The sequence below is a fragment of the Pseudomonas sp. L5B5 genome (genome assembly GCF_020520285.1).
Lineage (GTDB): Bacteria > Pseudomonadota > Gammaproteobacteria > Pseudomonadales > Pseudomonadaceae > Aquipseudomonas.
Genome location: NZ_CP084742.1, coordinates 1 through 57,671, shown reverse-complemented (window position 1 = coordinate 57,671; position 57,671 = coordinate 1). Strand labels below are relative to the sequence as shown.

Annotated in this window: 45 protein-coding genes and 2 riboswitches (1 of these 47 running past the window's edge); of the genes, 17 read left to right on the top strand and 28 right to left on the bottom strand. The window is 64.9% G+C overall.

The genetic code is table 11. The annotated features are described in order from the left end of the window. Positions 1-58 carry the final stretch of a cytochrome-c peroxidase gene (locus LGQ10_RS00230; protein WP_226524271.1) on the top strand. The gene continues 1,043 nt to the left of window position 1, outside the view, so only the last 58 of its 1,101 coding nucleotides appear in the window; the start codon falls outside the window, past its left edge; its stop codon occupies positions 56-58. A 277-nt stretch (positions 59-335) separates the two neighbouring features. After that, a complete protein-coding gene (locus LGQ10_RS00225) occupies positions 336-785 on the top strand; it encodes a PTS sugar transporter subunit IIA (RefSeq protein ID WP_058436952.1) in 450 nt (149 codons plus the stop codon). Positions 786-797: 12 nt separating this feature from the next. Here LGQ10_RS00225 and LGQ10_RS00220 read toward each other — a convergent pair whose 3' ends face one another. The 3 genes from LGQ10_RS00220 to LGQ10_RS00210 all read right to left on the bottom strand — a co-directional run bounded on the left by LGQ10_RS00220 (position 798) and on the right by LGQ10_RS00210 (position 4,808). Then, positions 798-1,226 (bottom strand): TOBE domain-containing protein, encoded by a 429-nt coding sequence (locus LGQ10_RS00220; protein WP_058436951.1) that lies wholly within the window; start codon positions 1,224-1,226, stop codon positions 798-800. A gap of 121 nt (positions 1,227-1,347) precedes the next feature. Continuing rightward, positions 1,348-2,658, bottom strand: a complete 1,311-nt coding sequence (locus tag LGQ10_RS00215) for an NtaA/DmoA family FMN-dependent monooxygenase (RefSeq protein WP_058436950.1) — start codon at positions 2,656-2,658, stop codon at positions 1,348-1,350. A gap of 62 nt (positions 2,659-2,720) precedes the next feature. Continuing rightward, a complete protein-coding gene (locus LGQ10_RS00210; RefSeq protein WP_226524270.1) occupies positions 2,721-4,808 on the bottom strand; it encodes a TonB-dependent receptor in 2,088 nt (695 codons plus the stop codon). A gap of 224 nt (positions 4,809-5,032) precedes the next feature. Between LGQ10_RS00210 and LGQ10_RS00205 the strand changes: the two genes are divergently transcribed. Beyond that, positions 5,033-5,851 (top strand): IclR family transcriptional regulator, encoded by an 819-nt coding sequence (locus LGQ10_RS00205; protein WP_226524269.1) that lies wholly within the window; start codon positions 5,033-5,035, stop codon positions 5,849-5,851. A gap of 8 nt (positions 5,852-5,859) precedes the next feature. Here LGQ10_RS00205 and LGQ10_RS00200 read toward each other — a convergent pair whose 3' ends face one another. Then, positions 5,860-6,672 carry an ABC transporter ATP-binding protein gene (locus tag LGQ10_RS00200; protein WP_226524268.1) on the bottom strand — a complete coding sequence of 271 codons (813 nt, stop codon included), beginning with the start codon at positions 6,670-6,672 and terminating at the stop codon, positions 5,860-5,862. Between the two features lie 167 nt (positions 6,673-6,839). Between LGQ10_RS00200 and fepB the strand changes: the two genes are divergently transcribed. Genes fepB through LGQ10_RS00185 form a run of 3 tightly spaced genes read left to right on the top strand, consistent with a single transcriptional unit; the run spans position 6,840 to position 9,826 of the window. Then, positions 6,840-7,745: a Fe2+-enterobactin ABC transporter substrate-binding protein gene (gene fepB, locus LGQ10_RS00195; protein WP_226526064.1), complete on the top strand. Its 906-nt coding sequence runs from the start codon at positions 6,840-6,842 to the stop codon at positions 7,743-7,745. 3 nt (positions 7,746-7,748) lie between these two features. Then, entirely contained in the window at positions 7,749-8,798 is a 1,050-nt protein-coding gene (locus tag LGQ10_RS00190; RefSeq protein WP_058436048.1) for a FecCD family ABC transporter permease, read from the top strand. Next, positions 8,795-9,826, top strand: a complete 1,032-nt coding sequence (locus tag LGQ10_RS00185; RefSeq protein ID WP_226524267.1) for a FecCD family ABC transporter permease — start codon at positions 8,795-8,797, stop codon at positions 9,824-9,826. Before LGQ10_RS00190 ends, LGQ10_RS00185 begins: the two co-directional genes overlap by 4 nt. 207 nt (positions 9,827-10,033) lie before the next feature. Here LGQ10_RS00185 and LGQ10_RS00180 read toward each other — a convergent pair whose 3' ends face one another. The 6 genes from LGQ10_RS00180 to LGQ10_RS00150 form a co-directional block, all read right to left on the bottom strand. Next, positions 10,034-11,650, bottom strand: coding sequence for a serine hydrolase domain-containing protein (locus LGQ10_RS00180; RefSeq protein WP_226524266.1), 1,617 nt, complete (start codon positions 11,648-11,650; stop codon positions 10,034-10,036). A 245-nt stretch (positions 11,651-11,895) separates the two neighbouring features. Then, complete coding sequence (locus LGQ10_RS00175; protein ID WP_226524265.1) at positions 11,896-12,357, bottom strand: hypothetical protein; 462 nt, start codon at positions 12,355-12,357, stop codon at positions 11,896-11,898. Next, positions 12,354-13,565: a PAAR domain-containing protein gene (locus LGQ10_RS31385; protein WP_319003940.1), complete on the bottom strand. Its 1,212-nt coding sequence runs from the start codon at positions 13,563-13,565 to the stop codon at positions 12,354-12,356. Before LGQ10_RS31385 ends, LGQ10_RS00175 begins: the two co-directional genes overlap by 4 nt. Positions 13,566-13,703: 138 nt before the next feature. After that, complete coding sequence (locus LGQ10_RS00160) at positions 13,704-15,038, bottom strand: MFS transporter (RefSeq protein ID WP_226524264.1); 1,335 nt, start codon at positions 15,036-15,038, stop codon at positions 13,704-13,706. A gap of 43 nt (positions 15,039-15,081) precedes the next feature. Continuing rightward, positions 15,082-16,623, bottom strand: coding sequence for a class I adenylate-forming enzyme family protein (locus LGQ10_RS00155; RefSeq protein ID WP_226524263.1), 1,542 nt, complete (start codon positions 16,621-16,623; stop codon positions 15,082-15,084). A gap of 1 nt (position 16,624) precedes the next feature. After that, a complete protein-coding gene (locus tag LGQ10_RS00150; protein ID WP_226524262.1) occupies positions 16,625-17,803 on the bottom strand; it encodes an acetyl-CoA acetyltransferase in 1,179 nt (392 codons plus the stop codon). Positions 17,804-17,946: 143 nt separating this feature from the next. On the opposite strand from LGQ10_RS00150, the gene LGQ10_RS00145 reads away from it, so the two are divergent. Beyond that, positions 17,947-18,519 (top strand): LuxR C-terminal-related transcriptional regulator, encoded by a 573-nt coding sequence (locus tag LGQ10_RS00145; RefSeq protein ID WP_058436436.1) that lies wholly within the window; start codon positions 17,947-17,949, stop codon positions 18,517-18,519. Between the two features lie 4 nt (positions 18,520-18,523). Here the strand turns inward: LGQ10_RS00145 and LGQ10_RS00140 are convergent, their stop codons facing one another. From LGQ10_RS00140 to cobW, 8 genes are all read right to left on the bottom strand, one after another. Continuing rightward, positions 18,524-19,042 carry a hypothetical protein gene (locus tag LGQ10_RS00140; protein WP_226524261.1) on the bottom strand — a complete coding sequence of 173 codons (519 nt, stop codon included), beginning with the start codon at positions 19,040-19,042 and terminating at the stop codon, positions 18,524-18,526. A gap of 78 nt (positions 19,043-19,120) precedes the next feature. Then, entirely contained in the window at positions 19,121-19,648 is a 528-nt protein-coding gene (locus tag LGQ10_RS00135) for a hypothetical protein (protein ID WP_226524260.1), read from the bottom strand. Positions 19,649-19,749: 101 nt separating this feature from the next. Next, entirely contained in the window at positions 19,750-20,721 is a 972-nt protein-coding gene (locus LGQ10_RS00130) for a cyclase family protein (RefSeq protein WP_058435576.1), read from the bottom strand. 136 nt (positions 20,722-20,857) lie between these two features. Next, positions 20,858-22,504 (bottom strand): phospholipase D-like domain-containing protein, encoded by a 1,647-nt coding sequence (locus LGQ10_RS00125; RefSeq protein WP_226524259.1) that lies wholly within the window; start codon positions 22,502-22,504, stop codon positions 20,858-20,860. A 186-nt stretch (positions 22,505-22,690) separates the two neighbouring features. Continuing rightward, complete coding sequence (locus LGQ10_RS00120) at positions 22,691-23,419, bottom strand: vWA domain-containing protein (protein WP_413247579.1); 729 nt, start codon at positions 23,417-23,419, stop codon at positions 22,691-22,693. Continuing rightward, positions 23,344-24,354: an ATP-binding protein gene (locus tag LGQ10_RS00115; protein ID WP_058435579.1), complete on the bottom strand. Its 1,011-nt coding sequence runs from the start codon at positions 24,352-24,354 to the stop codon at positions 23,344-23,346. Before LGQ10_RS00115 ends, LGQ10_RS00120 begins: the two co-directional genes overlap by 76 nt. 127 nt (positions 24,355-24,481) lie before the next feature. Then, on the bottom strand, positions 24,482-28,255 hold the full coding sequence (cobN, locus tag LGQ10_RS00110) for a cobaltochelatase subunit CobN (protein WP_226524258.1): 3,774 nt from the start codon (positions 28,253-28,255) through the stop codon (positions 24,482-24,484). 3 nt (positions 28,256-28,258) lie between these two features. Continuing rightward, entirely contained in the window at positions 28,259-29,329 is a 1,071-nt protein-coding gene (gene cobW / locus LGQ10_RS00105) for a cobalamin biosynthesis protein CobW (protein WP_319003939.1), read from the bottom strand. Positions 29,330-29,424: 95 nt separating this feature from the next. Beyond that, positions 29,425-29,635, bottom strand: a riboswitch (cobalamin riboswitch). An 84-nt stretch (positions 29,636-29,719) separates the two neighbouring features. After that, positions 29,720-29,940: riboswitch (cobalamin riboswitch) on the top strand. A gap of 96 nt (positions 29,941-30,036) precedes the next feature. On the opposite strand from cobW, the gene LGQ10_RS00100 reads away from it, so the two are divergent. From LGQ10_RS00100 to cobM, 4 genes are all read left to right on the top strand, one after another. Next, complete coding sequence (locus LGQ10_RS00100; RefSeq protein WP_068581406.1) at positions 30,037-30,225, top strand: CbtB domain-containing protein; 189 nt, start codon at positions 30,037-30,039, stop codon at positions 30,223-30,225. A gap of 10 nt (positions 30,226-30,235) precedes the next feature. Beyond that, the gene (locus LGQ10_RS00095) at positions 30,236-30,940 is read left to right on the top strand and encodes a CbtA family protein (protein WP_226524257.1); all 705 of its coding nucleotides are present in this window, start codon (positions 30,236-30,238) and stop codon (positions 30,938-30,940) included. Beyond that, positions 30,937-31,350, top strand: coding sequence for a cobalamin biosynthesis protein (locus tag LGQ10_RS00090; protein ID WP_226524256.1), 414 nt, complete (start codon positions 30,937-30,939; stop codon positions 31,348-31,350). Before LGQ10_RS00095 ends, LGQ10_RS00090 begins: the two co-directional genes overlap by 4 nt. A gap of 81 nt (positions 31,351-31,431) precedes the next feature. Then, positions 31,432-32,178, top strand: coding sequence for a precorrin-4 C(11)-methyltransferase (gene cobM, locus LGQ10_RS00085; protein WP_226524255.1), 747 nt, complete (start codon positions 31,432-31,434; stop codon positions 32,176-32,178). An 87-nt stretch (positions 32,179-32,265) separates the two neighbouring features. Here cobM and nfuA read toward each other — a convergent pair whose 3' ends face one another. Both nfuA and LGQ10_RS00075 read right to left on the bottom strand, forming a co-directional pair. Then, positions 32,266-32,850 (bottom strand): Fe-S biogenesis protein NfuA, encoded by a 585-nt coding sequence (gene nfuA, locus LGQ10_RS00080; RefSeq protein WP_025130389.1) that lies wholly within the window; start codon positions 32,848-32,850, stop codon positions 32,266-32,268. A 139-nt stretch (positions 32,851-32,989) separates the two neighbouring features. After that, positions 32,990-35,281 (bottom strand): fatty acid cis/trans isomerase, encoded by a 2,292-nt coding sequence (locus LGQ10_RS00075; protein ID WP_226524254.1) that lies wholly within the window; start codon positions 35,279-35,281, stop codon positions 32,990-32,992. A 154-nt stretch (positions 35,282-35,435) separates the two neighbouring features. Here LGQ10_RS00075 and metH point away from each other — a divergent pair, with 154 nt between their 5' ends. Further along, complete coding sequence (gene metH / locus LGQ10_RS00070; protein WP_226524253.1) at positions 35,436-39,146, top strand: methionine synthase; 3,711 nt, start codon at positions 35,436-35,438, stop codon at positions 39,144-39,146. A gap of 91 nt (positions 39,147-39,237) precedes the next feature. Continuing rightward, the gene (locus LGQ10_RS00065) at positions 39,238-39,456 is read left to right on the top strand and encodes a DUF2970 domain-containing protein (RefSeq protein ID WP_226524252.1); all 219 of its coding nucleotides are present in this window, start codon (positions 39,238-39,240) and stop codon (positions 39,454-39,456) included. A gap of 4 nt (positions 39,457-39,460) precedes the next feature. Here LGQ10_RS00065 and LGQ10_RS00060 read toward each other — a convergent pair whose 3' ends face one another. Beyond that, positions 39,461-40,546: an ABC transporter substrate-binding protein gene (locus LGQ10_RS00060; RefSeq protein WP_226524251.1), complete on the bottom strand. Its 1,086-nt coding sequence runs from the start codon at positions 40,544-40,546 to the stop codon at positions 39,461-39,463. A gap of 595 nt (positions 40,547-41,141) precedes the next feature. Between LGQ10_RS00060 and LGQ10_RS00055 the strand changes: the two genes are divergently transcribed. Both LGQ10_RS00055 and LGQ10_RS00050 read left to right on the top strand, forming a co-directional pair. Further along, positions 41,142-42,800, top strand: a complete 1,659-nt coding sequence (locus LGQ10_RS00055; RefSeq protein WP_226524250.1) for a nitrite/sulfite reductase — start codon at positions 41,142-41,144, stop codon at positions 42,798-42,800. Beyond that, positions 42,784-43,278, top strand: a complete 495-nt coding sequence (locus LGQ10_RS00050; RefSeq protein WP_058434044.1) for a DUF934 domain-containing protein — start codon at positions 42,784-42,786, stop codon at positions 43,276-43,278. The genes LGQ10_RS00055 and LGQ10_RS00050 overlap by 17 nt, the downstream gene beginning before the upstream one ends. Before the next feature lie 185 nt (positions 43,279-43,463). On the opposite strand, the gene sohB is transcribed toward LGQ10_RS00050, so the two are convergent. Then, positions 43,464-44,489: a protease SohB gene (gene sohB, locus LGQ10_RS00045; protein WP_226524249.1), complete on the bottom strand. Its 1,026-nt coding sequence runs from the start codon at positions 44,487-44,489 to the stop codon at positions 43,464-43,466. A gap of 202 nt (positions 44,490-44,691) precedes the next feature. On the opposite strand from sohB, the gene LGQ10_RS00040 reads away from it, so the two are divergent. Then, the gene (locus tag LGQ10_RS00040; protein WP_226524248.1) at positions 44,692-45,402 is read left to right on the top strand and encodes a histidine phosphatase family protein; all 711 of its coding nucleotides are present in this window, start codon (positions 44,692-44,694) and stop codon (positions 45,400-45,402) included. Between the two features lie 51 nt (positions 45,403-45,453). After that, positions 45,454-45,768: an SCP2 sterol-binding domain-containing protein gene (locus LGQ10_RS00035; protein WP_022639409.1), complete on the top strand. Its 315-nt coding sequence runs from the start codon at positions 45,454-45,456 to the stop codon at positions 45,766-45,768. A gap of 55 nt (positions 45,769-45,823) precedes the next feature. Here the strand turns inward: LGQ10_RS00035 and LGQ10_RS00030 are convergent, their stop codons facing one another. From LGQ10_RS00030 to LGQ10_RS00005, 6 genes are all read right to left on the bottom strand, one after another. Beyond that, the gene (locus LGQ10_RS00030) at positions 45,824-47,428 is read right to left on the bottom strand and encodes an ABC transporter ATP-binding protein (protein ID WP_226524247.1); all 1,605 of its coding nucleotides are present in this window, start codon (positions 47,426-47,428) and stop codon (positions 45,824-45,826) included. Positions 47,429-47,444: 16 nt separating this feature from the next. Further along, a complete protein-coding gene (locus LGQ10_RS00025) occupies positions 47,445-48,467 on the bottom strand; it encodes an ABC transporter permease (RefSeq protein ID WP_226524246.1) in 1,023 nt (340 codons plus the stop codon). Continuing rightward, positions 48,467-49,531, bottom strand: a complete 1,065-nt coding sequence (locus LGQ10_RS00020; RefSeq protein WP_226524245.1) for a microcin C ABC transporter permease YejB — start codon at positions 49,529-49,531, stop codon at positions 48,467-48,469. The genes LGQ10_RS00025 and LGQ10_RS00020 overlap by 1 nt, the downstream gene beginning before the upstream one ends. After that, positions 49,518-51,371 (bottom strand): extracellular solute-binding protein, encoded by a 1,854-nt coding sequence (locus LGQ10_RS00015; RefSeq protein ID WP_226524244.1) that lies wholly within the window; start codon positions 51,369-51,371, stop codon positions 49,518-49,520. Before LGQ10_RS00015 ends, LGQ10_RS00020 begins: the two co-directional genes overlap by 14 nt. A gap of 195 nt (positions 51,372-51,566) precedes the next feature. Next, positions 51,567-54,473 (bottom strand): TonB-dependent receptor, encoded by a 2,907-nt coding sequence (locus LGQ10_RS00010; RefSeq protein ID WP_226524243.1) that lies wholly within the window; start codon positions 54,471-54,473, stop codon positions 51,567-51,569. A gap of 261 nt (positions 54,474-54,734) precedes the next feature. Next, positions 54,735-57,671, bottom strand: coding sequence for a TonB-dependent receptor (locus LGQ10_RS00005; RefSeq protein ID WP_226524242.1), 2,937 nt, complete (start codon positions 57,669-57,671; stop codon positions 54,735-54,737).

The window sequence follows — 57,671 nt, the reverse complement described above, 5'->3', positions numbered from 1 at the left end:
ATTGGGGCTGGACCGGATCGAACTGAAAGCGCTGAAGGCTTTTCTGGAGGCCCTGTGAAGAAATTACAAAAAGTGCGGGCTCTGCGCGCAGGACAGGGCTATCGATGCCTGAGGAACACTTTCAGGTGGCACTGACCCAGTTCAAGAGAGCCACCGCTTCCCCATAGCACGTTGATACCTGGATTCTTTGTTTCCCGGGATCACAAAGGCGCCAGCCATTCAGGAACCTAAAGACTTCGTAAAGACTGTCCCGGCCCGGCTGCCAACCGGCGGCCAATGCGCTTGAATGGCATCCGAGCCGGGCCACGGGCGCCCGGCCCTTCCTGGAGAAGCCCATGGGCAAGCTGGCCATGCACCTGCAGGAGGAAGACATCCTCCTTGCGCTCAATACGTCGAACAAACAAAGCCTGTTCCAGCAGATCGGCCAGCACATGCAGCGCACCTGGCACTTGCCGGCAGACTGGGTATCCACCAGCCTGGCTCGTCGCGAGCAGGCCGCCAGCACCGCCATCGGCGAGGGCGTGGCCCTGCCCCATGCGCGACTGGAGGCGCTGGATACGATCCACGTCCTGTACCTGCGCCCGCAGGCACCCATGGCGTTTGCCGCCCCCGACCAGCAGCCGGTGCGCGATATCGTGGCGCTGCTGGTGCCCGCCCCGGCCGATCAGTTGCACCTGGACCTGCTGGGCGAAACCGCGCGGCTGTTCGCCGACCAGCGCTTTCGACAAGCCCTGCATGACTGTCGTGATGCGCATCAGGTCAAGCAACTGTTCGATTGCTGGTAGACCCGTAAGGCTTCAGGCCGGTACGCCCAGGATGATGTGCGATGCCTTGATCACCGCAGTGGCGTTGACACCCGGCGCCAGGCCCAATTCGTCCACGGCGTCCCGGGTGACGATGGAGTACACCCGGCTGCCACCGCTGAGTTCGACCACCACTTCGGCATTGACCGCCCCGTCAGTGACGCTGATGACCCGACCTTGCAGGCAGTTGCGGGCAGACAGACGAATGCCCTCGGCGTCGGTCATCAGCATCACCCAGGGTGCCTTGACCAGGGCCAGGGCCTCGGTACCCGGAGCGATCCCCAGGTTGCGCAGGCTTTGCAGGGTGACCACGGCCACCAGTTGTTCACCACCCTCCAGCGATAGCACGACCTCGGCGTTTACCGACCCCTCTTCGACCTGGCTCACCCGGCCTTTGAACACGTTGCGTGCACTGACTTTCATCGAAACTTCCTTTTGCTGACTTCAGGGTTAGGATTTCCGCGAAATGATCCGGGGCCACGCTATGTAGATGCAACCATAGCGTGGCGCCATCAACGCCCTGCCCCCTCTATCTGCTTGAGCTTCAGCACACGTCCTGCAAGTGGTCCATGAAGGTGCTGCCGCTGTAGGCCTCGCGGAACAATCCGGCCCGCACCAGCAGCGGTACCACCTGCTCGAGGAAGATATGCATGGAGCGGATCGAACCACCCGGTGCAGCGATGAAACCGTCCATGGCGCCGGCCTCGGCCCAGTCGACGATCTGTTCGAAGGCATCCTCGGCGGTGCCGATCACTTGCCAGTGGGCTGCGGAAATCACTTCCGGACGCAGCAACAACTCGTCCAGGCGCAAGGTCTCGCGCTCGATCAGCCGCCGCAACAGGTTGGCATGGGTCCGGCTGCCAGGATGTTCCGCCGGCGCCGGCAGATCCGCCGCGCCCACCCGGCGATCCAGCGGCCAGTCGCTGAGGTCCAGGCCAATGGTCTGCTTGATGGAGGCGAACTTGCGGCTGTTGTCCGGATTGCCGTGGGTCTGCATGAACAGCTGGCGAGCCTCTTCGCGGGTAGGCGCCAGGTACAGGCTCAGCCCCGGCAGCAGGCGAATATCCGCAGGGGCCCGGCCATGGCGTTCGGCGCGTCGGGACAGGTCGCGGCGCAGCTCCAGGGCGGCCTCCTGGTCGGGCGTCGGGGCGAACACCAGGTCGGCCACCGAAGCGGCGAAGTCCCGGCCGGTATCCGAGGCGCCAGCCTGGATCAACGGGATCCGTGGCCCGGGATAGGCCGGCAGGTTCAGCGGGCCACGCACCTTGAAATGCGCGCCCTGGTGATCCACCGGGTGCACCTTGGAGCGGTCGGCGTAACGGCCGTGCTCGCGGTCGATGAGCAGGGCTTCGCAGGGATAGCTGGCCCAGAGGTCGTGGACCAGCCGCGTGAATTCCGCGGCCCGGGCATAACGCTCATCGGCACTGGGCATCGCTTCAAGGCCGAAATTCTCGTGCCCCTGCAAGGCCGTGACGATGTTCCAGCCGGCGCGGCCGTTGCTCACCCAGTGCAGCGATTGCAGCTGGCGTGCCACTACATAGGGCGGGAAAAAGGTGGTGGACACCGTGGAGACCAGGCCGATGTGCCGGGTCTCCCGGGCCACCGCCGCCAGCAATACCGTGGGATCGAGGCTGGCGAATCCCGAACCGCTTTCCAGGCCTTCCAGGTTCAGGCAACTGACGTCCGGGCGGAATACGAAATCCAGGTGGGCGGCCTCCGAGCGCTTGGCGATGTCCACGGCGAAGTCGCTGCTGTAGATGCCTTCGATGTTGCTGTCCGGCTGGCGCCAGGCATCGCCGCTGAGCCAGGTGGGGGCCAGGGACATGCCGATATGCAGGCGTTTGCGATTACTCATCTGTTGCCAATCTCCTGTATGCGAATCAATGCCGGCGGCCCGGGCAGGCGCCGCCGGAGCCATCAGAAGGCGCCCTTGACGCCGATGCCGAGGGTGCGTGGTTGGGTCATGCTGGCTTCGGTGCCGCCGATGCCGCGGTTCTCTTGCATGTAGGTCGGGGACCGATCGTCGAACACGTTCTTCACGTAGCCGTAGAGCTGGACCTGGTCGTTGAAGCGATAGCTCATGCGCGCATCGGTGAGGGTGTAGGGCTTGACCGAGTAGCTGGAGGTGTTGGCCACGTCGGAGTAGTAGCCGTCCAGGTAACGGACCTGGGCGTTGAGGTTCAGGCGCTCGGTGATGTCCCAGCTGGGACCGAAGCTCAGGGTGTAGCCCGGCGACCGGGCGAACTCGTTGTGGGCGTAGCCGGCGTTGCTGGAGACCTTGTCGATGCGGGTACGCAACGTGCCGGCGCTGGCCTTGAGCCGCAGGTTGTCCAGCAGGCGGTAGTCGAAGTCCAGCTCCAGGCCGTAGGCGTGGGCCTTCTCGGCATTGATGGTGTACGACTGCGCCACCCCCGGGGAAATCACCACCGGGATGTTGTACTGGGCATCCTTGAAGTCCATGTAGAACAGGTTGGTGTTGATCAGCAACCGGTCGTCCAGCAGGCTCGCACGGCTGAACAGCTCATAGTTCCAGATCGACTCCTCCTTGAAGTAGGCCCACTGCCGAGTGCTCAGGTTCAACGACACGCCGCCGGGGTTGTAGCCACGGCTGACCAGGGCACCCACGGTCCACTGCGCGGTCGCGGCATAGGCCAGGGACACCTTGGGCAGCAGCGCCGAGAAGGTCTTGTCGTAGTTCAGCGCCCGAGGCGCCAGCACCGAGTTGCCCTCGCGCTCCACATGGTCCTGCTGGTAGCGCAGGCCGGTGCTCAGGGTCCACAGGTCGCTCAGGCGGTAGTGCAGCTCGCCGAAGATCCCGAGGTTGGTCTTGGTGTCATCGAAGATCGAACGGCCACGCAGGTTCAGGCTTTCATCGGTGCGGGTACGCGCGTAGTAGACACCCCCCATGCCGCTGAACACGTCCTGCTGCTCGCCGAAGCTCAGGCGGGTTTCGTTGGAACCGTTCTTCTGGCGGATATCCGCATCGCCCTCGCCCGCCGCCCCGGTGACCCGATGCACCGACGACAGCGAATACTGCGCCTGGTTGTGCAGCTTGAGGCCGTTGCCCAGTTCATAAGACACATCGAGGATGCTGGTGTTGGTGTCCTGCTCCCAGGACGGCATGGTGGTGGACCGGTGGTCGAGCTTGTGGAACGGCGCGGTGGCCGCTTCCTGGGTCGGCCGGTTGCTGTCGGTGTGGGAGAAAGTGAACTTGCTTTCCAGGCCGGGGATGTCCGTGGGCAGCCACAACAACTTGGCCCGGGCATTGAGGTTGCGAAAATCCTGGTCGGTCTTGCTGCCCTGGAAGCGTGGATTGTCGTAGTCGATGAAAGTATCGCGGGCCGAGTAATCCACCGCCAGGCGTCCGGCGAAGTCCTGGGCCAATGGCCCGGACACCGCCACCGAACTGCGGCGCGAATGATAGCTGCCGATCTCGGCCTGATAGGCCGCCTCGGGGATGAAGGTCGGGTCCTTGGTGTTGACGATGATCGCCCCGGCGATGGCATTGGCGCCCTGGGAGGTGGTCTGCGGACCACGGAAGACTTCGATGCTGTCGACGTCCCAGACCGAGGTCGCGCCGAAGAACATCTCGTTGTAGTTCAGGTAGTGACCGTCGAGGTTGATGGTGGCCCGTGGCACCGTGCCGCCCCAGAACACGTTCTGCCCGTTGTTCGGGCCCTGGGTGTCCTGGCCGCGAATGATCGGGGCGCCCACCGAATCGGTATAGATCACGTTGGGCGTGCCGTTGATCACCTCTGCCACCGACGCATCGCCGGTCTTGTGGCGATCGATCTCGGTGTCGGTGATCACCGACACCGACGACGCCGTGTTCTTCAGGTCGCGTTCGAGTTTTTCACCCGTGACCACCAGCGACTCCAGGGCCAGGCTGCCCTTCTGTTCGCCCTTGGCCTCTGTCTCGGCCAGCGCCGGGGGCGTCGCCAGCAGGCTCGACAAGGTGAGAACGCCAATACCGTGACTCAATGTGCGATGCGTAAGGGCCATCAAGGCCTCCCTCCAAATGAGAATGATCCTCTTTCACGATTAGGCTATCACGCTGATATCAAATTCCTCAATACAGAATTAATTCTGCTAAACGGAATGACCTGCACTCGCTCCCCCCGCTACATCCTGTCCCCGGGAGCGCCAGGGAACCGGTATCATGGGCACCGCCGCGCGGCCCCTGGCCTGCGCAACACATGCAGCCGGACAGTGGTGAGGAGACCAAGCCGTTGAACACTTCGCAGAACCCGCTGGATGACACCCAGGACCCGCCCTCGGAAAAACGCTCCGGGGTGATCCAGTCGGTTTCCATTGCCGCGCGCTTTCTCAATACCTTGGCCAATGCCGAGGGCGAGCTGGCCCTGGGGGAAGTCGCGCGCCGCACCGGTACCGGTGGCTCCACCGCGCACCGCTACCTGCAGAGCCTGGTCAAGGAAGGCCTGGCCAAGCAGGACCCGGCCAGCGGTCTGTACGACCTGGGGCCGGCGGCCTTGAGCATCGGGATCGGCGCGCTCAAGCGCATCGATGCGGTGGACATCGCGGCCCGGCACATGAAGACCCTGGCCCAGCGGCATGCGGCCAGCGGTGGCGTGGCGATCTGGACCGATCGCGGGCCGACCCTGGTGCGCTGGCATCGCAGCGCCTACTTCTCCATCAACCCGTTGGCCCTGGGGGACATCCTGCCCATCGACAACACCGCCTGCGGCCTGGTGTTCCAGGCCTTCCTGCCCAAGGCCGTGATCGAAGCCGCACGCAAGCAGCAGCCGGCGCACTTTCGCGGCTCGCCACCCTCCGCCGCGGTGCTGGAAGAAGTACGCCAGAAGCACTGGGCCGAGATGACCAGCCACCTGCTGTCCAACGTCACAGGGCAGGCTGCCCCGGTGTTCGATGCCCAGCAGGAAATCGTCTGTGTGATGACCACGGTCACCGACCTTGGGCAGTTGCAGAGCCCCGAGGATCGCCTGGCGCTGTTCCATGAAGCCAGCCTGGTGAACCAGGCCACGGGTGGCCGCATGGTCCCGCAGGCGCCGGTCGCCCCCCGTCGCTGAAACCTGCCTCAGGCCCCGGACGATAACGGGGCCGGCCCTGCCGCACGGCCCAGGGGCACCATCAGCGGCGTGCCACTGACCGGGTCGGCAATGATCACCGAAGGCAATCCGAACACCTCCTGCACCAGCGCCTCGGTGAAGATTCGTGCCGGCGCGCCCTGGGCGACGATGGCACCGTCCCGCAGGGCGATCAGGTGGCTGGCATATCGGCACGCCTGGTTCAGGTCGTGGAGCACTGCAACGATCGTGCGGCCCTGGCGATTGAGTTCGGCGAGCAGCTCCAGCAGTTCGATCTGATGGACGATGTCCAGGTAGGTGGTGGGCTCGTCCAGCAGCAGGATCGGGGTTTCCTGGGCCAGCACCATGGCGATCCATACCCGCTGGCGCTGGCCGCCGGAGAGTTCGTCCAGCAGGCGCTCGGCCAGCGCCTCGACCCGGGTTGCGACCATGGCCGCCAGGACCGCACGCTCATCATCGACCGACCACTGGCGCAGAAACGACTGGTGCGGATAACGCCCGCGGGCCACCAGTTCGGCCACGGTGATGCCGTCCGGTGCCAGGGCACTCTGCGGCAGCAATCCCAGGCGCCGGGCCACCTCCCTGGCGGGGAGCTGGCGAATGTCCTTGCCGTCGAGCACCACCTGGCCCCTGGCCGGCGCCAGCAACCGTGACAACGCCGCCAGCAGGGTCGACTTGCCACAGGCATTGGGACCGACGATCACAGTGAACGAACCGTCGGGAATGGTCAGGGCAAGGTCCTGGAAAATGACGCGTGCGTCGTGGCGCAACGTCACGGCATCGACATGCAGGCGATCAGTCATGGGGAGATGTTCCTTGGGGGCCGGGCGCGTGCGCCATTGCAATTGTGGAATTGATTCTACAATATGGAACGCATTGCATGAGAAGCATTATCATATGAATCCGTGATCCAGGCTTCGCCCCTCCTGCACAAACACCTGTGTTCCTCCACTCACCGCTCAACGGACCCCTGATGAACCCACGTCTCGTCAATCGGCTGCTCAGTGCGGCGGTCTTGGCCCTTTGCGGCCAAGTGACCTGCGCCACCGCCGCCACGCCTGCACGCATCGTCTCCACCAGCCCCAGCGTGACCGGAATCCTGCTGGCGATGGAGGCACCCCTGGTGGCCAGCGCTGCCACCACCCCCAGCCGCCTCACCGACTCGCGCGGGTTCTTTTCCCAGTGGGCTCCAGTGGCCGAGCAACGGGGCGTCCAGGTGCTGTACCGGAACCTGCAGTTCGATATCGAAGCCGTGATCGCCAGCGATCCCGACCTGCTGGTGTTGTCCGCCACCGGGGCCGACAGCGTGATCGCCCAGCGCAGCGAGCTGCAGGCCCAGGGCATCCGCACCCTGGTGGTGGACTACTCGAACCACAGCTGGCAGGACATCGCCACCGAACTGGGTCGTCATACCGGGCTTGAACGCCAGGCCCAGGCCGCGATCCAGCGCTTCGACGAGTACGCCGCACAGACCGCTGCCGCCATCAAGACCCCGGCGGGCCCGGTCAGCGTGGTGGGCTATAACATCGCAGGCAGCTATTCCATCGGCCGCCTGGACAGCCCCCAGGCGCGCCTGCTCAGTGCCTTGGGTTTCCGGGTCGCCCCCTTGCCCGAGGCCATGGCGGGGACAGTCACCCGCGCCTCGGACTTCCAGTTCATCTCCCGGGAAAACCTGCCCGCGGCCATCACCGGTGACAGCGTGTTCCTGCTCAGCGCGGACGATCGCGATGTGCAGGCGTTTCTCGCCGACCCGGTCCTGGCCAACCTGCCCGCGGTGATCAACAAGCGCGTGTATGCCCTGGGTCCGAGTTCGTTCCGCATCGACTACTACTCCGGACGCCAGATGATCGACACCGTCGCCGCGTCGTTTCGCTGAGCCATGGACCTGCTCGTCCAAGCCCCTGGCCCGGCACTGTCGCTTTCACGCCGGCACCGCAGGCGTCGCCGGGGCCTGCTGGCCGGCCTGGCGCTGCTCGCCGCCCTGGCCCTGCTGAGCCTGGCGATCGGCTCCCATGCCATTGCCCTGGAGGTGACCTGGCAAGCCCTGTATGCCAGCGATCCGACCAACAGCCAGCACCTGATCCTGCGTGAACTGCGCCTGCCACGCACCCTGGTTGCGCTGCTGGCCGGCATGGCGCTGGGCACGGCCGGGGCAGTGATGCAGGCCGTGACTCGCAACCCGCTGGCCGAACCCGGGCTGCTGGGCATCAATGCCGGGGCGGCGCTGGCGGTAATCATCGGCGTGGCGCTGGGGCAACTGACCAGCATGGCCCAGTACCTGGGGCTGGCCTTCTGTGGCGCCGGGCTGGCCGGGGCCCTGGTATTCCTGTTGGGCCGGGCCCATGAGACCGGGACCAACCCGGTGCGCCTGGTGCTGGCCGGAGCAGGCCTGTCGGTGATGCTCGCCGCATTGACCGGGATCATCGTGCTCAACTGCCCACCCGAAGTCTTCGATCATTTTCGCCACTGGGCCTCGGGCTCACTGTCCGCTACCGGCCTGGCCCTGCTGCCGGTCCCCGCCATAGCGGTCGCCTGCGGGCTGGGCATGGCCCTGGCCATTGGTCCGCGGCTCAATGCCTTGGCCCTGGGCCAGGAACTGGGCCGTGCATTGGGCGTGAACCTGCGCCTGACCTGGCTGCTGGCCTGCCTGGCGGTGATGCTGCTGGCAGGCGCGGCTACCGCCATGGCGGGCCCCATCGGGTTCATCGGACTGGTAGCGCCGCATCTGGCTCGGATGCTGGTGGGACCTGACTATCGCTGGATCCTGCCCTATTCGGCATTGCTGGCGGCGGGCCTGCTGCTGGCGGCCGATATGCTCGGACGAGTGCTGGTGGCCCCCCAGGAAATTGCTGCCGGGATCATCACCCTGTTGCTCGGTGGCCCGTGTTTCATCGTGTTGGTCAGGCGCTTTCGCCTGAGTCGCCTGTGATCCGCCGCCACGCCCTGCGCCTGGGCTCGCTGTCGATCCGCTGGCAGCCGCGGACACTGTGGGTCTGCTGCATCCTGGCAATGCTGGCGCTGCTGCTCTGGGCCCTGCTGCTGGGCAGCGGCAGCCTGGCGCTGTCCCCGGGCGAAGTCCTGGCCAGCCTCCTGGGCCAGGGCCAGGACCCGACCGCCCAGCGGGTCATCCAGCGAGTGCGCCTGCCCCGGACCCTGACCGCCACCCTGGTGGGCCTGGCCCTGGGCATGGCCGGCGCGATCTTTCAATCCATCTCACGCAATGCCCTGGGCTCGCCGGATGTGATCGGCTTCACCACCGGCGCCGCCAGCGGGGCCATCGTGCAGATCATGCTGTTCGATTCCGGCCCGCTGGCGACGGCCCTCGCCGCCCTGGTTGCCGGGCTTTGCACCGCGCTGGCGGTGCTGCTGCTGGCGCTCAAGGCAGGAACGGCCGGTGGTTATCGCCTGGTGCTGGTGGGGATCGGCGTCGGCGCCAGCCTCTCGGGCCTCAACAGCCTGCTGTTGGTGACCGGCAACCTGGACCAGGCGATGTTCGCGCAATTGTGGCTGGCCGGCTCGCTCAACACCCGCACCTGGTCCCATGTGACACCCGCCGCCATGGGCCTGCTGGCGATCGCGCCGATTGCGCTGTACCACGCCCGACGCATCAATCTGCTGGAGATGGGCGATGCCAGCGCGACCCAGTTGGGCGTGGCCGTGGAGCGCACGCGCCTGACGATGGTGCTGGCCGCCGTCGGCCTGACTGCCATCGCCACCGCCGCCGCAGGTCCCATCGCCTTCATTGCCCTGGCCGGCCCGCAACTGGCCCGACGCCTGACCCGCTCGGCCGAAGTGCCACTGCTCTCGGGCGCCTTGATGGGTGCCGTACTGCTGCTGGCGGCGGACCTGCTGAGCCAGCGCCTGGCACCCTACGCCAACCTGCCCATCGGCCTGATGACCGGATTGCTGGGCGGTTTCTACCTGCTGTGGCTGCTGGTGCGCAGCCGGCGCATCTGAGCCCGGCGCCGGCTGGCAACGCTGGACCCTACTGAAATGCCGTTCAGTTAAGCAAGGTGATCCCCTGTAGGAGCAGCCGGTCGACGCTCGATTGCTCGCGATGGTCGTTAACGGTAACGCGTGTTTACTGGATAAACGCGGCGCTCTGAAGACCATCGCGGGCAAGCCTCGCTCCTACCATTTCCTTAACTGAACAGCATTAGGACCCTACTGAGAGTTTTCCCTGACGAACCGCAGGTTGCGCGCCATGCTGCTGGTGAGCACCTGGCCGCCCTGTTCGAAGCGGATCACCCCCAGGTCGCTGGCGCTGAAACGCCCCGCCGTCAGCGGACGCATGGGGTAGGTCAACTCGCCGATGCGAATGTAGAGCTTGCCCTGCCGGGTGAAGACCTTGAGCTGCCCGGATGAGGTCTGCAGCCTGTACACCCCGACATACCGCTGGAGGTCCCGGGGCTTCCAGGGGGTGCCCAGCACATAGGTCGAGGCCGGGTTGTTGGAGACGATACGCGAGCCCTGGGTCGCCGCCAGATAGAGTGGAGTACCGTCATTGCCAGCCGCCATCAGGTGCTCGTTCAGCCTGGACAGCGGCATGCTGTCAGGGAACGTGTTGAGATTGAAATCATTGCCGGTGCGTTCCAGCTGGAACTGATGACCCGAGTCGTCAAGGTAGGTGCCGGCTACCAGGGTATCCAGCGGAGCCGGTGGCACGCCCTCGATGCTGGGCGGTGGCGGTGGGATGTCCTGATCCCGGGGTGGCCGGGGCGAACCCAGGACGACATCCAGCAACTGGTGGCCACGCTCGGCCGCCTCGGCATCGGCGCGGTTGCACAGCACCACCGTGGCCACATCGAGTTTCGGATACCAGGCGACGTCAGTGCTGTAGCCTGCCCAGCTGCCGCTGTGGGACACCTCGCTGAGCCCGCGATAACGGCGTGTAGCGATGCCCATGCCGTAGTAGCCGGGATCACCATCGAGCAGTGGCTCGGTCTCGCGCATCTTCTTCACCAGTGCCTTGCCCCCGACCTGCCCGGTGGACAGGTTGCGCATCCAGCGCATCAGGTCCACCACGGTGCTGTGCACCTGGCCGTCGCCGGTCTGCTCCCAGCGCACATCCACGAACCCGTAGGTCCTGGACTTGGGGTCCAGCTCGTAACTCTCGGCCAGGTTCGGCAGGTGCAGCGGATAGTGATCGACAATGCTCGAGCGGCTCATGCCCAGTGGCTTGAAGATATGGGCCTGGGAAAAGTTCTTCAGCGGCATTGCCGCAGCCCGCTCGACAATGCTGGAAAGCAGCAGGTAACCGCTGTTGCTGTAGCTGAACTCGGCGCCAGCCGGAAACATCGCAGCGTCCTGCTTGAACAGCATCTGCAACGCCTGCTGCTGGGTGAAACGCTCGGTATAGGTTATGCCCGCCAACTCCGCCAGCAGCATGTAGTCCTGCAGGCCCGAGGTGTGGTGCAGCAGATGACGGATCTTGATGGCCTGGGCATAGGCCGGCAGTTCCGGGATGAAGCGCCGGACCGGATCATCCAGGTTCAGCCGTCCCTGGGCCTGGAGCTGGAGCACGGCAAAGCCGGTGAACTGCTTGGACACCGAGGCCAGGTTGAAGAGCGTATCGGTGTTGATCGGCGCGCCGGTCTGCAGGTTGGCGATGCCGTAGCCGGCGCTCCAGATCACCTGCCCCTCGCGCATGACCCCGGCAGCGCAACCCGGCTGGTCAGCCTTCACATCATCGAACACCTTGTCGAACGCCGGGAGCGTCGTGGCATTGGCCAGCGACGCACTCCCCAGGGAAATCAGCAAGGTTGCAAGCATCGAGCGCATGGATGTCTTCCTCTGTCACGGATCGGTCCTTCGAGCTCCACGGGAGCTGGACAAGTATCGTGGCGAGGCATGTTGCGATCTGTGGCAAGTCGGTGACTTTCTGTGAACAAACGTGCAGGGCTGTGAACCGGAGCCTGGCCACCCGGGCCAGGCCTCAACGCAGCAGGCGCCGCAGACCGGCCTCGAAGGTGCTGGATCTACGGCGTCAGCTCTTCACTGGAAAACAGCGCCCGCGAGGTGCGGGCCTAGGGCCTGGGGGCAGGCAATGCCTGGCGTAGCAGGTCGAGCTTCTGCCCCTGGCTCAACTGTCGCCACTGTTCGTGCTGCACCGGCGGGAAGTCGCAATCGACATACTCCGGTGGTTCGGTACCCTCCCAGTAATCCATGTTCACGCTGGCGCACTGCCCACACCTGGGCTTGATCAGCAGGCTGAAGGGCTGGCCCTGGGAATCGGGATCGCAGGCCACGCCGAAGACCTTGCGCAGCAGATCCGCGCGGCGCACCGCGCTGACGCCCTGCCCTTGCAGCAGTTGTTCCAGCAAGGCATCGACTTCGCTGTAGATCGCATCGTGCGGCCCATCGAGGAACACCGTTTCCCCGCTGATGCTGCGCATCAGGAATTCGCCGTAGCTGCTGGGCATGACCTCGGGGGCCTTGAAGCGGTGACCGCAGTCGGCACAAACGTAGGTGTACAAATAAAACTTCATGGCTCTACCGGAGTGACTATCTGGGGAGTAAGGATTTCGTTGAAATTGTCCAGCACCGCCTGGTTGACCCCGCCAGGGTCACGCTCGGAACCGAAGCGGATCACATTGTAACCCTGGTCCCTGGCGTCCACGCCGATCTGCTGGGTCTTGGAAGTGATGGGACCACCGTTGTAGCCCCACTCCTTGGCGACGGCCGGATCGGTAAGGTCCAGGACCTTGGCCTTGCTGGCATCGACCTTGAAACGAATGCCATGGGTCGGCTTGACGCCATGGTGGGCCAGTTCGGCCAGCGGCGTGCTGGGGCTCTCGCCGACATAAAAAGCCGCGCCGAAACGGCTGTTGGGGTTGAGGTACTTCGGATCGATACCGCTGAGCACGCCGTCGATCTTCTTCGGGCTGTCAGTGACGTGAAATACCGAAACTTCTTCAGGTGGTGGCGGCCGCTTGCTCCCGGCCAGCTTCGGCCCCAGCCCCAGCAACAGCATGCCCGCCGCGCCTTGCAGCAGGTCGCGGTAACCCGGCCCAAGACGGTCGCCCAGATCGCCCAGCAACGCCATGCCGAGAAAGGCGGCACCGGTCACCGCAGCGAACCCGGCAAAGGCTGCAAGACCGGCGAAGGCCGCCAGGACGCCGGCGCCGATCAGTGCCCCCAATCCCAGCAACTCCAACCCGGTGTGCATCCAGCCTTCGAGGTCGAGGACAAACTCCACCTGCACGCTCGGACCACCGATCAGGGTGTTCTCGCTGCCGCTCTTGATATGCGCGCCACAGACCATCTTGCTTTGCAGCCGCGCGGCCGGCTTGCCGTTGATGGTGACCTTGGCGCTGCCTTCGGCTATCAGTACCGGGAACGGCCAGGGCGGATGATTGAACGGCAGGCCATTGCACGAGGAGGAACTGTCTTCGCCGGCGCGCATTGCCTGGCGCCGGTTGATATAGACATTGAAGCTGCCTTGCACCAGTACCCCCGTCGTGGGTTCGGGCAAGTTGAAAATAGTGCTCAGGCCCTTGACGATCTGGAACATCGAAAGGCCGCCGGCAGCGATCGAACCGGCGAGGATCACCGCCGCTACCCCTCCGGTGGCCGCCGTGGCGGCGATGATCGCCGCGCCGATCACGGCACCCGCCACTGCCCCGGCCACCATCGCCGCCAACCCGAAGCCGTGGGCGATTTCGTCTCCCAGGCGTGCTGCTGCCAGTGCATCCATTGCGCTTATCCGACTCCCTTGCTGAATCTCCTGCCAGGCTCCCGAGACGAGCCCCGGGCAGAGCCTGGTGCTACTGCGCACATCGGAACACCCGGCAATGGAAAAATTCAGGCGCCGGCTCGAAAAAACCGCCCCAAGCTATGGATTGGCCAACAACGGCGACACCGGCGGCACCTCATGCCGGACATCATGGGTATTGGCGACGAAGTCTTCCTTGCGCAGCACCACCAGGGCCAGCAACGAGGCGACCCCGGTCGCCACGTAGAAATACCAGGGCGCGGTGATGTCGCCGGTGACCTTGATCAGCCAGGTGGAGATCAGCGGCGCACTGCCGCCGAAGGCCGCCACCGGAATGTTGTAGGCCACCGCGATGCCGGTGGAGCGGATGCGGGTCGGCAACAGCTCGCTCATCAGCGCGTAGGTCGACGATGCGTAGAGCCCGAACAGGATCGCCACCGCCATCAACGGCCAGAACAGCGTGGCCGGCGTGGCGCCGGGGGCGACCTTGAAGAACCAGTACATGGCCAGCGTCGCCAGGGTACCGATCACCATCAGGAACGGCTTGCGCCCGTAGCGATCCGTGAAGGCACCTCCGAAAGGCATGACCAGTGCCGCCGAAAGGCTGGCGACAAACACGTAGAGCAAGGTGGTGCCACTGTCGAACTTGAGGGTATTGGACATGTAGGTCGAGGCGAACGTCAGCACCAGGTAGAAGATCGAGCTGTGCAGGGTGATGATGAAAAACACCAGGGCAATGGCGCGTTTCCACTGCCAGACTTCGCGCAGCGGCGCCTTGGAGGTCTGGCCGGCCTCGACCAGGGCCAGGAACTCGGGGCTGTCCTCCAGTTTCAGGCGGATGTACAGCGAGATGAGCCCCAGCGGCCCGGCGATCAGGAACGGGATACGCCAGCCCCAGTCCTGCATCAGTTCGGCGCCCAGGGTCCAGGTCATCCCATTGGCCACGGCGCCCCCCAGCAGCAGGCCAAGCACGGCCGTGACCATCAGCCAGCAGGTGGCGAAGCCACGACGCCCCGGGCCGGCGTATTCGGAAATGAAACTGGTGATGGTGCCGATCTCGCCTCCGGCGGAGAACCCCTGCACGCAGCGGATCAGTATCAGCAGCACCGGCGCGGCGATGCCAATGCTGGCGTAGGTCGGCAGCAGGCCCAGCAGGCAGGTGGAGCCGGACATCATCACCAGCACCGTGATCAGCGTCTTGCGCCGACCGATCTTGTCGGCCAGGGGGCCGAAGCACAAACCGCCCAGGGGACGGATGAAGAAGCTCAGGGCAAAGGCGGCAAAGCTCGCCAGCAGGCTGCTGGTAGGGTCGTCGGAGACAAAGAAGGCCTTGCCGATGTACAGGGCCAGGAAACCGTAGACGCCATAGTCGTACCACTCGATCAAATGACCGGAAGTAGCGCCGATAAAGGCCCGACGCCGCTGGCGTCGGGAGTTGGAAAGTGGCACACCCATGCTGGGGACTCCTGTCGTAGTGCTATCCATGAAAAACGGTGTTTCAGAGGTTGGTCAGGGACTGGGAAGGGTCCTTGAGCCACTGGCGCAAGCGGGTCTTGAGAATCTTGCCGTAGCTGTTCTTGGGCAGCTCGGTACAGAACAGGTACTTCTTCGGTTTCTTGAACGAGGCCATGCAGGTCAGAAACCACTGGTTGAGCGCCTGGGCATCGAGGCTGTCAGCTGAGCGCAGCACCACGAAGGCCACCACCGACTCGCCCCACTCGGCGTCGGCCTCCCCCACGACACACGCCTCGAACACCTCGGGATGCTGCATCAGCACTTCTTCGACTTCACGCGGGTAGATGTTGCTGCCGCCGGAAATGATCACGTCCTTGCAGCGGTCGGTGAGGCTCAGGTAGCCCTGCTCGTCGAGAAAGCCGATATCGCCGGTACGCAGCCAGCCGTCGACCAGGGCGGCCTGGGTCGCTTGCGGATTGTCCCAATAGCCCTGCATCACTGGCGCGCCGCGCACTGCGATCTCCCCGGGCTCACCGGGAGCCAGGGGTTGGCCCGCGGCATCCACCACCCGGACCTCGACGCACGCCTGGGCCCGTCCGACCGACGCGGCGATGCCCGGCCAGTCTGCATGGGCTCGATCGGCGATGGTCTCGCGGGACAGCGCGGTGATGGTCATCGGACATTCGCCCTGGCCGTAGATCTGCACCAGGCGCGGACCGAAGGTATCGAGGGCCTGGGCCAGGTCTGCCAGGTACATCGGCCCTCCACCATAGACGATGGTCTTGATCCCCTGCCCGTCATACCCCTGTCGCCGGGCCTCCTCCACCATGCGCTTGACCATGGTCGGCGCGGCGAACAGGCTGACCTGGCCCAGGCCCTGCGCCAGCTCGAACAGCTCCTGCGCCTGGAACCCGCGGGACACCGGTACCACATGCCGGGCGCCACAGCGCACATGGATGAAGTTGTACAGCCCGGCGCCGTGGGACAGCGGCGCGGCATAGACCACGGCATCACCAGCGGCCACCGGATCGACATCCAGCGGATAGCACAGGGACATGGCCAGCAGATTGCCGTGGGACAGCATCACCCCCTTGGACCGCCCGGTGGTGCCCGAGGTATAGAACAGCCAGGCCAGGTCGCTGTCCTGCCGAGGGTGCGGCTCCAGCAGTTCCTCTCCCGGTACCGGCACGAACGTGCCCAACGCGGGCGTCGCCAGCTCGCGGCAGCCGGGCGGCAACTCTGTGCCCTCGAAAACCCGGCCGTCATCGGTGTAGATCAGCCGCGCTCCGGCATTACCGGCAATCCAGGCGGCTTCCAGGGCGTGCAGCTTGCTGTTGATCGGCACCGCCACCGCGCCGCTCCACCAGATGGCATACAGCAGTTCGAGATAACCGCAGCTGTTGTTCATCAACAGCGCCACCCGCTCGCCGGGCGCGATGCCAAATCCGTGGCGCAGTTGCAGGGCTCGGGCCCGCGCCTGCACAGCGAACGTCTGGTAGTCGGCGACCCGCCGCAGCCCCTCGAACAACGCCGCACGCCGTGGCCAACGCTGGGCCGCGTCGAGCAGCCAATGGGCGATATTCACTTCAGGTCCTCACGGCTTGCAGGACGCTGGCGTAGTTGGCCACCGCCATGCCGCCCATGTTGAACAGCAGGCCGAACTCGGCATGGGGCACGCCCAGGCCGATGGGCTCACCCACCAGTTGGGCAAAACCCAGGGCGTGCATCGACACGCCGGTGGCTCCCACCGGGTGCCCCTTGGCCTTGAGCCCGCCGGACAGGTTCACCGGCAGGCGTCCGCCCGGTCGCACGATGCCATCGTCGATGGCCCGGTGCCCCTCGCCCTTGGGCGCCAGGCCCATGGCTTCATAGATCAGCAGTTCGGCGATGGTGAAGCAGTCATGGACCTCGGCGAAGCTCAGGTCGCCAAGGGTCACCCCCGCCTCGCGCAGCGCACCGTGGATAGCCCGTTGCGGCCCCTCGAAGGCCAGTACATCGCGACTCGCCATGGGCAGGAAGTCGTTGACCTGGGTCATGGCACGAATCGCCACCTGGCGGCGCATCGAACGGGCGCGCTGCGGCGAAGCCAGGATGATCGCCGCGGCGCCGTCGCTGATCAGCGAGCAGTCGGTCAGGCGCAGCGGCGGTGCGATCAGCGGGTTGCTCTGGGAGACGCTGTTGCAGTGTTCGAAGTCCATCACCCGGTGCATCTGCGCCAGGGGGTTGGCCATGGCGTTGGCGTGGTTCTTCACCGCGATTGCCGCCATCGAGGCCAAGGGGCTGTGGTAACGCTCGGTGTACTGCTGCGCCACCTGGCCGAACAACTGGGCGAAGCTCAGGCCGGCCTCCCGGGGATCGTTCTGGTAGCCGGCACCGGACAAGGCCCGGGTCACTTCGGCCGTGCTGTTGCTGGTCATCTTCTCCGCGCCCACCACCAGCACCAGTTCGGCGGCGCCACTGCGGATCGCGTTGATCCCGGCCTGGATCGCCGCCGAGCCGGAAGCGCAGGCGTTTTCACAGCGGGTGGCCGGCTTGAGGCGCAATTGGGGGTCGGCCTGGAGCATCAGCGAAGCGGGAAAGCCGTCGGGCACCAGGCCGGAGTTGAAGTGCCCGAGAAACAGCGCGTCGATTTCAGCCGCGTCGATGGCTGCATCCGCCAGGGCATCGCGGGTGACCTTGACGATCAGGCCCTCCAGATTCAGGCCTTCCAGGCGACCAAAAGGGCTGTGGGCTGCAGCGACAATGGATACGGAATCGTGAGTCATGGTGATTTTCTTCTGTCCTTGAAGCGTGGATTCCATAGAATGTTCCAGCGCCCTGCCCCAGGCTAGTTGGGGCAACTACCTACGGCAGTACGTAGTCCCCACCCCCAGGGAAAGGCGCCCATGAACCCGAGGCAGGATGCCCAATGACCCTACATGCCCAACCACTTCAGGACCTCGAGCGCCTGGCTTTCCAGGTTTCCCCCGCTGCGCAGCTGATCACCGGGCACCGCCGGATACTCGATTGCAACCGCGCCTTCGTCCGCCTGTTCGGCTACGAACGCGAACACCTGCGCGATCACCTGACCCTGCTGCTATACCCCTCGCACGCCGACTACCAGAGCATTGGCGAGCGCAGCGAACATTGCCTGCGCAGCGGTCCCAGCGACTCCTACAGCGACGAGCGCTTCATGCAGCATCGCAACGGCGAGGTGTTCTGGGCCCGGGCCCACGGTTTTTCCCTGACCCCCGAGGATCCGTTCGAGCTGATGGTCTGGCATTTCGAGCGCCTGGACCGCCAGCCTGCGCCGATGATCCGCTTGACCCCTCGGGAGCGGGAGATCTCCCTGCATATCGTTAACGGCCTGACCTGCAAGGAAGTGGCGCGCAAACTGGGCATCTCCCATCGCACCGTGGAGGTGCATCGCGCCCGGCTGATGAAGAAACTTCAGGCCAAGAACAGCGCGGAGCTGGTCTCGAAGATCATCTTCATCAGTTGAGTCTCTAGGCCAGCATGTCGCTGGCGCTGATGCGCAGCAACTGCAGCGGACCGACCCTTGCCCCTTCCACCGTGCCACCCTCCGTGAGGATCCGGTTGACCGCATCCATCTCGGCACTGCGGTCGGCGATCATCCGGTAAGTGTCGCGTGGCAACTCGTCGGTGAACCCCTGCTCGACGGTCCAGTAGGCCAGGGTCAGCGCAGCGGTGAAGTAATGCTGGCTGGAGACCGGGATCTGCACTTCTTCATCGTTGTCGTCATAGGCGATGAAATGTCCGACGAAGGACGCCACGCCCAAGCGCTTGAGCATGGGCCAGCTCAGCGCCGCAGGCACGAAGGCGTTGAGCTTCTCGGCAACGATTGGCGAATGGCCGCGCTCCTGCAGCAATTCGACGATCCGGTCTTCATCGGCCTCGGGGTGGGCCTCCAAGACTCTCACGGCATCGAGCACCGCCTGGTGGGCGGTTTCATGATCGACGTCGGGAGAACAATGGGCGCAATCTGGCGGGCAGGTATCGGTCATGGGAGGTCGAAGGTCCATATCGGTCGTGGAAAACGGGCAGCAGGGTAACCCCGCGCCTACCCGGGCGCTAGCCCGGTGTCAGTCGACTGCAGCGCTCAGCAGGTCGCTTGCGCAAACGCGCAACACCTTCAAGGGCCCGAGCGTGCCACCCTCTACGCTCACGTCCTGGGCCAGGGCCTTGTTGACGGCGTTGATCTCGGCACTGCGCCCCATGACACGTTCATAGACCTGCTGCGACAAGTCTTCGCTGTAACCGTGCTCCAGGGTGCAATAGGCCAGCTTCAAGGCAGCGATGAAGTAGGCCTGGCTGGCAATCGGAATGTGCACTTCTTCATCGTTGTCGTCATAAGCGATGAAGTAGCCACCGAAAGTCTCCACCCCCAGGCGCTTGAGCACCGGCCAGCCCAGGGCTGTAGGCACGAAGACATTGAGCTTTTCAGCCACGATCGGCGAGTAGCCACCCTCCTGCAGCAGGTCGACGATCCGGTCTTCATCGGCCCCGGGGTGGGCGGCCATGATGCGCAGGGTGTCGAGTACGGCCCGATGGGCGCTGTCGTGATCGGTGCAGGAACAAGGAGAGCAGTCTGGCGAGCGGGTATCAGTCACGGGAGTCGAAGGTCCATGTCGGTCTCGGAAAACGGGCGGCAGGGTAACCCCATGACCACCCGGATTCCAGCTTTGTATCGGCCTTGCTCCTTCTGGCGCCGCTACTTGATCACCAGCGGGTTGACCGGTGCCCCACTGCCACCGACGATCTTCAACGGCGCGGCGGTGTAGAGAAAGGTCCATTGACCATCCGCCGCGCAGTCCTCGGCCAGGTCCTCCAGCAGCACGATCTCGGTGAAGGCGATCCCCAGGTTGCGCATCAGCGCGCAATGCAACGGGATCTGCACCCCTGACCGCGGATCGGTGATCACCTCGTTGGCGATGGTGTCGGTCACCAGGTTGGGGATCTGCAGGTCGTTGAACCAGTCCACCAGTTCGCGGCTGTAGGTCAGCCCCGGCTCCACCAGGTCCTTGAAGAACTCGGTCTTGCCGTACTCGTAGAAGGCCCCCATGGAACCGGTGCGGATGATCAGGATGTCGCGTTTCTCGATGGTCACGCCCTGGGCCCGGGCAGCGGCCATCAGGTCCAGGTGGTCGAAGGTCTCGCCACGCCCCAGGTACTTCTTGCCCCGATGGCGAGCCATGTCGATCAGCACCGCGCGCCCCGCCACTCCCCGCTCGGCAATCGGCAGCACGCTGGCCTTGGCCATGCCGCCCACCGTGGTCCCGGCGTCGTAGCCGTTCCATAGCTGATTGTCGTACCAGGCATGACCCAGGGCGTCGTACTGGGTCGAGCCTTGCAACTGCATGAAGATCACATCGTCGCAGTACTCGGCGCCACCACTCATCGATGGCTGCTTGCCGGCCTGGTAGTGGCTGCGGTCCAGGGTGTTGAAGCGCATCGAGGGATTGCGCGCCGGCCACATCGGGTCGCCACCGGGGTGGCCGATCTGCACTTGCAGGGTGAAGGTCTTGCCCTGGCGCACCGCAGCAACACCGCGCAGCACTTCGGCCTGCTGCAAGTAGTTGAGCGCGCCGACCTCGTCGTCAGGCCCCCACTTGCCCCAGTTCTTGGGCAGGCCTTCGAGGAGCCTGGCGATGTCGGGCTGGTTGTTGTGGTCGGTCCCGCACATATCGATTGCACTCCGTAGCTTGCTTGGGTTGAGACAGCGACGCCTTCTATACACAAGGTTCGCCATCGAATTCAAGGTCAGCCTGGGGAGTGGAAGCACACCCTGAGGGTGCTCGTCATGAGTTCGGCAAGCGCCTTCAACGTCCGGAAAAACGCAAGCGCGACAGTTGGCGCAAGTCGCCTTCCAGGTAGTAGTCGTTGCTCCAGCGGTCATCCGTGGCCAGGGGCTGGACCTGCTTGAGCGCCAGTTGCCGGGCGAAGTAGCGGAACCGGTAATGCTCATAGAAACGCAGCAGTTCCAGGCCATAGCGGTCCGCCAGGTCGGTGTCGCCACGAATGATCAGGAAGTTCTCGTCGTTGTTGCGACTGGCACCGGCGCTGAGGTTGTGGCTGCCGCTGATGATCACCGGGGCATCGCTGGTGAAATCGGTGACCACCGCCTTGGTGTGCACCAGCAGGTTGCCTTTCTGGCCCTTGAGGCCCTCCTTGAGCCACCCTTCCAGGCCATTGTTGAGCAAGGCGGTGGCGGCGAACTCGGCCGTGCGGTCGGCATGGAAACCGGTGATGCGGCTGGCGGTGTTCTGCAGGCCGTAGCGCAGGACATCGTCGTGGGGCTGGCCGAGCAAGGCGTCGAGAATCCTGTCGGGCAAGGCGAAGGCCGTGACGAACAGCAGGTCGCGGCGAGCACCGTCGATGATTCGGACGAATTCGTCGAGGTCGCCCTCGCCACTGCGCGGGGAGAAACCGGCGAACAGCGGCGCCCCGGGCTGCATGGGGTTGTCGCGGGTCAGCCACTGGCGCGTGGCGCCGACGTCCGTCGGCGCTGCCCAGATCTGCTCGAAGACATGCAGGTAGCGACCGGCGATGTCCGGGTGATCCAGGTAGTGCACCACGTTGGCCTGGCGGTAGACGCCATTGGCAGTGAAGTTGGTGCTGCCGCAAAGCACGGCGACGGGTTGGCGCTGGCCGGCGGCATCGAGGCGAGCGAGGACGATGAATTTGTCGTGGAAGATGGCATGGGTCACCCGCCCGCGCTTGTTGGCCTCGGGCAGATGCTGCAGGCTGGCCTGGTTCTGTGCGGTGTCATCATCACCAGGGCCGGCGTGGTAGAGCACGCGTATCTGGGCACCTCGATCGAAGGCCGCGTTGACCGCCTCGACGATAGCCGGCAACTGGTACTCGTAGATGGCGATGTCCAGGCACCAATTGGCATCGACGGCCCGTTGGATAAACCCCAGCAGTTGCCCCAGGAGGCCGTTCTCCAGCCACTGTCGGGGCGCATCCGGCCAGGCCTCGATCGGTAGATTGCGGTTGGCACTGAGCAGGCTGTCCAGCTCGGGGAACTTGCGCGAGAACGCCTGGCTGGCGGCCACTGCGCGATTGAAGATTACTCGTTGCCCGGGAGGCAGGCCGTTATCGGCCGTGATGCCCAGCTGCAACATCTCTCCCAGCTGCGGCGCCGCGGCGCTGCCATAGACCAGGTACACCCGGTAGTTGAGGGTGGCACCGGGGTGGACCGCGTAGTCGGCCCAGCGAAATTTCTGCAGCGGCGCCTGGTCGCTGGGGGTGGCGTTGTACTGGGGAAAGGTATGGGCCTTGCCGGGAAAGGTCAGGCTGTTGAACAGGAACAGCCAGGGTTTGTCGCCGGTCTGTTTCTCGATGGCGAAACCCAGCAAGCCCTGGCGTCGGCTGGCGTCCAGGTCCATGGCCAGTAGCACGCCGTTGGTCCCGGCGTAGGCCTTGACCCGAAAATCGTCCTTGTCGTTGTGCACCAGTACCCGCATGGCATCGCTCCCTTGGATGGCGCAGGCAGTTTAGCCGCTACTGCCGGCTGCGCACGGCTCGGCACGAGTCGCCAGGGTTGCCTGGTGCAACGCGGTGCTGGTGTTGCGGGCGCTGCGCGCCCGTACGCAGCCTCGCCCGCTCGGCAGCGGCAACAGGGCTCGGGACGAGCCACAGGGCTTGAGGTATTACAGGTCGATATGGTGGTAGTCGGCGCCCAGGCGCTGGGCCAGTTCCCGGGCACGGCCCAGGCGGATCGGGCCACGCTCGATGTCCAGCAGCAGGGTCGGGCAATTCAGGCCCTGCGCCGACGGCAGGGTTTTCAGGCGACCATCGGTGATCAGCAAAACTCGCTGCTGCTCCGCCGGCAAGCGACGTTGACGCTGCTCCAGCCATCGACCGGCTTCGACCAGGGCCTGGGACAGCGGCGTACCACCGCCGGCGCCAAGGTCATCGAGCCAGTGCCGCAGGTCCCTGGAAGCCTTCAGGCCCTGGACCTGCCAGCTCGGAGCCCGGCCACTGGCGGTCAGCAAGGCCAATCGCGCCCGTTGCCGGTAGGCGTCGTCGAACAGTTGCGCCAGCAGGCCCTTGGCATCGCTCAGGGCATGGTGGCGGCGAGTGGACGCCGAGGCGTCGACGATCACCAGCCACAGCTCATGGGGCGTTCGACTGCGCAGGCGCCAGCGCAATTCCTCGTAACGTCGCGGGCGCCCCTTGAGCAAGGTGCCTGGCCAATCGATGCTGCCTGCGTTCGCGGCCCGACTGCGGCCCTGACGACCACGGTCCAGTTGCCCCGCCCGGGGCTTGGCATCCGCCCCCGAGTCAGGCCGGGGACGGATGCCTAGGGCTTTTTTGGCCAGTTGGGCACTGCTCGACGGGCGCCGGTGGGCAACGCCTGGGCGGGCATTTCGCCCCACTGGCCCGCACCTTCGCTGGCGTCCTGCTGCGAACCGGACTGCTGCGGCGCTGGCGGCTGGGGCGGTTGCGCCGATGCAGCAGGTGGCTGACCACGTCGGTGGCGCAAGGCGAACTCCGCCACCGCGTCGATATCCTCCTCGGCAATGGCCGCTGCCCCGCGCCAGGCGGCATGGGCCCGGGCGGCCCGCAGCCAGACCAGGTCGGCCCGCAAGCCATCGACCCCGGCGGCGAAACAACGCTCGGTGATCTGCGCCAGGGCCTGGTCATCCAGGGCAATGCGCTCCAGGCCCTCCCGCGCCTGCCGGCAACGCTGGCGCAGGTCGGCCTGGGCCTGGGCCCACTGCAGGCAGAAACCCTCTGGGTCGCTGTCGAAATCCAGGCGCCGACGGATGATCTGCCCGCGCTCCCGGGGCGGCACCTGGCCGCTCAAGGCGACGTTGAGACCGAAACGGTCGAGCAACTGCGGACGCAACTCGCCCTCCTCCGGGTTCATGGTGCCGATCAGGACGAACTTCGCCGAATGCCGGTGGGAAATGCCATCGCGCTCGATCAGGTTGGTCCCGCTCGCGGCCACGTCCAGCAGCAGGTCCACCAGGTGATCGGGCAGCAGATTGACTTCATCGACATACAACACCCCGCCGTCAGCCTTGGCCAGGACCCCCGGGGAGAACTGTGCCCGCCCTTCGCCCAACGCTGCATCCAGGTCCAGGGTGCCCACCAGGCGCTCTTCGGTGGCCCCCAAAGGCAAGGTGACGAACTGCCCGCTGGCCAGGAGATCCGCCAGCCCCCGGGCCAGGGTCGACTTGGCCATGCCGCGCGGCCCCTCGATCAGCACGCCGCCAATCTTCGGGTCGATGGCGGTCAGGCACAGGGCCAGCTTCAGGTCATCGGCGCCGACCACGGCGGACAAGGGGAAATGTGGGGTGTCGCTCATCAGTGGATCTCGCTCGGGTCGGGGGTGTCCCGGAGGACGCTTTCGCGAGCAAGCTCGCTCCTACAACGGCAATGCGATACCTGCAGGAGCGAGCTTGCTCGCGATCGAATGCGCGGCACTCGCCGCCTCAGGAATCTTCTTCTATATCCAGCAGCAGGTTTTCCAGGGCCTCGCGGTACGCCCCGGGCTCTTGCCACAGACCACGCTGCTGGGCCTCCAGCAGGCGCTCGGTCATGTCGCGCAGGGCATGGGGATTATGCTGGCGAACGAACTCGCGGGTCGAGTCGTCCAGCAGGTAGGCATCGGCCAGCAAGGCGTACTGGTGGTCATCGATCAGCTCGGTGGTGGCATCGAAAGCGAACAGGTTGTCCAGGGTCGCAGCCATCTCGAATGCGCCCTTGTAGCCATGGCGCTTGACCCCCTCGATCCATTTCGGGTTGACCGCGCGGGAGCGGATCACTCGGTTCAGTTCTTCCTTGAGGGTGCGGATCTTCGGCAGGTCGGGCTGGCTGTGATCACCGTGATAACTGGCCGCCTTGGCGCCGCCAAGGCTCTCCACCGCCGCCAGCATGCCGCCCTGGAACTGGTAGTAGTCGTTGGAATCCAGCAGGTCGTGCTCGCGATTGTCCTGGTTCTGCAGCACTGCCTGCACGCGACTCAGGCGCGTGGCGAACTGCTCGCGGGCGGCAGTGCCTTCATCGCTGCCGCCATAGGCGTAACCGCCCCAATTCAGGTAGACCTCGGCCAGGTCATCGCGGCTCTGCCACAGCCGACCGTCGATGGCGCCCTGGACCCCGGCGCCGTAGGCCCCGGGCTTGGCGCCGAAGATCCGCCAGCCGGCCTGACGCATGGCCTCATCAGGTTCCAGGCCCGCGGCCTGCAAGGCTTCACGCTCGGCGCGCACCCGAGCCGCCAGGGGGTTCATGTCGGCCGGTTCGTCCAGGGCCGCCACCGCCTGCACCGCCGCGTCGAACAGCCGGATCAGGTTGGCGAAGGCGTCACGGAAGAACCCGGAGATGCGCAGGGTCACGTCGACCCGCGGGCGGTCCAGCAGGCCCAGGGGCAGGATCTCGAAGTCGTCGACCCGCTGGCTGCCGGTGGCCCAGACCGGACGCACGCCCATCAGGGCCATGGCCTGGGCGATGTCGTCGCCACCGGTACGCATCGTAGCCGTGCCCCACACGGACAGGCCCAGTTGCAGCAGGTGATCGCCGTGATCCTGCAGGTGGCGCTCGAGGATCAGGTTGGCCGACTGGAAACCGATGCGCCAGGCGGTGGTGGTGGGCAGGTTGCGCACATCCACCGAGTAGAAGTTGCGGCCAGTGGGCAGCACGTCCAGGCGCCCGCGACTGGGGGCACCGCTGGGGCCGGCCGGCACGAACCGCCCGTCCAGGGCATCCAGCAGGCCGCGCATTTCCGCCGGCCCGCAAGCGTCCAGGCGGGGTGCCACCACCTCGCGCAGGCCGGTAATGATGTGCTGCACCGACTCCCAGCCGGGTTCCTCTAGCTGCGCCACCGGGCCTTGCAAGGCGGCCTCGATCAAGCGCCCGGCGTAGATTTCCAGGCGTTCGCGCACATCACCGGCGGTACGCCACAGGGCGTCGCTGAGCTGCTGCAAGGCCTGTGGCCGGCGTCCGGTCCAGGGCTCGGCCAAGGCACAGTCCAGCGGATCGAAACCCAGCTCGAACGCCTTGGCCAGGGCCCGCAGCAGGCTGGCGTGCTGGCCCTTGCCATCGCCCCGGGGAATGCGCAACAGGGCCAGCAGCGTGTCGAGACGCAAGCGGCCCTCCGGCGATTCGCCGAACACATGCAGGCCATCGCGGATCTGCGACTCCTTGAGATCGCACAGGTAGGTGTCCAGCCGTGGCAGCCAGATAGCGGCATCGGCATCGCCCTCCAGCGGCCCGTCCAACTGCAATTCGCGGTCGATCTGGGTTTCGCGCACCAGGCGCAGGATGTCCCGTTGCAGCTCGCGGGCACGGCGCGGGTCCAGCAGCTGGGCTTCGTAGTATTCGTCGGCCAGCAGCTCCAGGTTGCGCAGCGGGCCATAGGTTTCGGCACGGGTCAGGGGTGGCATCAGGTGATCGATGATCACCGCCTGGGTGCGACGCTTGGCCTGGGCCCCCTCCCCCGGGTCGTTGACGATGAACGGATAGATATTCGGCAATGGTCCGAGCAGTGCATCCGGCCAGCAGTTCTCGGAAAGCCCCACGCCCTTGCCCGGCAGCCACTCCAGATTGCCGTGCTTGCCGACGTGGATCACCCCATGGGCGCCATAGACCTGGCGCAACCAGAAGTAGAACGCCAGGTAGGCATGGGGCGGCACCAGGTCCGGGTCGTGGTAGACCGCGCTGGGATCGACCTGATACCCCCGGGCCGGCTGGATGCCGATGAAGGTCAGGCCCATGCGCAGGCCGGCAATCATCAGTCGCCCATTGCGGAACATCGGATCCTGCTCCGGCCTGCCCCAACGTTCCAGCACCGCTTGGCGGTTGGCCTCGGGCAACGCCTGGAACAGGCGCAGGTAGTCGTCCAGGGCCAGGCTCTGCTGGCAGGGCCGCTGGTCTAGGCTGTCCAGGTCGTTGCTGACGCCACCGAGCAATTGCTGGATCAGCTCGGTGCCGCTGGCCGGCAGCTCGCCAGGCAGCGGATAACCCTCGGCCTGCAGGGCCTTGAGGATGTTCAATGCAGCTGCCGGGGTGTCCAGGCCCACGCCGTTGCCGATGCGTCCATCGCGAGTCGGGTAGTTGGCCAGGACCAGGGCGATGCGCTTCTGGCTGTTGTCCAGGCGCCCCAGCTCGATCCAGTGGCGCGCCAGCCGGGCAACGAAGTCCATGCGTTCGGGCTGGCCACGGTAGCAGACCACGTCCGACTGGCTGCGCTCGCTGCGCCAGGCCAGGTCCTTGAAACTGATGGGCCGGCTGATGATCCGGCCGTCCAGCTCCGGCAAGGCGATGTGCATGGCCAGGTCCCGAGGTCCCAGGCCCTGCTCGCTGGCCTGCCAGCCCGGCTCGTTGTCCTGGGCGCAGATGGCCTGGATCACCGGGACATTGCGGCGAAATGGCCGCAAGTGTGGAGCCTCGGGGCTGGACTGGGCAAACCCGGTGGTGTTGAGGATCACCCCGGCACCGGTTTGCTCCAGCCAGTCTTCCACCTGCGCCAGGCAGTCGGGTTCCTTGAGGCTGGCCACGGCGATCGGCAAGGGGTTGAGGCCCGCAGCCTGCAGCCGCTGGCAGAACAGGTCGATGAACGCCGTATTGGCCGCCTGCAAGTGCGAGCGGTAGAACAGCAGGCCCGCCACCGCCTGACCGGGCTGCCAGTCGGTTTGCCAGTCGGCCAGGCAGGCCTGGCTCTTGTGCGGATGATAGAGCGCCGTGCGCGCCAGGGCCTGCGGCTCGTTCCAGGGGTAATCGCGCCCCAGCAGGCCGCTGGCCAGGCAATGGTAGAAATTCAATGCATTGTCACGCCCGCCCTGGCGCAGGAACTGCCAGAGGCGATCGCGCTCGACCACCGATACCGTGCTCAGGCCACTGAGCTCCGGGTCCGGACGGTCGTCCCCAGGCACCAGGATCAGCTGCACCCCGCGCTGGGACAATTCCACTAGCCGCTCGACGCCATAACGCCAGTAGGCGATGCCGCCGTGCAGGGAAATCAGGATGACCTTGGCGTGCTGCAGCACCTGGTCCACATACAGGTCCACCGAGGCGTGGTTCTGCACCTGCATCGGGTTGGCCAGGCGCAAGCTGGGGTAGTCCGCGGGCAGTTGCTCCGCGGCCTCGGCCAGCAGCGCCAGGCTGGAGTCGCCGCTGCACAGGATCACCAGCTCGGCGGGGGTTTGTCCAAGGTCGGCAATGTTGTCATCCGACACGAATCCGCCGGGCTGGGTCCTGAGCAGGTGCACGGGTCAGGCGCCGAGGGCGGCGCGCAGTTGCGCTTCCAGCAGGGCCGCATCCAGCTCCTGGCCGATCAGTACCAGGCGCGTGGCCCGGGCTTCATCAGCGCTCCACTTGCGGTCGAAATGCTTGTCGAAACGGGTGCCTACGCCCTGGATCAGCAGGCGCATCGGCTTGCCGGGAATTGCCGCGAAACCCTTGACCCGCAGGATGCCGTGCTTGACCACCAGTTGGGTCAGGGCATCGAGCAGCAGGCTCTCGTCGGCCTCGGGCAACTCGATGGAGATCGAGTCGAAGGCGTCGTGGTCATGGTCGTCGTGATCGTCATCGCCGTCGTGGTGATGGTCGTGGTGGCTGTGGCGGCCGTCGATGTGTTCCTCGGAACCGGCACCCAGGCCCAGCAGCACGTCCAGCGGCAGGCGACCGCTGCTGGCTTCGATGACCTTGACCGCCGGCGGCAGCTCCTCGGCCACTTCCAGGCGGACCTTGGCCAGGTCTTCGGGGCTGATCAGGTCGGTCTTGTTGAGGATCACCAGGTCGGCGCTGGACAGCTGGTCGGCGAACAGTTCGTGCAGGGGCGATTCGTGGTCGAGGTTGGGGTCGAGCTTGCGCTGGGCATCCACCTGGTCCGGGAAGGCGGCGAAGGTGCCAGCGGCGACGGCCGGGCTGTCGACCACGGTGATCACCGCGTCGACGGTGCAGGCGCTGCGGATCTCCGGCCACTGGAAGGCTTGCACCAGAGGCTTGGGCAAGGCCAGGCCGCTGGTTTCGATGAGGATATGGTCCAGGTCGCCACGGCGCGCCACCAGCTCGCGCATCACCGGGAAGAACTCTTCCTGCACGGTGCAGCACAGGCAACCGTTGGCCAGCTCGTAGACTCGGCCGCTGGCCTCTTCCTCGGTGCAGCCGATGGAGCACTGCTTGAGGATCTCGCCGTCGATGCCCAGTTCGCCGAATTCATTGACGATCACCGCGATACGACGCCCCTGGGCGTTGTCCAGCATGTGCCGCAGCAATGTGGTCTTGCCCGAGCCCAGGAAGCCGGTGACGATGGTGACGGGAAGTTTGGCCAGTGTTTTCATCGGATGCCCTTTGGCGAAGGTGGCGGGCATGCGGGACGACAAGCACGGCACAGGGCTCGTACTGATTTCGCCACCGGATCACCCCGCCCGGTTGTAGTGAGAATCTGGGTCGAGGCAGGTCTCCTGGCTGGGGGCTTGTCAGTCATGGACTGACATTTCCTGTGCCTTCCCACCGGCGTCGTGGACGCCAGGCAGTGGCCTTGCAGGAATGAAACCCTCCACAGTTGCGGGGGCAGCCGCGGCTTCTACCGCGTTCCCGTCTTAGCTTCGACCACTGGCCGAAGAACCTCGAAGGCGCAAGGCTACGCAGAGCGTACAGGGCGGTCAATGCGCATGTGTGGCCAAGGCCACGCCAGCCGGCAATTGACGACGCTCCCCTGCCCATGATTTGCTACACAACTTGTTACGGGTGCCCTTCACAGGGTGAAACGGGAAACCGGTGAATCACGCGCTTGCCAGCCGTGACCAGTCCGGTGCTGCCCCCGCAACGGTAAGCGAGCGAAGTGTCAGATCCACTGTGCCCCTGGGCATGGGAAGGTGACACTTGCCGGCACGGCCCAAAGGCCGGCCCCTCGCAAGCCCGGAGACCGGCCCGCAATACACGAATGACAAACCCGCGGTGGGCGGGCGCTGTTGCAAACCCTGCGTGGCTGTCACGCGGGGTTTTCTTGCGCCGCTTCCCGCTGACAAACCCAAGGGGACGCGCCATGTCGACCATCAGCAGCACCAGCCATTCCGCCAGCAGCACCACCACCCTGAGCCAACGCCTGGTGGCCGCCATCGGTGCCTCGATCCTCGGCGCCTGCCTGGTGTACTTCGCCGGTTTCTCGCACATCGAGGCCGTGCACAACGCGGCCCACGATACCCGCCACAGCGCCGCCTTCCCTTGCCACTGAGGCCTGCCCGATGATCAAGCGTATTGCGCAAACCGCAGGGTTCACCGGACTGCTGGCCGCCTTGCTGCTGACCCTGCTGCAGAGCTTCTGGGTCGCCCCGTTGATTCTCCAGGCGGAAACCTACGAGAAAGCCCCGGCCACCGAGGAAGTCCATGAACACGCTCCGGGCGCCATGGCGGGCCACGTCCATGACGAAGAGGCCTGGGAGCCGGAAGACGGTTGGCAGCGAGTGCTGTCCACCACGGGCGGCAACCTGGTGGTCGCCGTCGGTTTCGCCCTGATGCTGGCCGGCCTCTACACCCTGCGCGCCCCAAGCCGCACCTCCCAGGGCCTGCTCTGGGGCCTGGCCGGCTACGCGACCTTCTGCCTGGCCCCCACCCTGGGCTTGCCGCCTGAACTGCCCGGCACTGCCGCCGCCGACCTGGCCCAACGCCAGATCTGGTGGGTAGGCGCCGCAGCCTCCACCGCCACGGGCATTGCCTTGATCGTGTTCGCCGGCAATTGGCTGCTCAAATTGCTGGGCGCCGCCATTATCGCCGTGCCCCACGTGCTCGGCGCACCGCAGCCGGAAGTGCACTCGATGTTGGCTCCGGAGGCACTGGAGGCACAGTTCAAGATCGCTTCGCAGTTGACCAATGCCGCCTTCTGGCTGGCCCTGGGTCTGATCAGCGCCTGGCTGTTCCGGCGCAAGGGCGAGGACGGCCATCAGGCATGACATCCAGGGGCGTAGCGCCGGCCCTGGTGGTCGGCCTGGGCTGCCGCAAGGGCTGCCCGGCCAGCACCCTGCGCGCCCTGCTGGACCAGGTATTGCGAGAAAATGGCCTGGCCCTGCAGCAAGTGCAGGCCCTGGCCAGCATCGACCTGAAGCAGGATGAACCGGGCCTGCTGGCCTTGGCACAACAGCTGTCGCTGCGGTTGACTTGTTTCAGCAGCGCCCAGCTGGCCCCCTACAGCCCGCGCCTGAGCCACAGGTCCCAGGTTGCCTTCGAGCGCACCGGCTGCTATGGCGTCGCTGAAAGCGCCGCCCTGGCCATGGCCGAAACCCTGCAAGGGGAGCCGGCACGACTCCTGGTCCCCCGGCAAAAGCACCCCCAGGCGACCCTGGCATTGGCCGTTTGCCCGTAGAATCCCGATAATCCCCGCCTTCGATCATGAGCATTCTTCATCTGAAGCCCTGCTCCGGCCCCTTTTTCACAGGACACAGCCATGACTGTCTACTTCATCGGCGCCGGCCCCGGCGATCCCGAACTGATCACCGTCAAGGGCCAACGCCTGATCCACCGCTGTCCGGTAATCATCTACGCCGGTTCCCTGGTCCCCCAGGCGGTGCTAGACGGGCACAGTGCGGTGCGGGTGATCAACAGCGCCGAACTGCACCTGGAGCAGATCATCGAAGTTATGCGCCAAGCCCACGCCCAGGGCCAGGATGTGGCCCGGGTGCATTCCGGCGACCCGAGCCTGTATGGCGCCATCGGTGAACAGATCCGCTGCCTGCGGGAGCTGGGCATTGCTTTCGAGATCGTTCCCGGGGTTACTGCCACCGCCGCCTGCGCCGCCTTGCTGGGGGCCGAACTGACCCTGCCGGATGTTTCCCAGAGCGTGATCCTCACCCGTTACGCGGACAAGACGAGCATGCCTGCCGGGGAAGAATTCGCCAGCCTGGCAGCCCATGGCGCGACCATGGCCATCCATCTGGGCGTCAACCATCTGGAACGCATCGTCGCCGAACTCCTGCCCCATTACGGCATCGACTGCCCGATCGCCGTGGTGCACCGGGCCACCTGGCCGGACCAGGACTGGGTCGTGGGCACCTTGGCGGACATCCAGGCAAAGGTCGCGGCCAAGGGCTTTCGGCGCACCGCGCTGATCCTGGTGGGCCGGGTACTGGCCACCGATGCGTTCAGCGAATCATCGCTGTACCGCGCCGGGCACGCGCACCTCTATCGCCCCTGACCCACTTGCTCAGCCCCAGGGGCCTTGCTCCAGGCATAAAAAAACGGCGCTCACGGGGCGCCGTTTTTTTGGGTCGCAGCGAACGCCTTAGTAGTAGGCGTTTTCTTTCTGCGTATGGTCAGTGACGTCGCGCACGCCCTTGAGTTCGGGGATACGCTCGAGCAGGGTGCGCTCGATGCCTTCCTTCAAGGTCACGTCGGCCTGCCCGCAACCCTGGCAGCCGCCACCGAACTGCAGGACGGCGATGCCGTCCTCGACCACTTCGATCAGGCTGACCTGGCCGCCGTGGCTGGCCAGTCCCGGGTTGATCTCGGTTTGCAGGTAGTAGTTGATGCGCTCGTTGATCGGGCTGTCGGCATTGACCATCGGCACCTTGGCATTGGGCGCCTTGATGGTCAGCTGGCCGCCCATGCGATCGGTGGCGTAGTCGACGACCGCGTCATCGAGGAAACCTTCGCTGAAGGCGTCGATGTAGGCGGTGAAACTCTTGAGACCCAGGGCCTTGTCCTCGGGCTTTTCTTCGCCCGGCTTGCAATAGGCGATGCAAGTCTCGGCGTACTGGGTCCCTGGCTGGGTAATGAAGATGCGGATGCCAATCCCCGGGGTGTTCTGCTTGGAAAGCAGATCAGCCAGATAATCGTGGGCGGCGTCGGTAATGGTTATGGCGCTCATGGTGGTTCCTCGCAGACGTGGGCGCAGTTTACGCCAATCGACGTCGCTGAAAAAGTCCTAGTATTTTTGTCGGGATAGACCTTGGTATGAAGCGCCCCCCGGGATACCTGGGCATCCCGGGGGGCACGACAGCTCTACCTCAGAGGTTTTCGTAGCGATTCATGTCCATGACCCCGGCCTCCACCGGGTCGGTTTCCTTCAAGTAGCGAGTCTGGTCGTGGAAGTACTGCCAGAACTGCGGATGGCTGCGCCGGATGCCCCAACGCTCGACGACCTTTTCAAATCCTGCGGCATCCCGCGCCTCCTGCATGGCCGCGACGAATTCCGGCACCTGCTCGGCCGGGACGTCGAACATGAAGTTCGGATAGCTGCCGAGAATGCCCGGGAAGATGGTCAGGGTGTCCAGGCCCGGCTGGTAGCGCAACGACTCGCCCAGCATGAAGGCCACGTTACTGTGGGCACGGTTGCGCAGCACGCTGTAGAACTCGCGCTTGCCCCCCGGCGTCTGGACCCTCAGCAAGGTGGCTTCGGGCATTTGCTCGATGACCTTCAGCCCCGCCGCCGGACGCGACGCCAAACGGCTCAGGGCCTGCTCGGCGTCCTGCAATGCCGGGTCGATGTTGGGGCGCGAGCAATAGGCGCTGTCGCATCGGTTGATCGGGTCCGGCTTGGCATTGAGCTCGCCATAACGGGCCAGAAGCTGGTTGGCGAAATCCTTCTTCGGGTCCTTGGCGTCCAGCCTCAGGGCGCTGCGCTTGCTGTCGTCGATGGACTCGTAATCCAGCCACATCTTGAACTTGCCGCTGTTCTGGTACCAATCATCGAGAAAGTCCTCGCGGGTGCCGGCGGGCATCAGGCGCAGGAAGTTCTGCTCGGCGCCGTTGCGAATCAGGTCGAAGTACAAGCGGGTCTGGGCCTGGTGCGAGACGTTGCCGAACACGTCGAAGTTCACCGCCAGCTGGTAATAGGTGCGCTCCAGCAATGGATAGTCGAACAGCCACATCGTCTGCGGAATCTCGCCGATCAGGCCCTTGGTCACCGAGGCACTGTCGAAGTGGCGGAAGATGCTCAGCAGCGCGTTGTCATTGCCGGCCCACAGGGTCGACCAGCTCGGCGCCGGCGAATCGGCATAGGAGTCACGGCGCAGGGCCTCGTACTCATTGCGCTTGTCCCGGTAGGACAGCCACAGGCTGAGCACGCTGCCAACGTCGTCGTTCTGCCCGGGCATCGCCAGCAGCGGTGTGGCCTGGCCGCGATAAGCCGGATCGGTGATGTACAGGTCATGTTCCGGGGCCTGGAACAAGGCCCAGAAGTTGTCGCGGATCACATCGGTGGCAATCTGCCCGCGGCACACCGGCCCGCGGATGAAGGTACGTACGAAGTATTCGGCGTTATCCAGCATGAACTGGTAGCGGGCCTTGGCCGGAATCGCCTCGAAGGTCTCGAACGGGTTGGCCCGGCGCCCCGGCCCATAGCCCGGCAACGCATTGACCTGCCAATCGCCGCTGTAGAACAGGGTCTTGACCCGGGCCATCTTCGCCGCGCCCAGCGGGTAGGTGATGTGGGTCTTGTGCACGATCACCCCTTGCACCGGCCAGAGGCGGTAGTACACCTGGGTGCCGGGGTCGTCATTGGGGCGCCGGGTATTGATCAGGTCGATGGGCTGGCCGCTGGGGGTACGCGAACGCACCCACTGGAAGAAATGCCCCGGCTCGCCGCCTTCGAAGTAGATGTGGGCCAGAAACCAGTGTTCGTAGAGCCAGCGCGCCACCAGGCTTTCCCTGGCGCCCGGGGCATTGAGCAGGTTTTCCCACTGGACTACCTGCAGGCTTTCCCTGGCACTGGGGGTCAGGCCCTGTTCATCGATCGGCGCGCCGGAGGCCAGCCAGCGCTGCAGCGTCTGGTATTGCTGGTCGGTCAGGCCGGTCACGGCCAGGGGCATGCCTTCCCTGGGATGGCTGCTGGCGTAGCCGTCGAACTCCACGGGCTGCGGGCACATGTTTTCCCGGCCCAGGCCCAGGACGATCTCGCTGGGCAGCTTGGCATTGGGTTGCAGCGGCGTGCGATGCCCCAACTCCAGCATCCGCGCCATCAGCGCCGCCTGGCTGCCCTGGGCATCGAGCACCGAGTAGAAGCCCTGGCGCTGCCAGGCTGCCTTGCCGCTGGCGTCATAGAACAGCCGGGTCGGGGCCTGGGCCTTGCTGCGCTCGCCGTCGTACACCGGGGCTTTGGAAGCGCCGCGGGCGGCGCCTTCACCGCTGCCCAGGTTGAGCTGGCAGGCCGAGTCGTAGCAGGCGTGGCAGGCCACGCACTTTTCGGTGAAGATCGGCTGGATGTCGCGGGTGTAGGAAATCGTCGGCGCCGGACCTTGCGCCATGCACACTGAACTCAATAGCAGCAGCACGCTGCTGACGGCAAAACGATACGGCATGTCCCTGGTCCCGAAAGTAAAAAACGTCGCGATTCTACCGATCCATTCGGCGAACCAACATGAACGATATTCATGCAAAACCGGCGCATGCTGCAGATCCATGCAGGTTTGCTATGATTCACGCCCTCCGCAATGGCCCTACCAGGTAGCTCCCATGTCCGACCGCAGTGCTCGCCTCCACGCTCTCCAGCAAGCCCTCAAGGAGCGTATCCTGATTCTCGATGGCGGCATGGGGACCATGATCCAGAGCTACAAGCTCGAGGAACGGGACTACCGTGGCGAGCGCTTCGCCGACTGGCCCAGCGACGTCAAGGGCAACAACGATCTGCTGGTGCTGACCCGTCCGGACGTGATCGGGGCCATCGAGAAGGCCTATCTGGATGCCGGCGCCGACATTCTCGAGACCAACACCTTCAACGCCACCCAGGTGTCCCAGGCCGACTACGGCATGGAGGCGCTGGTCTACGAACTGAACGTAGAAGGCGCACGCCTGGCCCGCAAGGTGGCCGATGCGAAAACCCTGGAAACCCCCAACAGGCCGCGTTTCGTCGCGGGCGTTCTGGGCCCGACCAGCCGCACCTGTTCGATCTCCCCCGACGTCAACGACCCGGGCTATCGCAATGTCACCTTCGACGAACTGGTACAGAACTACATCGAAGCTACTCGCGGCCTGATCGAGGGCGGCGCCGACCTGATCCTGATCGAGACCATCTTCGACACCCTCAACGCCAAGGCGGCGATCTTTGCCGTACAGCAGGTGTTCGAAGAGGACAACGTCGAACTGCCGATCATGATCTCCGGCACCATCACCGACGCCTCCGGCCGTACCCTGTCCGGCCAGACCACCGAGGCATTCTGGAACTCGGTGCGCCACGCCAATCCGATCTCCGTGGGCCTGAACTGCGCCCTGGGTGCCAAGGACCTGCGTCCGTACCTGGAAGAATTGTCGACCAAGGCCGACACCCATGTGTCCGCGCACCCCAACGCCGGCCTGCCCAACGCCTTCGGCGAGTACGACGAGACTCCCGCCGAGATGGCCGCGGTGGTCGAGGAGTTCGCCGCCAGCGGGTTCCTCAACATCATCGGCGGCTGCTGTGGCACCACCCCGCCACACATCCAGGCCATCGCCGAGGCGGTGAGCAGGCACAAGCCCCGGGCGATTCCGGAGATCCCCAAGGCCTGCCGCCTGTCGGGCCTGGAGCCGTTCACCATCGATCGCCAGTCGCTGTTCGTCAACGTTGGCGAACGCACGAACATCACCGGTTCGGCCAAGTTCGCCCGCCTGATCCGCGAAGAGAACTACACCGAGGCCCTGGAAGTCGCCTTGCAGCAGGTCGAGGCTGGCGCCCAGGTGATCGACATCAACATGGACGAAGGGATGCTCGACTCCCAGGCCGCCATGGTGCGTTTCCTCAACATGATCGCCGGCGAGCCCGACATCTCCCGGGTGCCGATCATGATCGACTCCTCCAAGTGGGAGGTGATCGAAGCCGGCCTCAAGTGCATCCAGGGCAAGGGCATCGTCAACTCGATCTCGATGAAGGAAGGCGTCGAGCAATTCAAGCACCACGCCCGCCTGTGCAAGCGCTACGGTGCCGCCGTGGTGGTGATGGCCTTCGACGAAGTCGGCCAGGCCGACACCGCCGCACGCAAGCGCGAGATCTGCAAACGCAGCTACGACATCCTCGTCAACGAAGTGGGTTTCCCGCCGGAAGACATCATCTTCGACCCGAACATCTTCGCCGTAGCCACCGGCATCGAGGAGCACAACAACTACGCCGTGGACTTCATCGAAGCCTGCGCCTACATCCGCGACCACCTGCCCTACGCCCTGTCGAGCGGCGGCGTGTCCAACGTGTCGTTCTCGTTCCGCGGCAACAACCCGGTGCGCGAGGCGATCCACTCGGTGTTCCTCTACCACGCGATCCAGAACGGCCTGACCATGGGCATCGTCAACGCCGGCCAGCTGGAAATCTATGACGAGATCCCGCCGGCCCTGCGCGAGAGGGTCGAGGACGTGGTGCTCAACCGCACCCCGCACGGTACCGACGCCCTGCTGGCCATCGCCGACGATTACAAAGGCGGCGGCGCAATCAAGGAAGTGGAAAACGAGGAATGGCGCTCGCTGCCGGTCGGCAAGCGCCTGGAACACGCGCTGGTCAAGGGCATCACCGCCTATATCGTCGAAGACACCGAGGAATGCCGGCAGCAGGCCGCACGCCCGATCGAGGTCATCGAAGGCCCGCTGATGAGCGGGATGAACGTAGTCGGCGACCTGTTCGGGGCCGGCAAGATGTTCCTGCCGCAGGTGGTCAAGTCGGCGCGGGTGATGAAGCAGGCCGTGGCCCACCTGATCCCGTTCATCGAAGCCGAGAAAGGCGACAAGCCGGAGGCCAAGGGCAAGATTCTCATGGCCACGGTCAAGGGCGACGTGCATGACATTGGCAAGAACATCGTCGGCGTGGTGCTCGGTTGCAACGGCTACGACATCGTCGACATGGGGGTGATGGTTCCCGCAGAGAAGATCCTGCAGACCGCCCGCGACGAGAAGTGCGACATCATCGGCCTATCCGGCCTGATCACCCCGTCGCTGGACGAGATGGTCCACGTCGCCCGCGAAATGCAGCGCCAGGATTTCCACCTGCCCTTGATGATTGGCGGCGCCACGACGTCGAAAGCCCACACGGCGGTGAAAATCGAGCCCAAGTACAGCAACGACGCGGTGATCTACGTCACCGATGCCTCCCGTGCGGTAGGCGTGGCCACCCAGTTACTGTCCAAGGAACTCAAGCCAGGCTTCGTCGACAAGACCCGCCAGGAATACGTGGAAGTGCGCGAGCGCACCGCCAACCGCAGTGCCCGCACCGAGCGCTTGAGCTACGCCCAGGCAATCGCCGCCAAGCCGCAGCATGACTGGGCGGCCTACCAGGCCACGGCCCCGGCCTTCACGGGCGTCAAGGTGCTGGACAACATCGACTTGCGCGCACTGGCCGAATACATCGACTGGACCCCGTTCTTCATTTCCTGGGACCTGGCCGGCAAGTTTCCGCGCATCCTCGAGGACGAAGTGGTGGGTGAAGCCGCCACCGCGCTGTACCAGGATGCCCGCGAGATGCTCGACAAGCTGATCGACGAGAAGCTCATCAGCGCCCGGGCGATCTTCGGTTTCTGGCCGGCCAACCAGGTCAACCATGACGACATCGAGGTCTACGGCGACCACGGCGAGACCCTGGCCACCCTGCACCACCTGCGCCAGCAGATCATCAAGCCCGACGGCAAACCCAACCTGTCCCTGGCCGATTTCGTCGCGCCCAAGGACAGCGGCGTGACCGATTACGTCGGTGGTTTCATCACCACCGCCGGCATCGGTGCCGAGGAAGTGGCCAAGGCCTACCAGGACAAGGGCGACGACTACAACTCGATCATGGTCAAGGCCCTGGCCGACCGCCTGGCCGAAGCCTGCGCCGAATGGCTGCACGAACAGGTGCGCAAGGAGCACTGGGGTTATGCCCGTGACGAGCACCTGAGCAACGAGGCCCTGATCAAGGAGCAGTACAGCGGTATCCGCCCTGCCCCGGGTTATCCGGCGTGTCCGGATCACACCGAGAAGAGCACCCTGTTCGCCCTGCTCGACCCTGCGGCCAGCGAAGGCAAGGCCGGGCGCAGCGGGGTATTCCTCACCGAGCATTTCGCCATGTTCCCGGCGGCAGCCGTCAGCGGCTGGTACTTCGCCCACCCTCAGGCGCAGTATTTCGCGGTGGGCAAGGTCGACAAGGACCAGGTCCAGAGCTACACCGAGCGCAAGGGCCAGGACCTGGCCGTGAGCGAACGCTGGCTGGCCCCGAACCTGGGCTACGACAACTGATCGGTAGCGTTCATGCGGGGGTGCCTGGCACCCCCTGATGCCCGCCGGGATTGTCTATGCTCTGTTGACACCAAACCGTGTCGAGGGATTTATGGACGATCCAAACAACAACCAGCCACCGACCTTCCTGCAAATGCTGCAAAGCGTGCTGGCGGCAGCCTTCGGCGTACAAAGCGGAAAAAACCGCGCCCGCGACTTCACCCATGGCAAGCCCAGTCACTTCATCGCGCTGGGCATTCTGTTCACCACCCTGTTCGTCCTGGTGCTCCTGGGCATCGCCAAGTTGGCGATGCACCTGGCGGGGGTCTGAAGCGCTAGTGCAGCAGCAATTGCAGGCCGAAGGGGTAGTGATAGCCCTCCGGCTTGCCCTGGGCGGACAAGGCGCGAAAATTCACCCGAACCCCCGCCCGGTCGCCCAGGCGCAGCAACTGCTGCGCCTGGCCCGGCGTCAGCGGCTGCAATAACGGCAGACGCCAATCCGGCCCGCCCTGGCGCCGGGTGTCGAGGCCGAGCGCATCGTCGTGGAACGTCACCAGGGCCCAACCACCCAGGGTGAAGTGCCCGGCAACCAATACCGACAATTGCCCATCGATCAATGCCTGCAAGGCTTGCGGTGAACTGTTGAGCCCGCTGAACAGCAGGTCCTTGCCCGGCTTGCGTCCCAGTTCGCGAGCCGCGCTCATGGCACCCAGGGCCATTTCGTCATTGGCCGACCAGACCAGCTGGGTTTGCGGATAACGACGCAGCAACTGCTGGGCCTGGCGATAAGCCCGCTCGCGACTCCATTCGCCATAGACCAATTGACGCAAGTGCACCTGCGGGTACTCGGCCAGGGCCCGACGCAAGCCCTGTTCACGCTGCTGTGCCGCAGGGGTGACCTTGAGGCCGGAAAAGGCCAGCAGTTCGATGCTCTGCCCCGGAGCCAGCGGCCCATGCTGGCGCAAAAGCTCCTTGAGCATCAGGTAGCCGGCTTCTTCGTCATTGCCCAGCATGCTGCCGATCCAGTCGGAATACTTGTGCTGGCTCTGGCTGATCAGGTCACGCTGATCCTGGGTCAGCGCACTGTTGACGATGAACAGCTTGATCCCCGTGCCCTGGGACAAACGCAGGATCTGCGGCGCGATGTACTGTTCGTTCACCAGCATCAGGTAATCTGGCCGATGCTCGCTCTGGATCACCTGCCGCGCTTGCTCGAGGGTCCTGCCGGCATCACGCTCGGCATAAAGAATGCGCAAGTCCATGCCCAGGTCGCGCGCGGCGGCCTGCATGAAATGCGAATAGCTGACCCAGAAGATTTCCGTCGAATTGCCGGGATTGAGAAACACCACCGATGTCGCCTGAGCCACACTCCAGAACGGCAGGCTTACCCACAGCACGCACTTGCACAACAGCTTGAACATCGCGAAAAGAGCCCCAGAATGATCCCAGGCAGTATAACTGGCAAGATGCTGGCCAATAACGGTAAATTGTCGAAACTGTCCGACAATCCAGGCTCTGCGGAAGTTTTCTACTACTGGTGACTGACCCAGAACACGGCCGTACCCACGACCAGAATGATCAGAAAAAGAATGGCCCAAGCATCAACGCTACTGTCACTTTTCCTAGCTTTGGTTGGATGGCTCATAGCATCGCCTCTAGTGGATTTTATCGGTGACTGCTCAAAGACTCGTCCACAGTTAAGCCCATCATTTCCCACACCACAAATGTGGATACTGATAGACCCCTACCGTTAGTCGTTTTGGTTCTTTTCATATACTCAAACATCACTTTTGCGCATAACCGCAAACTGGTATCGTTCGGCCGCTCCGATGGGAGTGCGCGGCCGTGCGCGCAGATTTGCTTACGTGGGTGGTGTTGAGCGTCAACGAAGGCACGACGAGGTGAAACCGGCGAGAGCCGCGATCGACTCCAGTCAAAGCGCCCTGATGAACCTGTTCACCGCAGTATTTGCCGAGTGCGCTTGCAAGCCACCTGTAGCCTGAGAACTGGACCTATATGTACGTATACGACGAGTACGATCAGCGGATCATCGAGGACCGCGTCAAGCAGTTCCGTGATCAGACCCGACGCTATCTGGCAGGCGAGCTGAGCGAAGAAGAATTCCGCCCCCTGCGCCTGCAGAACGGGCTTTATATCCAACGTTTTGCCCCGATGCTGCGGGTCGCCGTGCCTTACGGCCAGTTGAACTCGCGCCAGGCCCGGATGATGGCCAAGATCGCCCGGGACTACGACAAGGGCTACGCGCACATCAGCACCCGGCAGAACGTACAGTTCAACTGGCCGGCCCTGGAAGACGTCCCGCAAATCCTCGCCGAGCTGGCCACTGTGCAGATGCATGCCATCCAGACCAGCGGCAACTGCCTGCGCAACGTCACTACCGATCAGTTCGCCGGAGTAGCCGCGGACGAACTGGTGGACCCCCGCCCCTGGTGCGAGATCGTCCGCCAGTGGACCACCTTCCACCCGGAATTCGCCTACCTGCCGCGCAAGTTCAAGATCGCCATCAACGGCTCGACCGCTGATCGCGCAGCCATCGAAGTCCACGACATCGGCCTGGAGCCGGTGCACAACGCCGCCGGCGAGCTGGGCTTCCGGGTGCTGGTGGGTGGTGGCCTGGGTCGCACCCCGGTGGTCGGCGCCTTCATCAACGAGTTCCTGCCGTGGCAGGACCTGCTGAGCTACCTCGACGCCATCCTGCGGGTCTACAACCGCTATGGCCGGCGCGACAACAAGTACAAGGCGCGGATCAAGATCCTGGTCAAGGCCCTGACGCCCGAAGTGTTCGCCGAGAAGGTCGATGCCGAGATGGTCCACCTGCGTGGCGGCCAGACCACCCTGACCGAGGCCGAAGTGCATCGCGTAGCCCGGCACTTCGTCGATCCGGACTACAAGACCCTGGACAACCAGGATGCGGCCCTGGCCGCCCTGGACCAGGAGCATCCGGGCTTCGCCCGCTGGCGCACGCGCAACACCCTGGCCCACAAGAAGCCGGGTTATGTCGCCGTGAGCCTGTCGCTCAAGCCTACCGGCGTGGCGCCAGGGGATGTCACCGACAAGCAGTTCGATGCCATCGCCGACCTGGCCGACCGCTACAGCTTCGGCCTGCTGCGCACCTCCCACGAGCAGAACGTGATCCTCGCCGACGTCGAGCAGAGCCAGCTGTTCACCCTGTGGGGCGAACTGCGGGAAAACGGCTTCGCCACGCCGAACATCGGCTTGCTGACCGACATCATCTGCTGCCCGGGTGGCGACTTCTGCTCCCTGGCCAACGCCAAGTCGATCCCGATCGCCGAATCCATCCAGCGCCGTTTCGACGACCTGGACTACCTGTTCGACATCGGTGAGCTGGACCTCAACATCTCCGGTTGCATGAACGCCTGTGGCCACCACCATGTGGGCCACATCGGCATCCTCGGCGTCGACAAGAAAGGCGAAGAGTTCTACCAGGTATCCCTGGGTGGCAGCGCCAGTCGCGATGCCAGCCTGGGCAAGATCCTCGGCCCGTCCTTCGCCCAGGACGACATGCCCGACGTGATCTCCAAGCTGATCGACGTGTACGTGGAACAGCGTACCGAGGACGAGCGCTTCATCGACACCTATCAACGTATTGGCATCGACCTCTTCAAGGAGCGCGTCTATGCAGCGAATCATTAAGAACAACGAAGTCGTCGACGAAACCTGGCACCTGCTGCCCAAGGACGCGACGCTCGACGGCATCTCCAACTGCGACGACCTGATCGTGCCACTGGCATTGTGGCGCGAACACGGCCATGCCCTCAAAGCTCGCGATGGCGGCCTGGGGGTATGGCTGGATGCAGACGAGGAAGCCGAGGAGATCGGCGACGATATCCACAACTTCCAAGTCATCGCGCTGAATTTCCCAGCCTTCACCGACGGTCGCAACTACTCCAACGCCCGCCTGTTGCGTGACCGCTATGGCTACAAGGGCGAGTTGCGGGCTATCGGCGACGTGCTGCGCGACCAGTTGTTCTACCTGCACCGCTGCGGTTTCGACGCCTACGCACTGCGGGCCGACAAGGACCCCTACGAAGCCCTGGAAAGCCTCAAGGACTTCTCGGTGACCTACCAGGCCTCCACGGACCAGCCACTGCCGCTGTTCCGCCGCCGCTAAGCGTCGCGCCAACAAAAAGCCCTGGACCGGTTTCCCGCTCCAGGGCTTTTTTGTATCTGTCGTCTTTCAGACCGTCATCGCATGCACGCTCCTACAGAGGCCACGAGTTCGAGCTTTGTTGTAGGAGCGAGGCTTGCCCGCGATAGCCTTCAAGGATCACACGGACTGCAAGCTCGAGCACGGCCTTACCAGAAGCGCTGCTGGGTCAGGCGGCTCCACCAGGTCAGCAGGACGCGGTCCACCGAACCGCTGGCTGCCAGCCCTACCCGCTCCTGCAGGCTCTTGCGCTCGGCATAGTGCAGGTGGAATACCTCGGCCGCCTTGGCTTTTTCCGCCAGGTATTCGTCGCTGGTCTGCAACTGGTCCACCAGCTGTTTTTCCTGGGCCGCCACCCCGAGCCAGACTTCGCCGGTAGCAACCTCGTCAATGGCCAGCTGCGGCCGATAGCGAGCCACGAAGTTCTTGAACAGCTGATGGGTGACGTCCAGGTCCTCCTGGAATTTCTCCCGCCCCTTCTCGGTGTTTTCGCCGAACACGGTCAGGGTGCGCTTGTACTCGCCAGCGGTGAGTACCTCAAAGTCGATGTCGTGCTTCTTCAGCAGGCGATTGACGTTGGGCAACTGCGCCACCACGCCGATGGAGCCGAGAATGGCGAACGGCGCGCTGATGATCTTCTCGCCGATGCAGGCCATCATGTAGCCGCCGCTGGCCGCGACCTTGTCGATGCACACCGTCAGTGGCACCCCGGCCTGGCGGATGCGCGCCAGCTGCGAGGAGGCCAGGCCATAGCTGTGGACCATGCCGCCGCCGCTCTCCAGGCGCAGCACCACTTCATCCTTGGGCGTGGCCAGGCTCAGCAAGGCGGTGATTTCATGACGCAGCCCTTCGGTGGCCGAAGCCTTGATGTCACCATTGAAGTCCAGCACGAACACGCGCGGCTTGGCCTCGACCGGCTGCTTCTTCTGCTTCTTCTCGGCCTTGCCCTTGGCCTTGCGCAGCGCCTTGAGCTGGTCCTTGTCCAGGAGACTCTGCTCCAGCCGCTCGCGCAGGTCCTTGTAGAAATCATTCAGCTTGCTGACCTGCAACTGCCCGGCACCACGGCGGCGGCCCTTGCTGCGCAGCGCCGCAGCGGTGATCAGCACCACCAGGATGGCGACCACCAGGGTCACGGTCTTGGCCAGGAAACTGGCGTACTCGACAAAAAACTCCACGGAAACTCCTTACGCATGATCGCCGCCAACCCGCGGCGCAATGGGTCCAAGCATACCGGCGTGACTGGCCGGCCACCAGTCGCGAAACCTTGTGTAACCATGCTCCAACAATCATTTCAAACAAGCGTATGTTTTTTCATTGACAGCTCACCGGCATCCTCATAACCTCGCAAAACTTTCAACGTACCGGGATGACGCGGACGTGGGCAGCATCTACTTGATTCGACATGGCCAGGCCTCCTTCGGTGCAGACGATTATGACGTGCTGTCGCCCATCGGCGTACGCCAGGCCACGGTGCTGGGTGAGCACCTGGCGACCCTCGGGGTCAGTTTCGATCGCTGTCTGTCCGGGAATCTGCAACGCCAGCAGCACACGGCCCAGGCCACCCTTGAACAGCTTGGCGCGGCCGGCCTGGCCAGTCCGGCCCTGGAAGTCGACCCGGCGTTCAACGAGTTCGACGCCGACGCCATCATCCGCGCCCTGTTGCCCGACCTGCTCCCCCAGGAACCCGAAGCCCTGAACATCCTGCGCAATGCTGCGCAGAACCGCGGCGAGTTCCAGCGCATCTTCGCCCTGATCATCCAGCGCTGGCTGGCCGGCACCTACGACCCACCCGGCCTGGAAAGCTGGCTGGGGTTCGTCGAACGGGTCCAGGGCGGCCTGCAGCGAATCCTAGAAGCAGCAGACAACCGGCAGAAAATCGCCGTGTTCACCTCCGGCGGCACCATCACCGCCCTGCTCCACCTGATTACCCGGATGCCTGCCCAGCAGGCCTTCGAGCTGAACTGGCAAATCGTCAACACCTCGCTCAACCAACTGAAGTTCCGCGGTCGCGAAGTGTCCCTGGCCTCCTTCAACGGTCATACGCACCTGCAACTGTTGAAGGCGCCGGAGCTCATCACTTTTCGCTGAGCCCGGCTTACCGTGAACCCTTGCTGTAACCACCCATAAAAGGATCGAACCATGACCTCCGTAGCTGACGCCGTACAAGCCATGCAAGCCAAGTTCAACCCAGCTGCCGCTGCCGGCCTGGACCTGGTTTTCGGTTTCCGCATCGATGACACCAAACACTTCTCGCTGGTAGTCAAAGACAGCACCTGCGAACTCAAGGAAGGCGAGAACCCAGACGCCCAGGTCACCCTGGTGATGGACGGCGAAACCCTGGATGGCATCGTCAGCGGCGAGACCGACGGCATGCAGGCCTTCATGGGCGGCAAGCTGCGCGCCGAAGGCGACATGATGCTGGCCATGAAACTGAGCGAGCTGTTCCCAGCCTAAGACCCTGCAAGGTCCGGCTCTCCACGAATCCCGCCACTCGGCGGGATTCGTCGTTTCAGCCTCCCGCAACCTGTGCCTGCGGCTTCGTTGCCACGCCGGACGCCGCCAGCAACTCCCGGGTGTAGGGATGCTGCGCCGCGGCAAACAACTGCTGCGTTTCACCCCGCTCCACCACCTGGCCGTCCTTCATCACGATCAGCTCATGGGCCAGGGCCTGGACCACCGCCAGGTCATGGCTGATGAACAGGTAAGTCAGGCCATGTTCCTGCTGTAAACGCCGCAGCAACCCCACCACCTGCTTCTGCACCGTGCGATCCAGGGCCGAGGTCGGTTCGTCCAGCAGGATCAACTGCGGCTTGAGGACCAGGGCCCGGGCGATGGCGATGCGCTGGCGCTGTCCACCGGAGAACTCGTGGGGATAGCGGTGACGCGAGTCCGGGTCCAGCCCCACCTGCTCCAGCACCTCGATCACCGCCCGCTCCTGCTGCCCGGCATCCAGATCGGTATGAACCCGCAGGCCCTCGGCAATGATCTGCAGCACACTCAAGCGCGGACTGAGGCTGCCGAACGGGTCCTGGAACACCACTTGCAATTGCCGACGCAAAGGCCGCAACCGGACGTCGTCCAGCCCGTCCAGAGGCTGGCCGTCGAAACGGATGCGCCCCTGGGAGGCAATCAGGCGCAGGATCGCCTGGCCCAAGGTCGACTTGCCCGAACCGGACTCGCCGACAATGCCCAGGGTCTTGCCACGCTGCACGTGCAGATCGATACCGTCGACGGCCTTCAAGTAGCGCCGTGGCCGCCATCCGCCGCCGCCCTGGCGGAACCATACCTTGAGCTGCTCCACCTCCAGCAGGGTTTCACTGGGCGCCCTGAACAGGGCCTGTCCCCCGGGCTCGGCATTGAGCAGTTCGACGCTGTAGGGATGACGTGGCCCCTTGAACAAGGCTTCGCAACCGGCCTGCTCGACGATCTCCCCGGCCCGCATCACGCACACCCGCTGAGCAATGCGCCGCACCAGGTTGAGGTCGTGGCTGATCAGCAGCAGGGACATGCCCAGGCGTTGTTGCAGGGACTGGAGCAGCAGCAGGATCTTGCGTTGCACCGTCACGTCCAGGGCCGTGGTGGGCTCGTCGGCGATCAGCAACTCCGGCTCGCAGGCCAGGGCCATGGCGATCATCACCCGCTGGCGCTGGCCGCCGGAGAGCTGGTGCGGATAGGCCTTGAGTCGCTCCCGGGGCTGCTGGATGCCCACCAGCTCCAGCAGTTCGATAATCCGCTCCCGAGCCTGGGCGCCCGCCAGCCCCTTGTGCAGACGCAAAGTCTCGCCCAACTGGCGCTCAACGCTGTGCAGTGGGTTGAGCGAACTCATGGGTTCCTGGAAGATCATCGCGATGCGGTTGCCACGCAGTTGGCGCAAACGCGCCGGCGCCGCGCCCAGCAGTTCCTCCCCGCGATAGCGGACGCTGCCCTCGATCCGCGTCGCCCGCGGGTCGAGCAACTGCAGGAGGCTGTGGGCCGTGACCGACTTGCCCGAGCCGGATTCGCCCACCAGCGCCAGGCATTCGCCGGGGTAGATTTCCAGGTCCAGGCCATGCACCACCTCGGTGCCACCAAAAGCCACCTTCAGGCCACGCAGTTCAATCAGGGCTTGAGTCATCTCGGCACTCGCAGTTTCAGCTTTTAGGGTCGAAGGCATCACGGCAGCCTTCACCGATGAACACCAGCAACGACAGGATCAGCGCCAGCACGAAGAACGCCGTCAGCCCCAGCCAAGGCGCCTGCAGGTTGCTCTTGCCCTGGGCCACCAGCTCGCCCAGCGAAGCGCTGCCGGCCGGCATGCCGAAGCCGAGGAAATCCAGGGCCGACAAGGTCGCGATGGCCCCGGTGAGGATGAACGGCAGGTAGCTCAGGGTGGCGTTCATGGCATTGGGCAGGATGTGCCGCCCCATCACTTGCAGGTCATCGACCCCCAGCGCCCGGGCGGCCTTGACGTACTCCAGGCTGCGGCTGCGCAGGAATTCGGTACGCACCACATCCACCAGGGCCAGCCAGGAAAACAGCGCCATGATCCCCAGCAGCCACCAGAAGTTCGGCTCGACGAAGCCGGACAGGATGATCAGCAGGTACAGCACCGGCAGCCCCGACCAGACCTCCAGCAAGCGTTGCCCCCACAGATCGACCCAACCGCCGTAGTAACCCTGCAGGGCCCCGGCGCCGATGCCGACCAGCGCGCTGATGGCGGTCAGCGACAGGGCGAACAGCAACGACACCCGCACCCCGAAGATCACCCGCGCCAGCACATCGCGCGCCTGGTCGTCGGTCCCCAGCCAGTTGTCACGGCTGGGCGGGCTGGGCGCCGGCTGCGTCAGGTCGTAGTTGATGGTGTCGTAGCCGAAGGGAATCGGCGCGAACAGCAGCCAGCCACCCTGCCCCTCGACCAACTGGCGTACCGAGGCACTGCGGTAGTCCGGCTGGAAGGGCAACTGGCCGCCGAACGCCTGCTCGGTGTAGCGCTTGAACGCCGGGAAGTACCAGTGGCCCTGATAGGACACCAGCAGCGGCTTGTCATTGGCCAACAGCTCGCCACCCAGGGTCAGGACGAACAGGCCGAGGAACAGCCACAGTGACCACCAGCCACGCCGGTGCGCCTTGAAACGCTGCCAGCGACGCCGGCCAAGGGGGGACAGGACAAACATCAAAGGCTCCTCGCCGCAAAATCGATGCGCGGATCGACCAGGGTGTAGCACAGGTCGCCGAGCAGTTTTATCAAGAGGCCGAACAGGGTGAAGATGAACAGCGAGCCGAACACCACCGGGTAATCCCGGGCCACTGCCGCCTCATAGCTCATGCGCCCCAGGCCATCGAGGGAAAAGATCACTTCGATCAGCAACGAGCCGCCGAAGAACACCGTGACCAGCGCCTGGGGCAGGCCCGCCACCACCAGCAACATGGCGTTGCGAAACACATGGCCATACAGCACCTGCCGTTCGCTCAGGCCCTTGGCCCGGGCGGTGACCACGTACAAGCGCGAGATCTCGTTGAGGAAGCTGTTCTTGGTCAACAGGGTCAAGGTGGCGAACCCACCGACCACCAGGGCCGTGACCGGCAGCGCCAGGTGCCAGAAGTAATCGACCACCTTGCCCCAGGCCGAAAGCTGATCGAAGTCCTCCGACACCAGGCCGCGCACCGGGAACCAGTCCAGCAGCGTGCCGCCACCGAACACCACGATCAGCAACAGGGCGAACAGGAATCCGGGCATGGCGTAGCCGACGATGATCGCCGCGCTGCTCCAGACATCGAAGGCCGAGCCGTTGTGCACGGCCTTGCGAATCCCCAGGGGGATCGACACCAGGTAGGTGATCAGGGTCGCCCACAAGCCCAGGGACAGGGTCACCGGCAGCTTGTCCAGGATCAGTTCGGTGACCGTGGCGCCACGGAAGAAGCTCGTGCCGAAATCCAGCCGGGCGTATTGCCCCAGCATCAGCCACAAGCGCTCGCTGGCGGGCTTGTCGAAACCGTACTGGCGTTCGATGTCCGCCAGCAGCTTGGGGTCCAGGCCCCGGCTGGCGCGTGATTGCCCAGCCACGCTCTCGACGTGCCCGCCACCGGTCGCGCCCGTGGCGCCGATACCCTGCAAGCGAGCGATGGCTTGTTCCACCGGGCCTCCGGGAGCGGCCTGGACGATGACGAAGTTGACCAGCAGGATGCACAGCAAGGTCGGCACGATCAGCAGCAGGCGCCGCAGGCTATAACCCAGCATGGACGGCCTCCGCACTGCGCTTGTGCAACTGCCCCTGGGTCAGCGCCGTCGGGCTGATTTCCCACCAGCTGTCCAGCCCGGCGTCATACAGCGGGGCCATCTCCGGTCGGCCGAAGCGGTTCCACCACACCGTGGAAATGCCCGGCGGGTAGTAATTGGGAATCCAGTAGTAGCCCCACTGCAACACCCGATCCAGGGCACGGGCATGGGCCAGCATGCTGGCACGGTTGTCGGCCTGGACCAGGCCCTCGAGCAAGGCATCCACCACCGGGTTCTTGAGCACCATGTAGTTGTTGGAGCCGGGGTCGTCGGCACCGTCGGCGCCGTAGTAGTTGAACAGTTCGCGCCCCGGGGCCTGGGATACCGGATAGGCGGCGACGATCATGTCGTAGTCGCGGCTGCGCACCCGGCTGGTGTATTGCGCGTTGTCCACCTGGCGAATGTCGAAGCCGATGCCGATCTGCGCGAGGTTGCGCTTGAATGGCAGCAACAGCCGCTCGAACCCCTTCTGGCCATTGAGGAAGGTGAACTGCAACGGTTCACCGGCAGCATTCACCAGGCGGTCGCCACGAGGCGTCCAGCCCGCCTCGCCAAGCAGTTGCAGCGCGTGCATCTGCTGGTCCCGCACGATCCCGCTGCCATCGGTCCGGGGGGCTTGGAAAACCTGGCTGAACACCTCGTCCGGCACCTGCCCGCGCCAGGGCTCGAGGATCTTCAGCTCCTCGGCCGAGGGCAGGCCGACCGCCGCCAGCTCGCTATGGGAGAAGAAGCTGCGCTGGCGCAGGTACATGCCACGCATCATCTGCCGGTTGCTCCATTCGAAGTCCCACAGCAAGGCGATGGCCTGGCGCACCCGGCGATCCTGGAACGCCGGACGCTGCAGGTTGAAGATGAAACCCTGGGCGCCCTGGGCCGCGCCCGGGGCCAGGTGCTCACGCTGCAGACGGCCCTCCTCCAGGGCGCTGCCGGCATAACCGATGGTATAGGCGGTGGCAGAGAACTCGCGATTGTAGTCATAGCCCCCGGCCTTGAGGATCTGCCGCGCTACGTCGGTATCGGCGAAGAACTCCAGGCGCAGGCGGTCGAAGTTGTAGCGTCCGCGAGCCACCGGCAACTGTGCGCCCCACCAGTCCCTGGCCCGTTCGAAGGTCACGCTGCGCCCGGCATCCACTTTGGCCACCCGGTACGGGCCACTGCCCAGCGGCGGCTCGAAGCCACCGCCATCGGCAAAATTGCGCCCGCGCCACCAGTGCTCGGGCAGCACCGGCAACGACGCCAGGTCCAAGGGCAAGGTGCGGCTCTCGGCATTCTTGAACACGAAGCGCACCTGGCTCGGCGACTCCACCAACACCTCGGCTACATCGACGAACTGCTGGCGGTATTTGAGGCTGCCCTGGGTCATCAGCAGCTCGAAGGTAAAACGCACATCGCTGGCGGTGATCGGCCGCCCGTCCTCGAAGCGCGCCGCCGGATTCAGGTAGACCCGCAGCCAGCGCCGGTCCGGGGCCAGCTCGAAGCCCTGGGCCACCAGGCCATAGACGGTGTAGGGCTCATCCTGGGAGCGAAAGGCCAGGGGCGCATAGACCCAGCCGTCGATCTCGGCCACCCCGGTGCCCTTGTCGACATAGGGGATCAGATGGTCGAACGGCCCGCTTTCCAGGGAGGAACGCTTCAGGCTGCCGCCCTTGGGCGCATCAGGATTGGCGTAGTCGAAGTGGCTGAAGCCCGCCGGGTATTTCGGCGCTTCGCCATACACCGTCAACGACGGTTGCACGGCGGCCGACACCGCCGGGCTCAGCAGCACCCACAACCAGAGCAAGAAGATGGTTCGCAACTGCATTGCAACAAGCCCCTCTGGACAGTGCCCGGGGGCTCGCCGGCCTTGATGGCCCGCGTGCCAGGTTCCCGGTCACGGTTCTCGATGATCGCAACGCCCCGCTCCTGCCTGTGTTGTGCAACCAGGCCGGCATTTTTATAGGGCGGGGCTAGATCCATTGGTTACTAAAAAGCTTTCGGACTGCCGTTATCGGCTCCTTCAAAAGCTGTAGCTGAGCCGGGTATACAGGGTCCGCCCGAACGGGTCCGAGTAACGCGGGTCGTAGCCGCTCTGGAAGGTGTAGGTCTGGTTGCTGAACGGCGGCTCGCGGTCCAGCAAGTTCTTCACTCCCAGGGTCACGGCCAGGGATTTGCGCCAGGTATAGGTGCCGGCCAGGTCCCAGACGCTGTAGGCGCCGACGCTGTGATGAGTGCTGGGGTCGGAGTCGTGGTAGCCGCTGGTGTAGCGATTGGTCAGGCTGGCACCCAGCGGCCCCTGGCTCCAGCTCGCGGTCAGGCTGTGGCGCCAGCGCGCCACGGCGCCGGCCGACGAAAAGTCGCCACCGCGAAAATCCCCCAACTTGTCGATGAAGGCACCCTTGAGCTCCTGCTGATATTCGTAGCGATTGACATAGGTGCCTTGCAAGGCCACGCCAAACTGGCCCCAGGCCAGGGCCGGCAGGCGATAGTCGAAGCTGACGTCGACCCCTTCGGTCTTCAGCTTGCCCAGGTTGGACAGGCCGGTGACCACGTGATCGATGGAACCATCGGCCTTGCGCACCAGGCGATCGGCGTAAAGATCAGGACTCTCGAACGGCGACGACTCGGGGAACTCGGCAATCTGGTTGGCGATGTCGATCCACCAGAAGTCCAGCCCGGTGGTCAGGCGCTCGAACGGCTGGTAGACGAAGCCCAAGGTCACGTTGCGCGCGGTCTCGGGCTTGAGATCACGGTTGCCGCCGGAGCTGCGGTTGAACTGCTGGGCGCAGTCGCGATTGGCGATCCCGCCATTGCTCGGGTTGCCGCCGGCACACAGGTGCGGGTCGTTGTAGTTGGCGTTGGTGAAGGTGGTGTAGATCGGGTTGTACAGCTCATACAGCGATGGCGCGCGGAACCCTTCGCTGTAGGCGCCACGCACCACCAGCTCGCGAAACGGCTGGAAGCGGAACGAATACTTGGGGTTGGTGGTGCTGCCGAAGTCGCTGTACTTGTCGTGGCGCACCGCCGCCGACAGCTCCAGGCTGTCGAGCAGCGGAACGTTCAGCTCGGCATATTCGGCCTGCACGCTGCGGTCACCCGCCACTGCGCCATTGGGGTCGACCCCCAGGTTCTGCAAGTCGCCGGCAAAAGCGGCGAAATCCTGGTGGAAGTCCTCCTTGCGGTATTCGCCCCCCAGGGCCAGCCCCGCAGGGCCTGCACCGAACCAGTCGCCGATCTCGCGGCTGGCACGCCCGTCGATGGACTTGACCCTGCCCACGGCGCTGCCGTAATCGCCACTCACCGTGTTGGCGGCAAGCAGGGCTTCACCGGCTGGCGTTTGCGCCCCGAACGGGTTGATCACCCCGCTGGCGATGCCCTGGCGCACGGCCAGATCGCTGACATAACCGCTGCGAATGGTGTTGGTCACCTTGTTCTGGTTGTAGGCCGCGCCCACGTTGTAGTCCCAGCCGGCCACGCTGCCATCGAAGCTCAGCAGCAAGCGCTGGTTGCTGTTGTCGTCTTCATGCCGGCGCGCGCCGACCGAGGCTTCACGCCAGTTGACCGATACCGGCTGCGAGGAATCGAGGACAAAATCGCTGGGGCCGGGGGTGATGCCATTGCCCGGATAGAACGCGGTACCGGGGTCGACCTGGTTGCCCATCAGGGTGCCGGGGCCGATCTGGGTGCGGTTCTGGTTGCGCGCCCAGAAGTACTCCAGGCTGACGTTGTGTTCGTCACTGAGCTTGCCCGTGGCCTTGGCGAACGCCGAGGTCTTCTCGGTTTCCGGCACCAGGTCCAGGTAACTCCACAGGCTCTGCCGGCAGATGCCGTTGCGCGACAGCAACCCCGGGGCGTTGCAGCCGGAACCGGCCAAGGGGTTGGTAGCGTTGCCGCCCTGGCTCCAGTTGGCCGGGAAGGCAGTGCCGGAGGTGTAGTCCAGGCCGCGGCCGGGCTGGTAGTTGTAGGTGTAGCCACGGTCCTTGGCTGCCAGGCGCTCCTGCTTGTCGTGACTGACCACACCGAACACATTGAAGCGATCTTCTTCCAGGTCACCAAACCCCCAGCTACCGCTGAAGTTCTTGCTCTGGCCGCCGCCGGAATGGGTCGGTGTGTCGTAGCTGGTGCTGACCTGGCCGGTGGTCAGGCTGGTCTTGGTGATGAAGTTGATCACCCCGCCGATGGCGTCGGTGCCGTACAGCGCCGAGGCGCCGTCTCGCAACACCTCAACCCGGTCGATGGCGGCAAAGGGGATGGTATTCAGGTCGACCCCGGAACCATTGCTGCTGCCCGTGGCGTTGTTGCTCAGGCGTCGGCCGTTGAGCAACACCAGGGTCTTGTTCGGGCCAATGCCCCGCAGGTCGGCGAACGCCGCACCACCACTGCTGGAACCCACCGAACGCCCGGAACCCACCGATGACTGGTTGGCGGAAATACGGTTGATCAATTCCTCGGTGCTGGTCACCCCCTGCTCGCGCAGCTTCTCGACCCGCATGACAGTGACGGGTACTGCCGTCTCGGCATCGACCCGGCGAATCGCCGAGCCGGTGACTTCCACCCGCTGCAGCTGGGTGGTGGGCTCGGCGAAAGTCGCCGGGGCCGCGGCCACACGGCTGGCCGGCGCATCTGCGGCGCTGATCACCACGCCCTCGGCGCCCTCCTCGTCCTTCAGGCCCGTGCCCTGCAATGCCAGGGCCAACGCCTGGCCATGGCTGAGCGAGCCCTTGATCGCCGGGGCCGAATGCCCGGCCACCAGTGCCTGGGAGAAGGAAATCGGCAGGCCGCTCTGGCGCGAGATGCCCAGCAGCGTCTGGTCCAGCGGACCGGCGGGCAAATCGAACGGCTCGTTCGCGGCCCAGGCCGGCAGCACCTGGAAAGTCAGCAGCAAGGCCAGGCTCAAGGGGGATTTACGAGGTACAGACAGACTCATGGACAACCATCCCTGCGTTAGGTTTATGCAGGGATGTGCAATGGCCAGAGGTTTTTTATAGGTCCGGTTTAGACCGTTGGATGCTGACCTTATGCCCATCGGGATGGCCATTCTCCGGGTCACCGAAGGCCTGTTGGCCTTGTCACAGCCTCGCAAGCTCGGCAGCGGCACAAACACCGCCTCGTGTAGCCGCTGCCGCAGGCTGCGCATGGCCCGCAGGGCCACAGCGCTTGAGGGTTCGCCGAAGGCCTGCGTGTTGATTCAACTGCCGAAGTGGTAGCTCATGTCCAGCCACCACTGGCGCCCGTAGGCGTCGTAGTTGCCGGTGGGGTAATAGGGCCAGCCAGCGGAATCGTCGTGCTTGTACTGGTTGAGCAGGTTGTTGACGGTCAGCCCCAGGCTGGCGCGGTCGTTGATCTTGTAGCGGGCGCTGGCATTGAACACGGTCCAGGGCGAGAGCCGGCCGTCGCCGTTGCCATTGGTGACGCTGCCATAACGGATGCCCGTCAAGGTCGCGCTGTAATGCTCGTAGTCCCAGGTCAGGCTGGCGTTGGCCTTGCTGCGCCAGTCATGGTTGCTGCGGTCGGAGCGCAAATCCAGGCTCGTGGCCTGCTCGGATTCCTTGTAGTAGTGCGAGAGCACCAGCGTGTAGCCCAGGGTCGAGCTGAACGCCCCGTAGTCGCCAGCTCCCCAGCGGATATTGCTCTTGAGGTCCAGGCCGCTGACCCGCTCGCTGGCGGCGTTGATGGCATTGACCCGCACCTCTTGCAGCTTGTTCGGGTCCACCGCGGCATCGCCGGGGTTGCGCTGGACCCGTGCCAGCACCGCCTGGCAACTGGCCGAGCTGATGTCCTGGGCACCGCTGCGACAGGCATTTTCCTCTTGCAGCAGGCGGTTCTGGTCCACGGTGGTCAGCAGGTCGTCAATCTGCACGCGCCAGTAGTCGGCGGAAATGTCGAAGTTGCGCGACGGCGACCAGACCAGTCCATAGGTCCAGGACTTGCCGCGCTCGGACTTGAGGTCGCTGGTGCCACTCTGCACGTAGTCCACACGCCCGCGATCGCAAGCGCCCTCCACGCCCTGGCTGCAACCGTAGTAGTCGACCTGGTCGGGGTAGTAACCGTTGTTGTCGGCCTGGTAGATGTAGTTCAGGTCCGGCGCGCGAAAGCTGGTGCCATAGCTGCCGCGCACCAGCAGGCTGGTCAGCGGACGCCATTCCAGGCCCAGGTTGTAGGTCTTCTGCTGCTCGCTGCGGTCGGCGAACTTGTACTGGTCCCAGCGTCCGGCCAGGGATGCCAGCACCGTGTCGGTGACCGGTACGCTGAACTCGCCGCCCACGGCATAGCGCTTGCGCGAACCACCGGACTCCTGCGCCGGCGCGGTGCCGTAGAACGCGCCTTCGTTGAGCGCCGAATCAGGCTCGACACGGTACTGCTGCTTGCCCAGCTCCAGCACCCCGGCAAACCCCACCGGGCCGGCGGGCAGGTCGAACAGCTCGCCGTTGATCGAGGCGTTGTAGGTCTGCGACACCGAACGGCTGGTCTCGGTCAGGTTGCGGCGAAACTGTCGCCACTCATCGCTCGTCAAGGGCCGGTCCAGGCGCGCCGGGTCCGGGGCGAACACCGGATGCCCATCCTGGGTCCCCAACTGCGGGCCCAGGTAGAAATCGCGGATGGTCGACAGCGGCCGGTAGCGGGTGCTGCGCACGCTGCGGTACTGCGAACGGTTGGCCGCCAGCTCGTAGCTCCAGCCGCTGTCGCCGATCTGGTCGGACATCCCCAGGGTGCCAGTCCAGGAAGTTTCCCGCCATTTGCTGTTGTTGCTGGTGCGCCCGCCGATCTCCTCCTCGGAGAAACGCCGGAACCAGCGCTCCAGATTGCCCGTGTTGGCATTGATGAAATCCGGCGAGGTGAAGGTCGGCCCCCGGGTGTTGTTCTGGATATGGTCCAGGCCGTACATCAGGTCGGCGTACACCTGGCCGCTGTCGCTGAAATGCCAGGTACCGCGGGTGTAGCCATCGTAGTTTTCCTTCTGGGTCTGCAAGGTCCAGTAGTCGTTGTACATCTGGTCGGTGGTGCAGCGCCCGCCGCTGCCGCCCAGGTGGTTGCCGAAGGTGCCCTGGTAGGCGCCACAGCCCGGCCCCAGGTAGCCACCGGTGTCGAGGTTGCGCCGGTAGCCGACATCCACCGCCGGACTGCTGCTCATGAAACCGCGGTCGTCGGCCCAGATCGGTTCGCGTCGGGTCAGCTCCAGGCCGAACAGGCCATCGAAGTCGCCCCAGCTGCCGCCCCCGCTCAACTGCAGCCGCTGGTTGTCGCCGCCGCCACGTTCGGTGGTGCCGCCACGCAGGTTGAGGTCGATACCGTCGATCTTCTTCTTGAGGATGATGTTGACCACCCCGGCGATGGCATCCGAGCCGTAGACCGCCGAGGCCCCGCTGCTGAGGATCTCGATGCGCTCGATGACCGCCGAAGGGATGTTGGCCAGGTTAGTGAAGTTGACCTGGCCGCCATAGGCCGTCGGGTAGTCCGCCACCCGTCGGCCGTTGATCAGCACCAGCGTGTGATTAGGCCCCAGGCCGCGCAGGTTGAGGGCGCTGGCCGCCGGCTGCCAGGTATTGCCGTAGTCCTCGCCCTGGGTCATGCCGGTGTTCTGGGTGTGGGACGCCAGGGCGTCGTAGACGTTGCGGTAGCCCCGGGCCTCCATCTCCTGCTGGGTGATCACGGTCACCGGGGTCGCGCCGTCGGTCTGGGCCCGGGCGATGCGCGACCCCGTGACCGTGACCTTCGATAGCCGCGGCTCGCTGGCGCTGGCAGCGCTGCTGGGCCGGGTCGCCGGTGACGGGACCCGGGCCGCGGCAGGGCGCAGTACCAGGCCCTGCTCGCTGGCCTCGACCTCCAGGCCGCTGCCCAGCAGTGCCCGCTCCAGCGCCTGGCGGGTCTGCAGTGCGCCGCGAATGGCCGGGCCCTGCTTGCCTTGCACCAGGTCCTGGCGAAAGGAGATCGGTGCCCCACTCTGGCGCGAGATATCCAGGAGCACCTGATCCAGCGGCCCCTGGGCAATGTCGAAGGCGACTACCCCAGCGGCCGGCTCCTGGGCCTGGACCGCCCCGGGGACGCTGGCGACCGCCAGGGCCACGGCCAATGACAACCGGCACAGGTGCCGGAGCGGACGCTTGATACAGATCAGTGAGGACAT

What these genes read in the sequence shown, in the direction of transcription:
- LGQ10_RS00225 (WP_058436952.1), top strand. Translation starts at nt 336, where the DNA reads ATGGGCAAGCTGGCCATGCACCTGCAGGAGGAAGACATCCTCCTTGCG.
- LGQ10_RS00220 (WP_058436951.1), bottom strand. Translation starts at nt 1,226, where the DNA reads ATGAAAGTCAGTGCACGCAACGTGTTCAAAGGCCGGGTGAGCCAGGTC.
- LGQ10_RS00215 (WP_058436950.1), bottom strand. Translation starts at nt 2,658, where the DNA reads ATGAGTAATCGCAAACGCCTGCATATCGGCATGTCCCTGGCCCCCACC.
- LGQ10_RS00200 (WP_226524268.1), bottom strand. Translation starts at nt 6,672, where the DNA reads ATGACTGATCGCCTGCATGTCGATGCCGTGACGTTGCGCCACGACGCA.
- LGQ10_RS00190 (WP_058436048.1), top strand. Translation starts at nt 7,749, where the DNA reads ATGGACCTGCTCGTCCAAGCCCCTGGCCCGGCACTGTCGCTTTCACGC.
- LGQ10_RS00180 (WP_226524266.1), bottom strand. Translation starts at nt 11,650, where the DNA reads ATGCGCTCGATGCTTGCAACCTTGCTGATTTCCCTGGGGAGTGCGTCG.
- LGQ10_RS00175 (WP_226524265.1), bottom strand. Translation starts at nt 12,357, where the DNA reads ATGAAGTTTTATTTGTACACCTACGTTTGTGCCGACTGCGGTCACCGC.
- LGQ10_RS31385 (WP_319003940.1), bottom strand. Translation starts at nt 13,565, where the DNA reads ATGGATGCACTGGCAGCAGCACGCCTGGGAGACGAAATCGCCCACGGC.
- LGQ10_RS00160 (WP_226524264.1), bottom strand. Translation starts at nt 15,038, where the DNA reads ATGGGTGTGCCACTTTCCAACTCCCGACGCCAGCGGCGTCGGGCCTTT.
- LGQ10_RS00150 (WP_226524262.1), bottom strand. Translation starts at nt 17,803, where the DNA reads ATGACTCACGATTCCGTATCCATTGTCGCTGCAGCCCACAGCCCTTTT.
- LGQ10_RS00145 (WP_058436436.1), top strand. Translation starts at nt 17,947, where the DNA reads ATGACCCTACATGCCCAACCACTTCAGGACCTCGAGCGCCTGGCTTTC.
- LGQ10_RS00140 (WP_226524261.1), bottom strand. Translation starts at nt 19,042, where the DNA reads ATGACCGATACCTGCCCGCCAGATTGCGCCCATTGTTCTCCCGACGTC.
- LGQ10_RS00130 (WP_058435576.1), bottom strand. Translation starts at nt 20,721, where the DNA reads ATGTGCGGGACCGACCACAACAACCAGCCCGACATCGCCAGGCTCCTC.
- LGQ10_RS00125 (WP_226524259.1), bottom strand. Translation starts at nt 22,504, where the DNA reads ATGCGGGTACTGGTGCACAACGACAAGGACGATTTTCGGGTCAAGGCC.
- LGQ10_RS00115 (WP_058435579.1), bottom strand. Translation starts at nt 24,354, where the DNA reads ATGAGCGACACCCCACATTTCCCCTTGTCCGCCGTGGTCGGCGCCGAT.
- cobW (WP_319003939.1), bottom strand. Translation starts at nt 29,329, where the DNA reads ATGAAAACACTGGCCAAACTTCCCGTCACCATCGTCACCGGCTTCCTG.
- LGQ10_RS00100 (WP_068581406.1), top strand. Translation starts at nt 30,037, where the DNA reads ATGTCGACCATCAGCAGCACCAGCCATTCCGCCAGCAGCACCACCACC.
- LGQ10_RS00095 (WP_226524257.1), top strand. Translation starts at nt 30,236, where the DNA reads ATGATCAAGCGTATTGCGCAAACCGCAGGGTTCACCGGACTGCTGGCC.
- LGQ10_RS00090 (WP_226524256.1), top strand. Translation starts at nt 30,937, where the DNA reads ATGACATCCAGGGGCGTAGCGCCGGCCCTGGTGGTCGGCCTGGGCTGC.
- cobM (WP_226524255.1), top strand. Translation starts at nt 31,432, where the DNA reads ATGACTGTCTACTTCATCGGCGCCGGCCCCGGCGATCCCGAACTGATC.
- nfuA (WP_025130389.1), bottom strand. Translation starts at nt 32,850, where the DNA reads ATGAGCGCCATAACCATTACCGACGCCGCCCACGATTATCTGGCTGAT.
- LGQ10_RS00075 (WP_226524254.1), bottom strand. Translation starts at nt 35,281, where the DNA reads ATGCCGTATCGTTTTGCCGTCAGCAGCGTGCTGCTGCTATTGAGTTCA.
- metH (WP_226524253.1), top strand. Translation starts at nt 35,436, where the DNA reads ATGTCCGACCGCAGTGCTCGCCTCCACGCTCTCCAGCAAGCCCTCAAG.
- LGQ10_RS00065 (WP_226524252.1), top strand. Translation starts at nt 39,238, where the DNA reads ATGGACGATCCAAACAACAACCAGCCACCGACCTTCCTGCAAATGCTG.
- LGQ10_RS00060 (WP_226524251.1), bottom strand. Translation starts at nt 40,546, where the DNA reads ATGTTCAAGCTGTTGTGCAAGTGCGTGCTGTGGGTAAGCCTGCCGTTC.
- LGQ10_RS00055 (WP_226524250.1), top strand. Translation starts at nt 41,142, where the DNA reads ATGTACGTATACGACGAGTACGATCAGCGGATCATCGAGGACCGCGTC.
- LGQ10_RS00050 (WP_058434044.1), top strand. Translation starts at nt 42,784, where the DNA reads ATGCAGCGAATCATTAAGAACAACGAAGTCGTCGACGAAACCTGGCAC.
- LGQ10_RS00035 (WP_022639409.1), top strand. Translation starts at nt 45,454, where the DNA reads ATGACCTCCGTAGCTGACGCCGTACAAGCCATGCAAGCCAAGTTCAAC.
- LGQ10_RS00030 (WP_226524247.1), bottom strand. Translation starts at nt 47,428, where the DNA reads ATGACTCAAGCCCTGATTGAACTGCGTGGCCTGAAGGTGGCTTTTGGT.
- LGQ10_RS00025 (WP_226524246.1), bottom strand. Translation starts at nt 48,467, where the DNA reads ATGTTTGTCCTGTCCCCCCTTGGCCGGCGTCGCTGGCAGCGTTTCAAG.
- LGQ10_RS00020 (WP_226524245.1), bottom strand. Translation starts at nt 49,531, where the DNA reads ATGCTGGGTTATAGCCTGCGGCGCCTGCTGCTGATCGTGCCGACCTTG.
- LGQ10_RS00015 (WP_226524244.1), bottom strand. Translation starts at nt 51,371, where the DNA reads ATGCAGTTGCGAACCATCTTCTTGCTCTGGTTGTGGGTGCTGCTGAGC.
- LGQ10_RS00010 (WP_226524243.1), bottom strand. Translation starts at nt 54,473, where the DNA reads ATGAGTCTGTCTGTACCTCGTAAATCCCCCTTGAGCCTGGCCTTGCTG.
- LGQ10_RS00005 (WP_226524242.1), bottom strand. Translation starts at nt 57,671, where the DNA reads ATGTCCTCACTGATCTGTATCAAGCGTCCGCTCCGGCACCTGTGCCGG.